Below are 57,671 nucleotides of genomic sequence, written 5' to 3' on the forward strand. Positions count from 1 at the left end.
AGCTCGGCGATGAAGGCATCCTCGTCATCGATGCGTACGGCGCGTTCGAAACGATGAGCGTCTTCAGCGGTGATTTCGGGGAACTCCATGGCGGGCATTGGCTTGGACATGGTTCGGCCTCATGCGAGACACAATACCAAAACAATGATCGCTTTTGTCGTGTTTGTCAACTTTGTCGCCTTTGCCTCAGCTTCACGCTCACGCGGCGAACGGTTGCAGTTCTTGGGCTTGAAGACGGTGATGTTTGAAGGCGACTGGTAAAATTTGGCGACTGATTTCAGGCATGCACCGTGGGACTCGAACAGCTCGTTGCGCTTAAGGCGCAGCTGAACCAGGGCGCGAAGCGCAAAAGGCCGCATCGCGCCTGACGTCAGCGCCAGTAGGCGCCGGAAGGGAATCAAGCAGCCACCGAAGGCTCCGCGAACGTCTGCTGACGCAGCCGCGCGCGCAGTCACCATGCTGCAACGACATTTCCTGCACGCCTTTGCGCACAGTCCCGCACCAAAGGTTCCTCTCAAGGTTGGGATTGTCAAGGACGTGCTTGCCCATGCGGCGTCGCTTGGACTAAGCGACCGAGACGCTCGTAACGGCGTCAAGCTCTGGTGTCGGGGCCAACGCTATTGGACCTGTCTCGTCGAAGGCAATGTGCGCGTGGATCTTACCGGCGCAATCACTGGCGTTGTCACCGCTGTCGAAGCGGAGTACGGCACAAGTCAGGAGAAGGCTCGGCTCGCGCGCAGACGGGAGCAAATTGCAAACAAGCATCGTGCTTGACCCGTTGACCGGAAAAAACATACGCAATTCCGGATCGCATTTGACATAAACCTAATTATCGAAGTTCGTGATGTAGTAGCTTTATAGAAATGTCGTGTTCTGGCCAAATAGAAATGTCGTGTCTTGGCCTCGGTATGCTTGCCGGTTCTCTGCGGGACTATGGAGCCGGCCATGCATGCAGCCGCACTGGTGACATTGAACATGCGCGAACTCGACCGTCTGAAGGACATCCAGGCAATTGTCGACATGGGCCTCAAGCCTGGTCGCACGGCCGAACGCTTGGGCGTGACCGTACGTCAGGTTGAGCGCCTGGTGATCCGCGATCAGGAATCCGGTGCGGCGGGACTGGCCTCGCGCAGACGTGGCCGTTGCGGCAACCGGAAGCTGGACGAAGGACTGGCTCAGCAGGCGCTGGCGATCATTCGTGAACGCTACGCCGATTTTGGGCCGACGCTGGCCTGCGAGAAGCTTTGGGAATGCCACGGCATCGGGATGGCCAAGGAAACGGTCAGACGGCTGATGACGGACGCGGGTCTGTGGAGACCACGCCGGCAGCGCCCGCCGAAGATCTACCAGCCGCGGGCGCGTCGTGCGTGTCTGGGCGAACTGATCCAGATCGATGGCAGCGATCACCGCTGGTTCGAGGAACGGGCGCCGGTCTGCACGCTGTTGGTGTACGTCGACGATGCGACCAGCCGGCTGATGCATCTGCACTTCACGGCGAGCGAATCGACCTTCAGCTATTTCGAGGCAACGCGGGCGTACATCGAATGCCACGGCAAGCCTGGCGCGTTCTACAGCGACAAGGCGAGCGTGTTTCGCAGTGCCAAGGCCCATGAAACGGGAAGCAGCGTGACGCATTTCGGCCGGGCGATGTTCGAGCTGAACATCGACACGTTCTGCGCGAACAGCAGCTCAGCGAAGGGTCGCTTCGAGCGCGCCCACCTGACGCTGCAGGACCGGCTGTGAAGGAATTGCGACTGCGCGGAATCAGCACGATCGTCGAAGCCAATGCGTATGCGCTCTCCTTCATGGCCGCCTACAACGCACGCTTCGCGAAGCCGCCGAAGAGCGATTTCGACGCGCACCGGCCGCTGCGGGGTGACGAGAATCTCGACCTGCTGATGACGTGGCGCGAGACGCGACGTGTGACGAAATCGCTGACCATTCAGTACGACCGCGTGATGTACCTGCTGGATGACACGCCGGAGAACCGCAAACTGATCCACCACTACATCGACGTGTGGGAGTACCCGGACGGGCGCATCGAGATCCGCGCAGATGGCCGGGTGCTACCGTACAGGCAGTACGACCGGCGGGCCGAGATCGACCAGGGCGCGGTCGTTGAACATAAACGCCTGAGTCACGCGCTGCAGGTCGCGCAGGCGATTCAGGCGCAACGCGACAACCGGCGCATCTCCGGCTCCCCCGCGCGCACCAATCAGGGACAACCGGTTCGGGCAACGGAACGCGCGCAGGGCACGAAGAAGCAGCGTGAATTTACCCAGGACGACATCAAGGCGTGATCACGGAATTGGCACAACGAAGGCAGCCGAACCCAACACGCAAGCCTGGCCGTCGGTCTGGAGAGTTGTAATGTCCGCTTTTAGCTAAGTTCAAATTTCCGGTTCTGCCCCTGAGGCGCATGCTGATGGCAAGCGTCTTCAAGCGGCTCATCATGAACAAGCGCGGTTTATGAACCAAGACGCACTGCTTCGTCTTTGCTTCTGAGACTGGCTTTTCCAGACTCCATGTCCGGAGTCGTCGCAAGGCCCAGTCAATTTCCATCAATTGCCGGAAGGGAGTAAACATGACCTGGGATCACCTCGCGAAGCAAAAGGAAAACGCCCTGATCGCGATCAACCGGCCGCGCCTTATCGGCCCCTCAAGGTGATGCCGCACGATCCGGCGCGCGATCCTGGAAGTATCCGCGAGATTGGCGGCTGGTTCGGCACGGAAATCTTTCTGATGGGCAAAAGCCCGGAACAGATGGAAACGTTGCTCGGCTTCTGCGTGGGTTATCTGACACATGGCGTGGACGTGTTCGAGTTCGCGAGAGCGATAAACGCCGACGACATAGATCTGCTCGGCGCTTATACGTATCTGCCGGGCGGCAAGGAGTGGAATCAGGTCGACTTGAAGTGGCCGCCCGGTCTCGGCGCGCCACAGTGGAAACTCAAGCGACGTGTGCCATGCCGCTTTATCAGGACCGTGCCACGCGGCACGCCGTTTGTTTGAGCAAACTCGACAGGAACCAGCCATGCTCATTCGCAACGCAAGCTCGTGGTTCCCGCCGAGTCGATCCGGTAACGACACATGTCGACACGTCGCTTCAGCGTGATATCACGCCTCTCTTCATTGGCGTACACGCACTGAACCGTTACCGAGCGGCCTTCGTCATACACGTATCCGAGCTTCCAGTATCCATGCCGGTCATCGCCATGATCGGCCATCAGGGACACCAGTTCCTCGGGCTTGCCATCGAAGACCTGAACATAGAGCTCACGTGTACCGGGAAGCCGCGGGCAGACAATGACCTTCGCAGCGGCGACCGTGCTGAGACAAAAGAAACAGCACGCTGCGGCGGCCGCGAGCAAGTTAATCGCGCGGCTCCACCACATAGTAGTTGTTTCCGTTATTGCTTCCGGACGCGTTATGCCAGCGCAAGACGCGAGGACCAATGGGTTTGGGTGGCGTGGTGCGAATGTACTGGTCCCACACAGTGATGCCCTGAGGGCTCTGGCTGACATAGATCGCCGCGTGCCCCAGGTAATTCCCGTCTTCGTCGAAGGTGGCGATGACCGTACCTTCGCCAATATCGCGGTTATTCTTGACCGCCTCCCCTTTCTTCCATCGATCCTTATTGGGCAGCAGCGGGCACACCGCCTTGACATACGACACGCATTGTCCGCAATAAGCCGGCCCGTTCCTAACATTGAGAGGAGGCGGCGTCGAATACGGCTCGTGTCGCCACGTAGGCGCGCAGACCCAACGCTCTTTTGGCGCCGAGGACGATTGCTTGTAGTTGCTGCTGACATAGCTCATGTCATCACCTTCTTTCGATCGTGTGAAACGATGACGCCGCTTTTCACAGGCATGTCTAAAGCACTTCAATTCTGCAAGATCTTCGAGCCTTTCATCACGATATCGCTGCTCGCCTTGATATTGATCTTGCCACTGCCGTCGACCGTGATGTCTTTTCCCTTGATGTGGATGGTCCCGTCCTTCTTCATGCTGAGGCTGGCATCGCCCGTGACGAGGGTAATGGATTCCGTCGCGTTGATCGTGAGGTTCTTGCCGACACTAAGCGCATCGTCTTCGCCGACCGACGTCGTTCGCCCTTTTCCCACCGTGCTCGACTGTGCGCCCTGGATCGACTCGCCCGCATCTTTCGCGACGCTGACCGTCTGCCCGCCACCTACGTTGAGCGTCTGATCACCGCCCACGCTCGTCGACTGATTTCCACCAACGCTAACGGTCTGATCGGACCCGACGCTCACCGTCTGGCTGGCCCCGATGGTTTCCCTGTGATACGCCCCGACCGTCACCAGTTGATAGGCGCCGACGGTCACAGCCTGGAACGCGCCGATGGTCACTTCCTGCGCGGCGCCCACCGTGATGGTCTCGTTGATGCCGACGCTGTGCGTCCGTTGCAACATGACGGTGGCTGTCTCGCTCGCATGAACGGTCTTCGTCCGGTTCGCGCCGATCGTGATGCGCTCGTCGACGCCGACCGTCTCGGTCCGGTTCATCACGATGTCGATCTTCTCGTTGTTGCCCACCGTTTCCGTGCGGTCATGCTTCACGTGATTGGTTTCATCGTTGTCGATGGTCTTCTTTCGATCGTGCCCGACCCAATGCGTCTCGTCCTTTTCGACCTCGATGTCCTGATTCCTTTCCGCATGCAGCAGCACCTGCTCGGCGCCCTTCTTGTCCTCGAAGCGGAACTCGTTGCAGTTCGCACCGCTGCCGCCCTTGCTCGATCGGCTCTTGATGCCGGTCTGCGTCATGTTGGCCGGCAGATCGTAGGGAGGCATCTGCTCGGCGTTGTAGACGCGGCCCGTAATGATCGGCCGGTCCGGATCGCCTTCCAGAAAATCGACGATCACTTCCTGTCCCATGCGCGGAATCGCAATCGCGCCCCAGCCCTTGCCCGCCCACGGCTGCGATACGCGGATCCAGCAGGAACTGTTCTCGTCGCGCTTGCCTTGCCGGTCCCAGAAGAACTGCACCTTCACGCGCCCGTATTGATCGGTGTAGATCTCATCGCCGCCCGGCCCCACGACCAATGCCGTCTGCGGACCCTGCACGAACGGCTTGCGCGCGGTGCGGGCCGGCGCGAACGGCTGCTTTGCATCGATCGCGGAAAACCAGCACTCGCAGCGATTGGTCTGCGCGCCGTCGAAGGCTTCGTAGTCGGCGAGGTCGATTTCATAGTGCGTGCGCGTGACGAGATACTGCACGTTCTGATCCGCGCGCGGATGCCGCGCCAGCTTGAGCAGCGTGCCCGCGCGCACGCTCTTGCCGTTGCTGCGCGCATCCGCCTGATGCCAGTTGATATCCGGATCGTCGGGGACGCTGCCTTCTATGCGCAGTTCGTCCGCTCTGGACTTCGCGCGGCTCTCGCCGTGATCGGCCTCCACATAGCCGCCCGGATAATCGAAATTCTCTAGCCCTGAGAACGCATCGAAACCCGGCATGTGCTTGACCGCCTGCTTTTGCAGCGGCCGCGACGGGTGCTTGAAATCGTAGTCGGTCAGCAGCCAGTTGCGCGTTTCGATCACATGGTTCACGCGCCACTCGCTCACATATTCGACATCGGGCGCGGCGGCCATCGTCGCGCCATAGGGTAGCGATTCGCAGCCCGCGACGCTCTCGTGCGCGGCGAGCGTGTCGGTCAGGATCAGCGATTCCTTGCCGTCCTTGTCCTGGAACCAGTAGTAAATGCCTTCATCTTCGAGCAGCCGGCTCACGAAGTTGAAGTCGGACTCGCGATACTGCACGCAGTACTCGCGCGGCGGATGTGCGCGCGCGTTCGCCTTCCATTTGATTTCGCCGAATTCGAGGCCCTTATAGACCGGATCGGCGAACACGGCCTTCACGATCTCTTCCACCGTCTTGTTCTGGAAGATGCGGCAGTTGCTACGCCGGGCGAGCAGCCATAGCCACGGTCGCACCGCGGCCTCGTAGACATGAAGACGTCCGCGCATCCCGGTTTGCCGGAAACCCACCACGTACCCGCCGAAAACGCGCGGTTTGGCCTTCGGCACGCCGAGCGAGACGCTCACGCGCTTGCCGAGTATCCGGCCGATGTCGAGGTCCGCGCGTTTCGAGACGAACGTCAGTTCGTAACGCGGCATGCGCCCGAGTTCGGCGCTCGCGCGCAGGCTAAGAAAGCGCAACTCGTCGGACAACGGCGTATCGACGGTGACGAGCGGTTGCGCGGTATCGGCATCGTTGCTAGCCATCGACGCACCGTCCTGCCGAATCGGCGTGAGGGTCAGCGGGTTTCAGTGCTGCGCACGTCCCAGCCGAACTTGACGGCGCCGCCCAGCGCGCCCTTATCGTCCTGTGGCTTGTACTCGAACTCGATATCCGCATACATCATGCTGACCGTTTCCCGTACTTCGCCGCCCGTGCCGCCGCCGACCGCGATGTTCGTCACGGTCACCTGCTTCATCGTGACCGTCAGGAATTCCTTCTGCCCTTCGCCCGCCTTGCTCGCGGTGAGCTTCGCGCTTGCGAGATGCTTGCCGCTCGCGCAGCTCTTTGCGAGCGTCGGCGAAGCCTTGTCGTAGAAGTGCATGAACGTGAACATCCCGGGATGCGCCTTGCCCACGCCGCTGCCGCCGCCGACCGTCGGGCTGCTGGCGTTGGTCACGTCCCAGTCCCAGGTCTGCACTTCGATCTGCCCTTCCGCACCCTTGTGCTTCGATTCGCCGTCGATTCCGTCGATCTTCAAATAGCAATCGGTCGTAGACATGAGGTCCTCCGTCGTCATCGTGTATTCGTGGTGCATGCGTCGCGCACGCGGTCCGCATGGAATCACTCGGTAAACGAATGCGGGCGCCGGTTTTTTGAAGTTAAAAATCGCGCGGTGTCTGCCGTCTTGTCATCAGCACCCTGCTTACCGGATCAGGACGATGCCAGGCTCCGATGTACGCGATCAGCGCTTCGAAAGCATCCTCACGCTGGACAGCCTGCGCCAGTTCGATCAGCTCGCGCTCACGGAAGCGGACGACATGTTCCTGCAAGTCGTCCCGAAGCGCAGCAACACGCCGGTCAAGGGCGAAGCCGACAAGCGCGGCGACTGGGACACGCCCATGCAGATCCACGGCTGGCGCTGGGCGCAAGGCTACGATGCCGCGCCGCATGCCGCCGCACTCAACGCGAGCGACATGCGCGTGACGGCGCTCGGCGTGATCAAGACGGTGGATTCGGCGTCGCCTGTGCTTGCGAAACTTTGTGCGCAAGCCGAATTGCTCACGCTCGCGCAGATCAAGTGCTTCAAGTCGGCCGGCACCGCGCATGGCACGCAGATCGAGTTCCTTTCGATGAAGCTGGAACAGGCGTACATCCGCAATTACCAGATCTACACGAGCGCGCGGCTCGCGCGGCCATGCGAGATTTTCGAGCTGTCGGCGCAACAGATCACGATGACGTGCGCCCCGCAGACCGCGACCGGAAGCCGCGGTGCGGAAGTGACCTTTGCGCTCGACGTGTCCGCGCGTCGCGTGAGTTGACGCGGGTCCAGCCGGACCGCGATGAACCGGGAAAACCGTGCCGATGAACGAGCCCAAAGCAGCAGAACGCCTTCAGCCGTCGCTGCTCGACCGCCTGATCGACCACGATCCCGCGACCCGCGCCGATCCTCCCGGCGAGCGCTTCATGACGCATCGCGGCTTGCGCTCGGCCGTGCTGCGCGACGTGTCGTGGCTTTTCAACACGACCAATCTCGGCGATGCGATCGCCGAAGAGCGCTATCCGCACGCGTTCGCGTCGGTGCTGAATTACGGCCTGCCGTGTCTGTCCGGGCGCTTCGCATCGACGATCGACGCCGTCTTGCTCGAACAGGCGATCCGCCATGCAATCGAACGCTTCGAGCCGCGCATCGATCCGGCGACGCTCGAAATCGAACCGGTGCTCGACCGCTCGGTGCTCGACATGCATAACCAGATCGCGCTCGTGATCCGCGGCATGCTCTGGGCGCAGCCGGTGCCGCTCGAATTCGCGCTGCGCACGCAGATCGATCTCGAAGAAGGCGGCATCACGGTCATGGAACTGGCGCGCTGACGCCCGGGCATACTCATGGACCCGCGTCTCCTTCGTCACTACAACACCGAGCTTGCGCATCTGCGGGAGATGGGCGCGGAGTTCGCGCAGCAGTTCCCGAAGATCGCCGCGCGGCTCGGGATGAGCGGCATCGACGTGGCCGATCCGTATGTCGAACGCTTGCTCGAAGGCACCGCGTTTCTCGCCGCGCGAGTCCAGTTGAAGCTCGAAGAAGAGTTTCCGCGCTTCACGCAGCAGTTGACGCACGTCGTCTTGCCGCAGGCCGCCTGTCCGACGCCCGCGATGCTGATCGCGCGTCTGGCGCCCGATCTCGCGAGTCCCAATCTCGCGGAAGGCTTCACGGTGCCGCGCCATACAGCGCTTTTCGCGAGCCGCGCGCCGGGGCAGACGACGTCCTGTGAGTTCCGCACCAGCGCGGACCTCAGGCTTTGGCCGATCGAGCTGACCGAGGCGCGTTATCTGGCGCAAGTGCAGGATTTGCCGCTCGCCGCGATGCCCGCGACCCAGGCGCTCGCGCCTCGCGTCAAGGGCGCGCTGCGCATCCGCCTTGCGACGCCCGAAGGTCTGTCGTTCGACGCGCTGCGTCTTGATGCGTTGAGCCTTTACTTCGCTGGCGGCGACGAAACCGCGTACCGGCTCTTCGAACTGGTCGTGGGCGACACGCTTGCCGTCGTCGTATCGACGCCCGAGCGCCCCAGCCGCGCCCTGGCCGCCCTGCCCGGCGATGCCGTGACGCCGGCCGGTTTCACCGATCAAGAAGCGCTTCTGCCCGTCACGCCGAACGCGTTTCAGGGCTATCGCGTGCTGCACGAATATTTCGCGCTGCCCGAACGCTTTCGCTTTGCGCGTATCGACGGGCTCGCGAACGTCCTGCCGTCGTTCCCGGCGCGCGAAATCGAACTGACGCTGCTCTTTGCGTCGGGCGCGGCGTCGCTCGAGCGCATCGTCACGAAGGAGCACGTGCTGCTCGACTGCGTGCCTGCGATCAATCTCTTTCCTAAGCAGGCCGACCGCGCGCTGGTGACGGAAGCGAACGCGCGCTTCCATGTGATCCCCGACCGCACGCATCCGCTCGACTTCGAAGTGCACTCGGTCACCGCCGTGTCGGGCTATGGCGCGCACGACGATACGGAGCAGACCTTCTTGCCGTTCTATGCGGATTTTCTCGCGGACCGCCCGGGCGACGCCGCCTACTACACCCTCGAACGCGAGCCGCGCATCGTGCCCGCCGGACGGCGCAAGAGCGGCGCGCGCACGGAATACGTCGGCAGCGAGACGTATGTGTCGATCGTCGATCCGAATGCCGCGCCGTATCGCGGGACGCTGCGTCAACTGGCGTTCGCCACGCTGTGCACCAATCGCGACCTGCCGCTCATGATGCAGCGAAGCGGTGGGCAGAGCGATTTCTCGCTCGACATCGCCGCGCCCGTGTGCGCCGTGAAATGCGTGAGCGGCCCGTCGCGTCCGGCGCCGGTGAGCCTCGATGCGGGGCAAGGCTGGCGCCTGATCGACCAGTTGTCGCTGCACTATCTGTCGCTCGGCAACGGCCCGCGCGAGGCCGCAGCGGCGTTGCGCGCCCTCTTGATGCTGCATGTTCCGCCCGCCGATCAGGCTGGCCGCGCCCAGGTCGGCGGCGTCGTATCCGTCGAGGCGAAACCGGTCGTGCGCCGCCTGCCGATGCCGGGACCGATCGCGTTCGGGCGCGGCCTCTCGATCCATGTCCTCGTCGACGATCTCGCTTTTCAGGGCGGCAGCGCGTGGCTGTTCGGCTGCGTGCTCGACCGCTTCTTCTCGCGTTACGTGTCGATCAATTCGTTCGTGCAGACGGTCCTCGCGACGAACGCACGCGGCGACATCCTGCGCCTGCCTCCGCGATGCGGCACGAGAGCCCTCTTCTGAGCGCGGCCACGGCCGACGAAAGCCGCGAAACGCCGCCGCGGGAGGAGACACTGCGCGCGTTGCTCGACCTGTTCGACGCCGTCGCCGCCGCGCCGCATCGTCACGATTTCTATCGACTGATGCGGCATATCGAGGCACTTACGCCGCAGTTGCCGCGACTTGGCTGCGGCGCGCGGCCCGCCGACGAACCGTTGCGTCTCGCGCAGGACGTTTCGCTCGCCTTCGCGCCCGCGCCGCTCGCGGCGCTGACCCGCAAGGACGCCGACCCGGCACCGCGACTCGAACAGCGCTTTTTCGGCTACCTCGGCCCGAACGGGCCGCTGCCGTTGCATCTGACCGATTTCGCCCGCGAGCGCGCGCTGCATCATGGCGACCTGACGTTCGCGCGTCTGCTCGATATGCTGCTGCATCGCTTCCTGCTGCTGTTTTATCGCGCGTGGGCGCAGGGGCGCCCGGTCAACGGACTGGATCGACCCGGGAACGACCGCTTCGCGTTCTATGCGGGCGCGCTGATCGGTCTCGCCGATCCAGCCAGCCGCCATCGCGATGCCGTGTCGACGCACGCGAAGCTGCATTTCGCCGGCGTCATGAACATGCAGACGCGCCCCGCCGAGATCCTCGAAGCGATGACGTCCGCGATGCTGCGCGTGCCCGTGCGCGTCGAGCCGTATCGCGGTCACTGGATGACGCTCCAGCGCGACGAACGCACCGCATTGCGCTCGCGCATGGCGGACCCGGCCGGTCTCGCGCAACTCGGCCGAGGTGCCGTGCTGGGCCAAGCCGTGTGGGACCGCCAGCATGCGTTTCGTCTGGTGATCGGGCCGCTGACGCTCGTGCAGTACGAGTCGCTCTTGCCGGGCGGCGCGGCGCTGCCGACGCTCGTCGCGCTGGTTCGCCAGCACCTGAACGGCGAACTGACGTGGGACGCGCAACTCGTGCTCGTCGCGAGCGAGGTGCCTGCCGCGCAGCCGGGCCGCTATGGGCGTCTGGGTTATTCGGCGTGGCTGGGTCTCGCCGACCGTCAAGCCGATTGCGCCGATCTCGCCCTCGACGCCGATACGCATCTCGCCTGACAGGCATCGAAAGCAAGCGGGTTGAAAAATAGACGCCGCAGCGCCGTCTTATCGGATGAGGACGCGCCTTCGGACACCACGCGCCCATGAAAGAAGGGAGTCGGACGATGGCGGAAATCAGTCGCGTGGCGCTGTTCGGCAAGCTCGACAGGCTCGGCTACAAGACCGTCGAAAGCGCGACGGTCTATTGCAGGATGCGCGGCAATCCCTATGTCGAGCTCGCGCACTGGCTCATGCAGATTCTCGAAACGCCGCGCTCCGACTTGCAGCGCATCGTCGCGCATTACGGCGTGGACGCCGCCGCGCTCGCTCGCGAGATGACCGCGGCGCTCGATCGCCTGCCGCGCGGCGCGACGTCGATCTCCGACATCTCCGAGCACGTCACCGATGCGATCGAACGCGGCTGGGTCTACGGCACGCTGATGTTCGGCGCAACGAAGGTGCGCACCGGCCACCTGCTGGTCGGCATCCTCAAGACGCAGCGCCTGCGCAGCGTGCTCTTCGGCATCTCGCGACAATTCGAGCGCATCAGGCCGGAAGACCTCTCGGACAATTTCGCGCGCATCGTCGCGGATTCCATCGAGGAAGAGGAAGCCGAACCGCAGACGTTGACGAACACGAACGCGAGCGACGCGCAACCTGCCCCGGCCAGCATGGGCAAGCAGGAAGCGCTGCGCAAGTACGCCACCGACCTCACCGAGAAAGCGCGCAACGGCAAGCTCGATCCCGTCACCGGCCGCGACGAGGAGATTCGTCAGCTCGTCGACATCCTGATGCGCAGGCGGCAGAACAATCCGCTGCTCACCGGCGAGGCGGGCGTCGGCAAGACGGCGGTCGTCGAAGGCTTCGCGCAGCGGCTCGTGCGCGGCGACGTGCCGCCGCCCTTGCGCGAAGTCGCGCTGCTGTCGCTCGATCTCGGGCTCTTGCAGGCGGGCGCGAGCATGAAAGGCGAGTTCGAGCAACGCTTGCGTCAGGTCGTCGAGGACGTACAGGCGAGTCCGAAGCCGGTGATCCTCTTCATCGACGAGGTGCATACGCTCGTCGGCGCGGGCGGCGCGGCGGGCACCGGCGACGCGGCCAATCTGCTCAAGCCGGCGCTCGCGCGCGGCGATCTGCGCACCATCGGCGCGACGACCTGGGCCGAGTACAAGAAGCACATCGAAAAGGACCCGGCGCTCACGCGGCGCTTCCAGGTCGTGCAGGTCCACGAGCCGGACGAAGCGAAAGCCGTGCGCATGCTGCGCGGCGTGGCGGCGGTGCTCGAAGGGCATCATCGCGTGCAACTGCTCGACGAGGCCATCGAGGCGGCCGTGCGGCTGTCGCATCGCTACATTCCCGCGCGGCAGTTGCCCGACAAGGCGGTGTCGTTGCTCGATACCGCGTGCGCGCGCGTGGCCGTCAGCCAGCACGCGACGCCGCCGCAAGTGGACGACTGCCGCCGCCGCATCGAGGCGCTTGAAGTCGAAGCGCAGATCGTCGCGCGCGAGGCGAATGTCGGCGTCGACGTGGGGACGCGCGCGACGGATGTCGAAGCGTCGCTCGCGCGCGAACGCGCCACGCTCGGGGAACTCGAAGCGCGCTGGAACGAAGAGAAAGGCGTCGTCGACGAACTGCTGTCGCTGCGCGCGTCGTTGCGCGAACAAGGCGAAGCCGTGGATGCCAACCCCGTCGATGATGCCTCGCAGCCTTCGCCGGAAACGTCGCGCGGCGCCCTGCTCGCCCGCCTCGCCAAACTGAAGGCGCGTCTCGCCGACCTCCAGGGCGACGCCCCGCTCATCCTGCCGAGCGTCGATGCGGGTGTGGTCGCCAGCGTGGTCGCGGACTGGACCGGCATTCCGGTCGGCCGCATGCTGAAGAACGAACTCGCGGCCGTGCTCAATCTCGCCGATGCGCTCGACAAGCGCGTGATCGGCCAGCGCCACGCGCTCGACATGATCGCGAAGCGCATCCAGACATCACGCGCGCGGCTCGACAATCCCAACAAGCCGATCGGCGTGTTCCTGCTCGCGGGCACATCCGGCGTCGGCAAGACCGAAACCGCGCTCGCGCTCGCGGAAACGCTCTATGGCGGCGAGCAGAACGTCATCACCATCAACATGAGCGAGTTCCAGGAAGCGCATACCGTCTCCACGCTCAAGGGCGCGCCGCCCGGTTACGTGGGCTATGGCGAAGGCGGCATTCTCACCGAAGCCGTGCGCCGCCGCCCTTACAGTGTCGTGCTGCTCGACGAGGTGGAGAAAGCGCATCCGGACGTGCACGAGATCTTCTTCCAGGTCTTCGACAAGGGCTGGATGGAAGACGGCGAAGGCCGCTATATCGACTTCAAGAACACGATCATCCTGCTCACCTCGAACGTCGGCTCGGAGCTCATCATGTCGATGTGCCGCGATCCGGCCAACGCGCCCGCGCCGGAAGACCTCGCGCGCGCGCTGCGCAAGCCCCTGCTCGACGTGTTTCCCGCCGCGCTGCTCGGGCGGCTCGTCACGGTGCCCTACTATCCGCTCTCCGACGCGATGATGGCCGACATCGTCCGCCTTCAGCTGGAGCGCATCCGGCGCCGGGTCGCGGACAATCACGGCATCCCGTTCGATTACGACGACGACGCCGTGCGCCTCATCGTTTCGCGCTGCACGGAGGCCGAATCGGGCGGGCGCGTGATCGACGCGCTCCTGACCAACACCGTGCTGCCACGCATTTCCACGGAGTATCTGACGCGGCTCACCGAAGGCGGCGCGCTCGCGCGCATACGCCTGTCGGCGAGCGCGAACGACTTCGTGTATTCGTTCGACTGAGGGACGCCCAGCGGAGCCGACGGCGATGCTCACACTCACGGTGACACGTCACAATGGAGAGCCGCAGCGTCAGCCGCTGTCGGCGACTTTCGACGCCGAAGGCGGCACGATCGGGCGCGCGGTGACGAACCGGCTCGTGCTCGACGACGCCGAGCGCACCGTTTCGCGCCTGCACGTGCAGATCGTGTGGCGCGAGGGGCGCTTCCGGCTGATCGACCGGGGCAGCAATCCGGCGCTCGTCAACGGCGCGCCGCTCGACCCCGGCCAGGAAGTGCCGCTCGCGCACGGAGACGAGGTGCAGATCGGCGGTTATCAGCTCCGCGCGGAGGTTTCGAGCGAGGAAGAAACCGTCTGGGAGAATCCGGCTTCGAACGACACGCCGAACGACGATCCCTTCGCAGGCCTGTTCGACGCCGCGCCCGACGCGCCGCGTGCACCGGCGTCGCGAGACACCGCAAGCGACTTCGACGATCTGCTCGCCCCGCCGTCGGCCCGCGTGGCGCCAAAACCCGTGGCGCCCGCCGAGGACTTCGACTTCGGCCTCGACGATCCGGCATCGAAACGCTCGATCGACGAACTGTTCGACCTGACGCCGGGCGCCTCGCCGCTCATCGAGCCGCTTATCGCTCCCGTTACTCAGCCCAACACCGCGCACGACGCCGACCCCTTCGCGAGCCTGACCGGTGGCGCGCGTCCGGTTCAGTCGCCCGCCACGCGATCCGATGCGGGTTCGGAACTGCACAGCGCGTTCACGCCGCCGAAGCCGCGCGCAGCGCCGGCGCCCGTCACACCCGCGCCGCGCGCACCGGCCGCACTGCCCGCGAACGACCGCGCGCTCCTCGACGCGTTCCTGCGCGGCCTGTCCGCGCCCGGCGTGCGACTCGACGCGCTGACGCCCGAACTCATGCAGCTCGTCGGCGAACTGCTGCGCGAAACGACGCGCGGCACGCTCGAACTGCTCACCGCCCGCGCCGCGCTCAAGCACGAGATGCGCACGGGCGCGACGATGATCGCCGCCGCCGACAACAATCCGCTCAAGTTTTCTCCGAACGTCGAAGCCGCGCTCGCGCATCTGCTCAATCCGCCGATGCGCGGCTTCATGCCGCCCGCCGCCGCGCTCGACGATGCCTACGCCGATCTGCGCGCGCATCAGGTCGGCGTCGTCGCGGGCATGCGCGCGGCGCTCGACGGCGTATTCGAGCGCTTCGAGCCGGAGCGCATCGAGGCGCGGCTGTCCGGGCGCTCGATGCTCGACGGCCTCTTGCCCGGACTGAACCGGCGCGCACGCTGCTGGGATCTCTTCATGGAGACGTACGGCCAGCTTTCGCGCGAGGCCGCCGAGGACTTTCACACGCTGTTCGGCAAGGCTTTCGTCGCCGCCTACGAGGCGCAGATCGAGGAACTGAAACGCAGCGGCCGACATTGACGCGCGGGTTCGAGAGAGACGACATGCAACTGCAAACCGCAAACGTGAGTGACAGAGGCGGCCGCGCGCGCAACGAGGACGCCTACGCGCAATGGCGGCACGCGGCGCTGTTTGCGAGCGTCGTCGCGGATGGCGCGGGCGGACACGGCGGCGGCGATGCGGCGTCGCGCATCGTCGTCGACACCGTGCTGGAAGAACTGACGCGCGTCGCGGCGGCAGGCGTTGCGCTTACCGGCACAGCGCTCTTGCGCGTGCTCTTGCGCGCGAACGATGCCATCGTAGATGTGCAGGAACACGAGCGCGATCTCGCGCAGATGCGTTCGACGGCCGCTGTGCTCGGCATCGACGAGGCGACGGGGCTCGCCGCGTGGGCGCATTGCGGCGATACGCGTCTCTATTGCTTCCGGCGCGGCGCGACGGTCGTGCAGACGCAGGATCACAGTCTCGTGCAGAGCATGATCGACGCGAACCTGCTCGACACGCGCGACGCGCGCAGCCATCCCCGGCGCAACGTGCTCTTCTCGGCGCTCGGCACCGCCGACGAGCTGTCGATCGCGGCGTCGGACGAGCCGTTCCCGATCGCCGACGGCGACGCCTTCCTGCTTTGCACCGACGGCTTCTGGGAATATCTCGACGAGTCCGTGATGATCGACGCCATCGGGCAGGCGCAAACGCCCGTGGCGTGGCTCGATCTGATGGTGGCGCATCTGCGCGAGGCCGCGCGGCCCGGTCACGACAACTTCACGGCGAGCGCCGTGTGGATCGGCGATGCATCGCAGACGACGGTGCTGAAGATGCCCGCGACCTGAACCGGTCGCGGGCTCGTGCGTCAGCGGCGCTCAGGCCGCCTGCTTGGCCGACGGCAGCCGCGAGACCAGCCGCAACGACACGGTCAGCCCTTCGAGCTGGTAGTGCGGACGCAGATAGAACGTCGACGTGTAGTAGCCCGGCGCGCCCGCCACTTCCTGCACCTTCACTTCGGCGGCCGCGAGCGGCTTTTGCGACTTCGTGTGCTCGGACGAATTGGCGGGATCGCCGTCCACGTATTGCGTGATCCACTTGTTGAGCCACGTCTCCATGTCCGAGCGCTCCTTGAACGTGCCGATCTTGTCGCGCACGATGCACTTCAGGTAATGCGCGAAGCGGTTGCATGCGAACAGATACGGCAGGCGCGCGGCGAGCGCCGCATTGGCGGTGGCATCCGGATCTTCGTACTCGAAGGGCTTTTGCAACGACTGCGCGCCGATGAACGCCGCGAAATCCGAGTTCTTGCGATGAATGAGCGGCATGAAACCGTTCTTCGCCAGTTCCGCCTCGCGCCGGTCCGAGATGGCGATCTCGGTCGGGCACTTCATGTCGATGCCGCCGTCGTCGGTCGGAAAACTGTGCACGGGCAGGCCTTCGACCGCGCCGCCCGACTCCACGCCGCGGATGCGCGAACACCAGTTGTAGAGCTTGAACGAACGGTTGATGTTCACCGCCATCGCATACGCGGAATTGGCCCACGTGTACTTGGTGTGATCGGCGGAACCGGTGTCTTCCTCGAAGTCGAATTCGTCGACGGGCTCGGTGCGTGCGCCATAAGGCACGCGCGCGAGAAAACGCGGCATCGCGAGTCCGATATAGCGCGCATCTTCCGACGTGCGCAGCGAGCGCCAGCTTGCATACTCCGGCGTGCCGAAGATCTTCGTGAGATCGCGCGGATTGGCGAGTTCCTGCCACGAGTCCATCTGCAGGAGGCTCGGGTCGGCCGCAGCGATGAACGGCGCGTGCGCGGACGCCGCGATCTTCGATATTTCGCCGAGCAGTTCGACATCGGGCGGCGTCTGATTGAAATAGAAGTCGCCGATGAGCGTGCCGAACGGCTCGCCGCCGAGCTGGCCGTATTCGTGTTCGTAGATCTGCTTGAAGAGCGGACTCTGATCCCATGCGACGCCCTTGAAGCGCTTTAGCGTCTTGCCGAGATCCTTCTTCGAGATGTTCATCACGCGAATCTTCAGCATCTCATCGGTTTCGGTATTGTTGATGAGATAGTGCAGCCCGCGCCACGAGCCCTCCAGCTTCTGGAAATCCGGGTGATGCATGACCTCGTTCACTTGCTCGGTCAGCTTCGCGTCGATCTCGGCGATCATCGCCTGAATCGAGCGGATCGCATCGCCGGAGATGATCTTGGTCTGCGAGAGCGCCTGTTGCGCGAGCGTTTGCACCGCCGTCTGCACGGCGGTTTTGGCCTCGTCGCTCTTCGGCCGGAACTCCTTGTTCAGGAGCGCGGCGAGATCGTTGCCTTCGAGCGTCGCGCCCTGCAGTTCGGGCTTCGATTCGGACGATTGAGGGATGTCGGACATGGTCGTTTCCTTTCAGGCGATGTCACGCGCGCGGGCTGTCCCGGCGTGTCGCGGCGTTCACTGAGCGGCCGGCGCGGCGCTGTCGGACGGCGGATGCGTGACCGTGGCGAGCGTCTTGAGCAGCGCGGGATCGTCGAGCACCCGGGCGATCAGTTCTTCCGCGCCGGTCTTGCCGTCCATGAAGATGACGAGATTGGCGAGCTGCGTACGTGCTTCGAGCAGCTTCGAAAGCGCATCGACCTTGCGCGCGACGGCGGCCGGCGAGAAGTCGTCCATGTTCTCGAACGTGATGTCGACGGCGAGATTGCCCTCGCCCGTCAGCTTGTTCTGAACCTGGAACGCGACGCGCGGATGCATCGCCTTCATGCGGCTGTCGAAGTTGTCGATGTCGACTTCCTGGAACTTGCGCTGGTCGACGGGCGGCAGCGCCTCGGCGGGCTTGCCGGAGAGATCGGCGAGCACGCCCATCACGAACGGAAGCTGGACCTTCTTCTCGCTGCCGTACGTTTCGACGTCGTATTCGATCTGCACGCGCGGCGCGCGGTTGCGGCCGATGAATTTCTGACTGCTGGTTGCCATGACGCCTCCTTCGCGTGAGCGCGGGCTACGCTCTGAAGACGATTGACGCGTGCGGGAATTGAAAAGCCTTAAGTCGTTGCATGCAGAAGGCGCTGCTGACGCCATGCGGGCGCGGCGCAATTGAACAGCGCCGTGCCGGGGCGAAGCAGGCACAGGTGGCGCGCGGCGGCCATGCGCGGGCGCTGGTAGCCGTCCTTCAATACGTCGATGCAGTGCGCTTTCGATGGCGGTGCGCCCGCCAGATAGCGTGTGCCGCTTTGGAAGCGCGGCGCGTTCGTCTGCAACCATGCGGCGATTTTGTCGGCGTCGGGCCATGGGGCGCCGTCGTCTTCGTCCATGGCGACGTTAGGGTCGCTTGGGTCGTCGGTCGGGCCGGCGGGCGGGTGCTCCGGCGGCTTGCGGTCGAGGTCGAGCCAGGCGAGATCGGCGCCCGTGATGAAGCTGAAGCTTTCGCCGGCGAGGCGGGCGTAGCGGTCGTCGGACATGAGGCCGATCAGCCAGGGCACGTAGCGAGGGTCGCCTCCGTAGCCGACTGCGCGGATCAGGATGCGTTTGCTTTTTCGTTGCGTGGCGATGACTTCGAGCAAGCGTGGGACGTCGGCCGATGGCAGCGACATCGCGGCGAGCGCGGCGGCGTCGGGGCGTGACGGAGCGAGCTCTGTCAGCACGTTCAGCGATGCGCCTCGGTCGCCGAGCAGCAGCCCGGATTGCGCGGCGTGGAAGCGGCATGCGTCGTCTTTGTCGTTCAGGCTGTCGATGCAGGACGCGAGCAAGTCCACGCGGCCGATCTCACCCGCGCATTGCAGCGCGCGAGCGCGGACGTCGTCGTTCTCCGAGGTGATGGCCGTGTCGAGAAAGCGTTTTGGGTCCACGCGATGCAGCGCGCAGGCTGCGAGGCCGGCGAGTTGCGCGGCGGGTTCGTCGCGGGCGAGCAGCATGCCGACCGTTTCGCCGAGGCGGCTCGCGGACACCCAGCCGAACGCCGAATGCAGGCCGCGACGGGCGTCGGGAAGCGCTTGCGCCAGTGCGATGAGTCGCAGGAGGCCTGGGTCCGAACGCGCTTCGATGCAGCCGATGGCGGCGGTGAAGAGCTCGCCCCTGCCGGGGCGATCGAGTGCCTGCATGCTGAGTTGCGCGCCGACGCGGCCGGCTACGGCGATGCCGTCGAGATGCGCGGCAATGCGTTCGTCGAGGCGGGCGAGGTGCTTGAGTTTGACGTGCGGGGCGCGGACGAGGTAGCTGCGCGTGTTGCGCAGGCAAGCGGCGTCTTCGAGGTGTTGGTGGAGGATGGAATAGACGGGATGACAGTCCACGATGCGAACTCAACACGTGCCACTCTGATTGATCTCTTCGTCACGCATGGTTCATTCCAAATTGTCCGGATGGCGAACGTAGTGCCAGTCAGTGCCGTCAAAATACGCGAGATGATCGGTACCGAATGACCAGAGCACCTCGCCATTAGAATGGAGCCTGTGGAAGGTCAGCTTTGGCTCGTTGTCGGGAAGAACTTCCATGGGCTCGAGGCTGGCACCCTTCAGCGTCCAAATTCCCTTCATGGCACTCACATACAACTCCTCCCGGAAAAACTCGACATCGTAAAAATTGGACAAGATGCTTCCGGGAGATAGTACATTCCAACCGTCCTGATTACCTTTCATAAGCACACCGCGAAATCCGCAGATATAGACTTCTGTGCTGCTGACGCACCGGACACCGGTCAAATGCACATTGGTAGGCGAGGAAAGCGCCCGCCATTGTGCACCATCGAAATGCCACATCGCCCCGCCTGTTCCAACCGCGTACAGATCGTCCGGACCGTTGCCGTCAATGTCAAGCAGATCGACGGACATCGCGTCTGGTTTCGGAATCAGAAGTCCAACATCATGGTGATTCCACGCGTTGTCTTTCCGCTTGTACACCTGCCCTCCATAACCACAAATATAGAAGTCACCTGAAATGCACTTCACCCTGTTCAGGTTGCCGTACCGCCGTGTGTCAGGAATCTTAAAATCTGAACGGCCGGAACTTGGCAAGGTCTCAATGACAGAGCCATCTAGACCAAGCCACAAGCCTTGCCCGGCGTCACTATCGAACGTTGCCGAATGCACGGAATCTTTCACATCCGCGCGTAACCAGCGCCCATGAGTCAGACAGTAAAGGCGCGAGAAATACTGGTCGGCGATCGCATTCAATTTCGCGGCAACCAGTACGACTTCCTTTGAGACGACGTAGCCATCGGTGAAGAATATCGATCCGTCTTTGACTTGCGCGGGATCATTCATTGGCCCACCTCGCGATTTGGTCTTGCAACCGTTTCAAACATCGTCCACGAATTCGTATTGTTTGCTGACACGGACCACTTTGATCCGTGAGTCGTGGTAAACCGCAATCTGCTTTTCTATGCAGTCTACCGGACACTGCGTTTCCTTCGAAACGGACTGAGCAGCAACGGTTTTAGCACTTGGATAATCCCACGGCTGGCTCTGTTCGAGGTGTAGCGTTCGTCCCTGCTTGTATGCGTTATGGAAGAGTCCGTGCGAGCCCACCATGCCGTCGCCATCCCGCTTGCCAGGACTTCCCCCTTCAGCGCATACACATGGAGCGTCCTCGTGCTTATATCCCTCATTTCCCTTTAGCGGCCGCTTCCCAGCACTTCCTTCCTCGCACATTTCCTGTTTGGGAATTGCGTGGTGCCCGGTCGTCCCATGATTGGGGCAGCAGCACGATTTGTCCGAACGCTTTGGAACCATGACACATTGGCGCTGAGGGACTGCGCAGCATGAATCGGAAGTGTCGGTGGGCGAACTGCAGTGATCTTTCATGGCGGTAACTGCGCTGTGACATGCGCCGTTTGGGGCTATCGCTTCACCCGCGATGAAAGGCCACGGCGCCGACTCGTTCGAGTTCGGACACGCGTGATTGCCGGTGGTCTGATCGAGATTCCGGACGGCATTTTCTCCTTCAATTTGTACATCCATCGACCACGCCGTGAAATACACCTTCCCCTGTATGCTGCTGTTGACGAATCCCTTCTTCGGAGCACAACCCGCTTCATCTCCCGTACTCTTCTTGAAATAACTTTTGTTCTTGAGCATGATCTCCTGTCCAGAGATCAAGACGGACTTCGACCCGTCAGTGGTGTCAGACGACATTCCGGTGTTTGGATAGGGAAGCGGTACGCCCGGCGGCGTCGCGGGCGTTTGCGGCGGAGTGAAGCAAACATCGGGAAACGCACAGATCGTTTTTCCCGTTGACTCCTTGCACGAAATCTCCATGCCATTGGCATATACCTGATTGCTCACGTAGCCGCCTCGAATTTCAGTAGCATTGCTGCACGCCCGCCCGCGTCATTCGCAGCATGAAGAAGAAACAGGCGGCCGCGCGTGTACCGCTTCCCGCATGCGGCATGTACGGATGTCACGAGCGCCAAGCCCGTCGCCGCGCCCACTTCCCCGATGCACTCAGCGGGATTCCAGAGATCGAACTCGTCCTTGTGGATTCGCAGAAGCCGCGCAACGACGAGCGCCGCCTCCTTGAAATAATATTGCTCGCCCGAGATGTCCGACACGCGCAGGTCCAGCTGATGCATTTCGCAACCGCCAGCCGCGAGGGCAGCCTGGACCGCTCGGGTCAGACCATCACCTCGAAGCGGTTCGGACTTCCCAATGGTGCACGCTTCCGTTCCAAAGCCTATCCCGATACATGAGAGGTCCCCGCTTTTTTCCGAAGCGCTGACGAGAAGGGCAGCGCCGGCCTCGCCGGGCATGAACCCATTCGAATTGTGTCGGGAAAACAGGCGGTCTTGGATTTCATAGGTTGAAAGGGTCGACCAGGCAAGGAGGCTATCAACCCCTGCAATCAGCGCGTGCGCACACGCGCGCGTTTCGATCAGCCTCTGAGCCACCGACAGCGCGGTCATCCCCGCCACTCTTCCCTGCGCGATGACCGCCGAATCGGAGTTGAATCGGGTGGCGAGTTCAGTCTGTATCTCGTCGAGCAAGTAGTCATCCAGCCCCTCCAACCTCCCGGGCCTTTCTTTTTCCGCCACACACAACAATAACGGGATCGTCTTCCACTCACTTTTCTCTACGCCCTCGAGACACTCCTCAATCGCCATCGCCGCCATCTTCGCCAACTTAGTCCGCCCCCGCCAGGGCTTCTCGAGCTGCACTTGATGCGCCATTATCCAATCGCCTCCGGAGTCGATGAACCGTGTCTCGGTCGGGTTACTGAGCTTCGCCCGAATAGCTGCACACGATGCTGGAGCCGACAAACCTACGCTCGTTACGAGGCCCGTACTCAGGATCGCAATGGACCGATCGTTCATGGCGTGGTCTCGCTGCGCTCCATCGGCACCATGATGACCGGCATCGGAAACGGAACGGCGCCTTTCTGCTGCCACCACTCCCTCCCCTTCCTCCCAACCAGCACCCGCGCTATCTCGAACATATTTTTCTTCAACGGCCGTCTCACCCGCCAACTCATCGTGAACCTCTCCAGCTCTGGCTCGAACACGATCGTATCCACGCGCGCCCGATAATCCTCCGGCTCCCCACGCTTCGGCAAGACGAGCACCGGCGCCTCAAAATCCGGCAACACGAAACTGCGCTTGCCATCCGGCGTCAGATTCACCAACCTCACCTCCACTCCACCGACCGGCATAGCAAGTTGCTGATCCTCGGGCGCTGCCGAGTAATACCGTTCATCGAAATCCGGCGGCAGAAACGGAAAGTGTTTCTCCAGCCACTCATCGTCATAAGTGCCCGCATACCCGAGCCGCGGCGTCCACCCTCGACCGACCACGCCGAACGACATCGGCCGATACACCTCGTCCGGACGCATCACCGGCCGATTCAGCTCTTCCGTATTGGGCAACAACCGCCCATCCACCCAATCTCGCCGCAGATGCCGCCTGAACCCCCGCCCGACCGGATTCGCCATGAACGCCGCATGCTGCATCGGATCGTCGTGTTCCTGATCGACGCCTCCGAACGCGACATCGTAGGTAATCGGTTTCGACACGAACGGCACCGGCGCGCTGACGTCGATGCGCGTCGCGCCCGCCTGCCAGACGCGGTCGCCGATCACCGCGAATTGCTTGGTCATGTTGCCCACACGCAAGCCGACCGGCACACGCGTCGCGGGCCGCCCGCCGGGCGCGTGCGCGCTGCCCGACAGCAGCACGTCGCAGCGCGGCTTATGCGGCGCGTAGTCCACTTCGTAATACGGCGCGGAGTAGCCCGGCTGCCCGGTGAACGTGTCGGCCATGACGAGCGGCAGTTGTTCTTCCGCGAGCCTCACCGCTTCGCCCGGCGCGGGCAGGCGAAACGTGCCCTTGACGACGACGATGAGCGATTCGCGTCCGCTCGGCTCCGTGCCCATCGTGTAGCCGGCGACCATGCGGGTGGCGTTGATCAGTTCCATGAGTCGGCCACGTTCAGTTGAGCTGCACCGAACCGCCCTTGATGCGGTTCACGCCCGACGATCGGCTCGACACATACGTGCCGCGTATCAGCACCTTGCCCGCCTTCGTCAGCGTGATGCTCGCCTGCCCGCAACGCAGCACGATCTCGTCCTTCGCCGTGACGACGAGCCGCTGTCCGTCCGCATCCGCTTCGACTTGCGCGGGCGCTTCGTCGAGCGGCCAGGTTTCATCGGCCTGCAGGCAGCCGACGATGATCGGCCGCATCGGATCGCCCGCTTCGAACGTCAGCAGCACTTCACGGCCGATATGCGCGCCACGCAGGTCGGGAATCGTGCGCGCGACGAGCGCGGCGTCGCCGGGCTGTCCGGCATACACGACGAGCGGCCGCGCGCCCTCTCCGCTGAATCCGATCAACGCACCGATGCGCACGCCGTCGATGACCGGTATCGACGCTGGCTGCATGAAGTCTCGTCCGCTCATCACGCTCTCCCAAGCCTCACGCTCAAGAGACGAACGAAGCCGCGTCAGTTTCAAAGCATCACGGCTCCCGCTTTCCGGCGATCAAATGAATTTGCGCGAGACTGTCGGGCGCGAGGTCCTGCATCACGGCGAGAAAATCCTTGCCCATCAGCCCGCGCGCGCGACGAATGAGCAGCGGCGCGGGATTTGTCGGCTCGGTGCGTTCGAGAAATGCGCACACCGCATCCAGCAAGGCGATCGCGTCCTCGCGCGTCGCAAGCGCGCCGAGGCGCGCGGGCGCGCGATGCTCCACTTGAGCCTCTTCTTCCGGCACCGAAGCGGCGGCCGCGACTGGCGCCACCGCGCTGAACTGCACGGCGACGTACCGCGCCGTCGCCATCATTGCGTTCAGCAAAGGCGCATGCTCGGCGCCGAGCTTTTCCGTCATGCAGTCCGACAGGGCCTGCACGGCGCGCGGCAGATCGAGGCCTTCGGCGAGCGCGTCGGGATCGTGGGCGAGCGCATCGGCGAGCATGCCCGCCACGCGCGGCAGGGTCGCGGCGCTCGAACCGTCCGGCGGCGCGATCTTGCCTTGGGCGACCAGGAGGTCACGGACCGTGAGCCGCTCGCCATGCACGCGGCACACCTCGCATTCGCGCAGATCGTGCAGCAGGGTTTCGGCTTCCGCGAAAGGCGTATAGGCGTCGGCAAGCGGCGCGAGCGCGTTGACGCGCAGCGCGGGGTCGTTGCCATCGTCGTGATCGAGCGGCGGATAAAGGTGCTCCCAATAACGCTCGAAAAGGCCTGTCAACACGCGCACTCCCGCATGAAAACCCGCAAGACCGTGCACGTGCGACGCCGCGCGCGTATAAGCCACGGCGATACGCAGATCCTTCGATCGCGACAGCAGCGCCTCGGCTTGCTCCATGACGTCGGCCCAGGGCGGCGGCTCGGTGAGCGTGTCGAACTGGCGCTCGGGCATGCCGCGCGCGAGTGACTCGAATTCGAGAAACGCCGCATCGTATTCCAGATCGATGCCGGCGGGCGGCATCGTCTGAGTCGGCGCGAGCAGCGGTTCAACGTCGATCATCGCGACTCCGTTCAGAATTCACCGCAGCCATGCTGACCGTTGACGACCAGACAGTTGTTCAGATTCGGCCGCGAGCGCACGCGCTTCCATTCGGCGGCGAGCGTGTCGGCCGCGCCTTCGGCCTCCTGCAGTGCGAGGATCGGCTGGTTGGTGCCCACGCAGATGTTGACGCCGCCCAGATTGCTTTCGTAGACGAAGCTGTCTTCCTGCGCCGTGAAGAGCGGCTGCAGGCCGGAACGGTTGAAGACACCGCCGTTCGCGAGCGGGTCCTGCACCGTGAGCGTTCCCGGGGTGACGACCACGTTGTAGCCCGTCGGCGACGAAAACGTGCCGCTGATCGGATACGTCCCGCCGGGCGACTCCGTCGTCGCGGGCGATCCAAGCGGCCCCGCAGCCAGAGAATTGCCCTGTTGATCGCCTCTCAGGAGCCCGCTGACCGTGAAACCGAACGGGCCGTTCGCGCTGCCCCGGCTGCGGGTCTGACCGCCGATCGTAACGGCCAGCGTCGGCCGCTCGGCGTACACGAAGTGGTTGCTGTTGCCGGGCACGACCGCGAGCGACCGCAGGCCGTTCCAGCTGCAAATGCCACCGTAGACGCAGCCGTAGAAGTTGGGCAGCGCGCCGCCGGGATCGATGCCGCCGCGGTTCTCCTGCTGATCGCGACTCCGGACCCACACGCGCCATCCGTTGCCCGCGCTCAGCGTGCCGCCCGCCGCGTTATCGAGGACGACGTTCTGCATGACGAGGTCGATGCTGCCGCCCGCGCTCAGGTGCGTCGGCGAACCCATGGAGCCGAGCGACACGCGGCCGTTCTCGGAAATCGCCGCGAGGTTGCCCGTCACGGTCGATTGCGTGCCGTCGATCGTCGCGGCCCTGCCGGTTGCCCCGTCGAAGCCCTGCGCGGAAACCGGCCCGATTGTGAAACCGTGGGACTCTTTGAAACTCACGTCGTGTGCGCCCGCGAGGGCGAGCGTGTTCACGTCGTTGCCGGCGTCGGTAAGCGTGAAATCGCCGCCTCCGGCGAGCAGCAGCGACTGCGCCTGGATACCGCCCGGATCGGTCACGATGCCGCTCGAAGCGAGCGCGAGCGTCTTGCCGGGCAGGGAGATGCCCGACGGCAGGTCGATGCCCTGACTGCCCGCGCCGGTGTTCTGGAGCGTCAGGCCGGTCGCGACGGCGGGACGTTGCGCGCAGGCCGAGCCGCCCTCGCACGGGCCCCGGACCGAGATGTGCCCCGTTTGCGTCGATGAGCCGAGCACGAGTGTCTGGAGGGTGGTCGAGAAGGTCTGGTAGGTCGCGGCGTCGATGGACAGGCCCTGCGTCGCGTTTGTGCCGAACAGCGTGATGGGCACGGCGTTTTGCGCGGTGACGTCGAAGGTCGACGGGTCGACGGATGCCGGCGAGATGAAGAGCGATCCGCCCTGCGCGTCGATCGACTGCGCGGCGCTGCGGCCGATCAGGCTCGTGGCGGCGCCGTTGTTGGACGAACGCATCGTGACGAGTCCTTGCGGGCCGGTGCTGATCGAGAACGGTCCGGCGACCAGCCCCGAGTTGGCTGGCAGCGGCACGGCGCCGTAGGCAATGCCCGCGTCGGCGGTGGTCGTCGAGCCGGCGAGTGAAACGGTGCCGCCCGGCGCGCTCGCGTTGATCGAGCCGCTGAGCAGCAGCAGGCCGTAGGTAGGCGATGGCGTGCCCGTGCCGGTGTCGGTGATTGCGCCGCGTAGGTCGATCGGGCCGCCCGTGGTGGTGATCGACGAACCGTCGAGAAGCGCCACGCCGACTGCGCCGGCGCCGCTGCCCGTACCGTAGACGCGGATCGCGCCACTGGTGGTCGTAAGTTGCGAGGGGCCCGGCTGCAGGGCCGCGGCGGTCTGCGAGTTGCGAACGAGAACGCCGCTACCCGGCGTCGATGTCGGTACGTGGGCGCGTCCTGCGAGTTCGATGCCGCCACCGCCGGCGAGGAGTCGTGCGTCGTCGATATCGACGCCCGCGGTCTGCGGCACGCCCGCGTTGTACGCCGGCGCGACGCCGTGAATCGTGATCGAGCCATCCGTCGTTTGCGCGGACGTCGCGCGCGCGTCGATGTCGGCGTCGGCCACCGTGACCGATGAGCCGCCGTATCCGCTCGCCGTGGCGCCGGTGCCGAGCGTCACGTTGCCTCCGTTGGTCGAAAGCCCGATGCGCACGCCCGGACTCTCGCCCCGGTAGCCGTGAATGGCGATGCGATTGCCCGCATCGGCCTTGATATCGAGCGGACCGCCGGGCGCCGAGATGTTGCCAGCGAAGATCACGGTATCCGCCGCGTTCAGCGTGAGCGTCGACCTGCCGGGCGAGGTCTTGACGAGGGGATCGGCCACGGTAATCACACCCGTGCCAGGCGTCCCGGTTCCGGCGAGCGCGGTCACGCTCGTATTCCCGGCGGGCGTCACGATGCCGCCGGAGCCGATCTGCGTCACGGTTTGCGTGGCGTTGTCGAAGGAAGCGAACGTAACCGGCGTGGCTGCCGACTGCGGCGAGCTGCGGAAAGTGCCGGCGATGCTGAAATTTCCGGTCCCGACGACGGTCGCATTGCCGCTGTTGACGAGCGCGAGCGTGGAAAACACGTTGGCCCCGTTGGTCAGCTCGAAGGGACCGAGGCCCGTCAGCGTCACGATTCCTGCGGTAATGCCTTGCGCGCCCTGCGTCACCGGTCCGGCGGATGCGAACGTCAGCTTGCCGGGCGTGTAGGCGCCGCCCCGCGACGCCTGCACGGAAAGGCGGTTGAGCAATGCGATGCCCTTGCTGCCCGTGCCCTGGTTTTCGAGCGTGAGGTTGTTGTAGATCACCTGCGCCGGCGAAGGACATCCCCGGTAGTTGCACGCGTTCACGGCAATCTGCCCGGTATGGCTCGTCGATCCGATCACGACCGTATCGATGCTCGACGAAACCGCGCCGAGGATCGACGGCCCCACTGTGAACCCGCCGTTCAGGCCCCACACATTGATCGTCTGGGCGTCGTCATTGACGATCGCGAAGTCGGGACCGACCTTGCCCGGCACGAACACGATCGTGCCCGAAGGCGCAGAGAAGAACGCGTTGCTATCGGAGAACACGGTGCTTTCGCCACCGGCGTTATCCGCGCGCACGATGATCGTGCCGGTCGAGCCGGCCGAAACCGTCGTGTCGGAGAAGAGGATGGCGTTGGCGTCGGCCGGCGTCGATCCGGTGAGCGACACCGTCTGTCCAGGCGCGCTCGCCTGGACGTTCACTGCGTCGAGCGCCAGTCCGTACCCGTAGAAACTGGCGTTGGCGTTCTCGCCGCCACGGATGTCGACGGAGCCGGCCGCCGAGCTGACCAGGCCCCGGACGGGCGCTTGACCGTCGCCGTTTCCCGGCGTGCCGGCCAGCGCCACGCCGCTATCCACGTTGCCGATGCCGAAAATCCGTACGTTGCCGTTCGCGTGAATGCCGAGATTCTGACTCGCGTTCATGCCCGTGACAACGACGCCTCCGGCGGGAGCCACTCCAGGCGGCGCCACGCCGAAGATCGACAGGTTGCCCGTCGTCGCGCCGACATCCGACGACTGGATAACGACGCCGCCAAAATGATCCACGGTGCTGGTGTCCCTGGGCTGCCCTGCTGCACTCGTGCCGTCGATGGTGACGTCGCCGCCGCTCGACGTGAGCCTCGACGTCGCAACATAGACACCCGCGCCGCCAATGGTCGACCGGGCGCCGCCCGCCGTCGCGCCCCTTCCGGTGATGTCCAGCGCGCCAGCCGAGGTGATCGTCGCGTTGGAGATGACCACGCCGTCGCCGACGCCGGAGACCGTCGTCGTCGTCGTCGCCGCTCCCGCCACCGCGCCGGTGCCGTCGATGCTCATCGCGCCGCCCGTGATGATCCGGGAGCCCGCGATGGCGACGCCGTCGCCTTGAACCGAAAGCTGCGCGGCCGTGCTGCCGGCGGCCGTGCCCCGAATGGTGACGGCGCCGCTCGTCGAGTTGATCGACGAGTTGTTGGACATTTGCACGCCATCGCCCGAGAGCGCGCCCGGCCCGAGACCGGCCGTCGTCGTCGGGTCGCCGGTCGCGCCGAATCCGGTGACGCTGACCGCGCCGCTCGTCGTCCTGAGAGCCGTGTTCGTGATCGACACGCCCGAGCCGAACGCGTCGACATAGTCATAGTTCGACGCCTCGGGCGAAAAATAGCGGGTGCCGCCGTGCCCCTCGATCGTGATCGCACCGGAGCCGGACGTCATTGTCGAATTGGACAGACTCACGCCCGTGTCGAACGGCGACGACCCGCGGATCGTGATGCTGCCGCCCGTGCCAGTGCCGGTTCTGCCGACCGTGGTGTCGATGGCCGCGTAGGTGAGTTCCACGCTTGCCGCGTTGCCCGGCGACGCCGCCCCGTTGATCACGAGATTGCCGCCGTTCGTCGCGATGCCCGGATGCGTCGGCACGCCGCCGACGACCATGCCGTTCACCGTGACGGAAGCGGACGGATTCCTGCCCTCCACGTTGGCATTGAGATTGACGTCGAGCCTGCCGGTATCGGCCAGTCCCTGCGCCACGCCGATCTGCGGCGTCGTAAAGACCAGAGCCGCGCCGGTCGACGCATAGGTGTCGATGTGAATCGAGCCCGCGGCGTTCAGCGTGAGTGCGGCGTTCCTGTCGCCGCCCTTCGTGATGTTGGTCAGCACCTTGATCGTACCGAGGTCCGTTCCGCTCGCCCCTGTGTTCACCGTCACCGAGACGCCCTGGTTGAGCTGGCCGGTGATCTGCCCGACGCCAAGCCGCGACGCAGATCCCGTGGGAGAGACGGGGCTGAAGGTCCAGCCCGTGGTATCCGATGACGTCGCGAAGTCGAGCGCCGAACTGTCGGCGACGATATCGACATCGTGCGGATCCAGCACCCACGTCCCCCCCACCCCATGCAGCGCCGACGCGTCGATCTCCGCGCCCGCCACATCCAGGAACCGCGCCGACGTCTCGATCAACCCGCCGTTGCCGCTTTGTGCACCGCCTTTCGCGGTCAGCATCCCGTAGACGCGCGCCGCGTTGGTTCCGTAGATGACGACATTCCCGCCATTGCCGGTGACGAGCGCATCCGCCCTCACCTGCGCGCCCGGCCCCATCCACACTGCGTCCGCGTTATGGATGTCGGCCTCCTTGCCCGCCGCGCCGCCGCCCACGCGCACGCGTCCGCCGCCCGCAGCGCCGCTCGCGTCGATGCGCGCGCCGTCGTGCACCGCGACCTGATAGCCCGTGACGTCGATGTTGCCGCCCTTGAGCCCCACGCCGCCCGTCGCATCGACGCTGCCCGCCACTTCCGTCACGCCCGCCGCGCCGCCGTCGAGCACGATGCGCCCGTTGCGCTCCGCGACGCTCTGCGCGCGCACCGTGCCCGTCTGGTTCAGCACGGTGGCGGCGAGCGCGTCGGCGGTCTGCACCGACATCAGCACCTGCCCGCCGTCCGCCGCCAGCACGCCGGAGTTGCGCGCGAGCGCCTGCGCCGCCGCGCCGTTGACCTTCAGCATGGTGAGGCCGTCGCCGGCGAAGTCGAGCGTAATATCGCTGCCCGCGCCCATCGCGACGGTGCCGAGCTTCGCGCTCACCGTGCCGCTGTTGTCCACCTGCGCGCCGAGCAGCGCGACCGTGCCGTGCTCGCCGGCCGTGATCGTGCCTTGATTGACGACCTGCCCGCCCGCCTGCGGCGACGCGCTCGCGAAGCGATATTTGCCCGCAAGAAAATCGCGGTCCGAAATCCCGAGCGTCGACGCGACGAGCGATCCCACGTTGACCGACGCGCCGCGCGCAAACAGCACGCCCGCCGGATTGACGAGAAACACCTGTCCGTTGGCGTTCATCCGTCCTGCGATCGTGCTGGCCTGACTGCCCACCACGCGATTCAGCAACACGGCCTGCGCCGAAGGTTGCGCGATGTTCACCGTCTCGTTGGCCCCGATCGAAAACGAGTTCCAGTTGACGATGCCCTTCGGCGTGCCTTGCGTGATCGCCATCGTGTTCGGAGCGGGCGTGCCGATGGTCACGTTGCCGCTCGCGACCTGCCCGCCGAGCGGCAGTGCGAGTGCGGGCGGTGCGACGAAGAGCGCGATCACCGGCAACAGCGACGGAACGATCGCCACGCCCGCATGCCGCGCCGCGCGCCGGGCGAGCCGCCTGATCGCACGCTCCCATGCCCGGCGATGCTTGCGGGTCCGAAGGCAGGTGATGTCGCTCATGTCGAACTCCTGTTTGAACGTTTTCCTGTCGCTAGAACGACTTCGACACCTGCACGTACACGCGCGGCAACTTGTCGTCGCCGGTGGTGTCGGCGCGGGTCGTGCGCCAGGCCATGCTCGCATCCACGGTGAGGCCGTAGGGCCCGTTCCAGAACAGCCCGAGCCCGGGTCCGCTGCGCGTCACGGTGTTGGCGCCCTGTTCGGGAATCGAGCGCGCGTTGTAGCGCCCGACGCCGATATCGAAGAACGCGGACAGCGTGAGCGTCGGGATGACTGCGTAGCGGAACGCGGCCGTCGCGATCAGCCCTTCGTCGACGACCGACTCGGAAGGCGAATAGGCGCGCACCGCGCGCGGGCCGCCGAGCGTGATGCGCGACGAGCTGTCGAGGTTCTGGTTGGCCCATTGCCCCGACACGCCGACGAACATGCTGACCTTCTGCGTGATCGCGTTGAGACGGTTCGCCTGCATCGTCACGCGCACGCTGTTGCCTTGCGTGTTGCGCCCGAACGGACTCTGGTCGATCTGCTCGGCGAGCGACGAATCGATCTTCAGATGCGCGAACGCAAGCTGGATGTCCGCGCTGTTGAAGCCGCCGCCGAGCAAGCTGTCGCGGCTCTCGTAAGACAGCCCGACGCTCGCGACAACGAGCTTCTGCGGATTGTCGAAGTTGACGCTGTCGATCTTGTCGGTCAGCGCGCGGTATTCGAGCGCGCCGCGCAAGAGCAGGTTCTGGCTGCGCGAGCGGATGAGCGGATGCGAAACCGAGGCGGTCACGACATCGGCATCGCCGTGCGCATTGAGCGAGGAGAAATCCTGCCCGAGGTAGTAGTACAGATGCGAATACGCCACGCCCACGCGCGTGCCGTTCGCGTCGACCGGTGCGTCGTAGCCGATGCGCCCGTACAGCGTGTCGGCGCGCTCGGCGGCGAGCAGGTTCACGTCGAGGTTGTCGCCGATGCCGAACGGCGACGCGAGCCGTCCCACCGCACCCAGCCGCCAGCGCCCGGCGGCGGCCGCGCCGTAGTTGTCGGTGGCGAGGGCGAAATCCCAGCGGCGCGAGGGCTCGACGGTCACGCTCAGATCGACGGTGCCCGGCGTGCTGCCCAGTTCCAGCGCCGAGGTCACGCGAATGCCGGGCAGATCCGAGAGCAGCAGCATCGTGCGTTCGAGTTCGCCCTGCTTGAGCGGCTTGCCGGGCTCGATCGCGGCGAGCCGCGCGCGCACGAGCGATTCCTTGATCGGCGCGCCGGGGACGATGGTCAGCCGCACCGCGCCGATCTTGCCTTCCAGCACGGTGAAGGCGACATCGCCATTGGTCACGTCCTGCGGCGGAATCACGACCTGCGCGAGCGGATAACCGCGATCGCGATACGCTTGCGCGATGAGCGCGCCCATCGCGTTGAGATCGTCGATCGACACTTCCTGACCGATCTTGCCGGAGACGAGCGGGAGCAGCATGTCGGACGGCAAGGTCTCGTTGCCCGTAAGACGAATGCTCTTCAACGTGAACTTGCGGCCTTCGGGCACGGCTGCCGGCGCCGCGGGTCGCGCCGGCAGCACGGCCGCGCCGCCGGGCGGCGGCGCGGCAGGTGTCGGGCGCTGTTGTTCGTTGAGCAGCGTGCCGGCGCTCGGAATCTGCTGCGTGCCCGGCATCGGCACTTGCTGCGCCCACGCCGTCAGCGCGCCCGCGCACGCGATGCCCGCTCCGGCAAGACCGGCCGCGCGCGCGAAACGTCGTCCACGATGGGGGCGCGCGCGCGCACCGGTACGTTCGCCGGGGCGCGATGCGATGAGTTCGGTTTTCATGGCGTCGTTCACTGCAGCATCCTCATCGGGCCGGCGCACAGCGTCGCGCCGGGACGGCGCCGGGCACGAGGGTCCGGCGTTCAGTGGGCGACCGAGAGCCGCCAGTTGCCCATCAGGTCGAACGGCGCCCAGTAGAACGGATGGGCGTACCTGCTGTCGGCCAGCACGGCGAGCTGCGCCTCGCGCATGGCGTCGATCGCCTCTTCGCCCTTGGTGAGCGAGCCGTAGAACGTGCGCATGGTGAGCGAGGTCGAATCGTCGGCGACAGGCCACATCGACACGAGCAACGCCGACGCGCCCGCATAGAAGAACGCGCGCGTGAAGCCCATGATCTCGTCGCCGCGCTCGATGCGCCCGAGCGCCGTCTCGCACGCGGAGAGCGTGACGAGCGCCACCGAATCGAACTTGAGGTTGTAGATGTCCTGCGCGAGCATCGGGTCCGGGCCGTCGGCCGGCTGCTTCGCGGGCGCGAGCAGCACGCGCGAATGCAGCGGATCGACCGTGTCCGCCTGTGCGTGCGTCGCGACGTGGACGATGCGGCCCGCCGGTGCGTTGTCGCTGAAGGTCTTGCGCGTGACGTCGCTCTGCACGAAGGCCTCGTGCTGCGCGAACAGCGGTCCGATCGCGCGCACTTCGGCCTCGGCGCCCGGCAAGTCGAATTCCGGCGCGATGCGCGGATTGCCGAACGCGACGAGACTGCTCGCGATGCGCTGCTGGCGTCGCACGAGCTGCACGGCGACGCTCGCCGAAGGCGCGAGCGCGAGCGCATGCCGCTGGATCAGAAAGCCCTGCGGATTGCGAAGCGCCTGAAACGGCATGTAGTGCAGCGCGCCATTCGGCACGATGATGAGCCGCTCGCCGGGACGCACGCCGAGCGGCTGGATGAGCAGCGCGTCGAGCTTCGTTCCGTAGGTGAGCGCTTGCGGACGCCCGCGGATGATCGCGTTGCGAAAATCGCCGACGGCCAGCGTCATCTCCTTGCGTGCGATCGGCAGCGTGAAGCCCTGGATGCCGTCCGGGCGCACGACCCACGCGATCATCTTGTCGGGAAGACCGTGATATTCGACGATCGCCTCGCCTTGCCTGAGCGTGCCGCGCACGTCGTCGAGCGAGAGCGTGCGGCCGTTCAGTTGAGCCTCGTCGACGTTGGCCGCGAGCCGGTTGCGCACGACATCGAGCAGCGCGCGGCTGCGGCTTCGCTCGGAGAGCGTCCACGCGAGCGGATAGTCGCCATCCTCGACGACGAGCGAAATCGTCTCCTCGAAGACCGTCTGCGTATCGGAGAAGAGTCCGGTCTTGAACTCGTCGCTGCGAAAGCGCGCGCGGATCTTCTCGGAGTCGTCGAGTGCGGCGAGCCACGCGTCGCGGGCCTGCTGGCGCTTGCCGAGCGCGAGATACGCGCGGCCCATGCCTTCGTGCGCCCACAGACTGTCGTAGCTCGCGTCGGCGCCGCCCGCGCTCGCGCTGGCGGCGAACGCGTCGAGCGCCTCCTGTGGCTTGTGTTCGGCCAGCAGCAAATTGCCTTCGATGCGCTTCCTGAGCGGCGCCAGCAAGCTTTCCTTGACGCCGCTCGTCTGTTCGAAGGTGGCGCGCGCGCCCGCGGCGTCGCCGGATGCGATCTGCGCATTGGTGATCGACAGGAGCACCATCGGGCGATAACGCGCGGAAGCGCTTTCCAGCGCCACCCGGTATTGCGCGAGCGCCGCCGCCGGATCGCCGCGCCGGGCCGCGATGTCGCCCAGCACCTTGTACGCGGGCGCCAGCACCTGCTCGGGATTCTTCGCGCCGGCGGCGATGGCTTCTTTCGCGTAGCGTTCGGCGTCGTCCAGATCGCCGGCGTAGCTGTAGGCGATCGCCAGATCGCGGCGCGAGAGTGCGGCGAGGTTGGCGTTGTCCGTCTGCCGCGCGACGACGAGCGCGCGCGACGCCGCTTCGATGCTGTCGCGGAAATCGCCGCGCTCGGCGGCCGCCACCGACATGCTGCAGTACGCGTAGCCGTCGAGCTTGACCTGATCGCGCGCGAGCAAAAGACGCCCTTCCTGCGACAGCGTGGCGATCGTTTCGGCATCGCGCACGCGGGCTTCGGCATCGCGCGCGACGGGCGTGAGCGCCGCGTCCGGCGGCGTGGGCGCGGTCTGGGCGATTTTCGCGGTCTGGGCGGTTTTCGCGCCCTGCGTGCTTTTCTTTTGCGCGCCTTGCGCATGGACGCCAGGCGCGGCGAGCGCGAGCGCCGCAAACAGCAGGAACGCGAGGCCGAGCCGCCTTGCCGCGCTGCCGTCAAGTGCGCAAGCGCCGGCCGCCACACGGACCGACGCGATCTGCCCGATCGGTTTCACGAATGCGCTCCTCGAAGACCGTAGCCGCGCACCGGCGCGAGCGGCGCGCTGCCGCCGCGGTGCCACTGCTAGACGAAACATCGCGCCGGATTTGAAAAGCGTCCCGGGATCATTCGTTTGCTGCTGTGTTGGGAGAGACACAGATCAATCATGCAAACCATCGGTTCGATCGCAAGCCGCGCGCGTTCTGCGCGTCTCGCGCGCAGCGCGGCGCGGGTCGTCTGCGTGTGCGCGCTCGTCGTCGCGGCGTGCAAATCGGCACCGCCGCCTCCGCCGCCGCCGACGGTCGTGCGCATCACCGTGAGCGCGCTCGACCAGGCCAATCCCGATCAGCGGGGCCGGCCCTCGCCCGTCGTCGTGCGCGTGTACGAACTGAAGACGACCGCCGCCTTCGATAGCGCCGACTTCTTCACGCTCTACGCAAAGGACCAGGCGACGCTAGGCGGCGATCTCAACGCAAAGAACGAATTCCTGCTCAAGCCCGGCGACAGCCGGAGCGTCGAGGCGACCGTGCAGCCGGGCACGACATTCGTCGCGGTCGTGGCCGCGTATCGCGACATCGAACGCTCTCGCTGGCGCGCAACCGTGCCGGTGCCGCCGAACCAGACGACCGTGCTCGACGTGCGCATCGACGCGGCCGATGTCTCGATCGCCGCACACCGCGCGAGCGCGCCGGCATCGAAGGCCGCCAAGTAAGCGCGCGCGCGCCGGCGAGTTCCAAATTCGTATCGCTCGTTCGTTTTTGAGGGAGCGTCGGGGTCGCTGACCCGCCGGACGCCGACGGCACGGCCGGCGCCGGCACAGCGCGCGCGGCGCCGTGTCGAACCCCCAGAGAGCGGATACGAGCCACCATGACCTGGCACCAACGCATGATCTGGTCCGAGGGGCTGTTCCTCGAACCGCAGCATTTCCAGCAACACGACCGCTTCATCGAGCATCTCGTGAGCGCGCACGCGCGCGCGACCGAAGCGTGGCCGTGGGGATGCGCCGCCGTCATGCTCGACGAGATCGCGCTCGGGCTCGGCAAGATCGCGCTCGCGTCCGCGTTCGGCGTGCTGCCCGACGGCACCGCGTTCTCGTTTCCCGACGACGCGCCAGCGCCGCCGCCGCTCGACGTTCCCGCCGGCACGCGCGACGAAGTCGTGCTGCTCGCCCTGCCGCTCGCGCGCGCGGGCGCGAAGGAGTTCGATGCCGACGGCGCGGGCGATCGCATCGATGGCGCGAGCGGCCTGCGCTATCGCACGACCGACACTTCGGTCGTCGATGTCACGACGAGCACCGACCGCGTTGCGCAGATTCGCGTCGGCGCGCCGAACCTGCGGCTCATGCTCGCGCGCGACGCCACCGACGCGTTCGCGACCATCGGCATTGCGCGCGTGCTCGAACGGCGCGCGGACAATCGCGTGCTGCTCGACACGAGCTACATCCCGCCGATGCTCCACGCGCTCGCAGATAAACGCCTGCTCGGCCACGCGCAGGAACTCGCGGGACTGCTGCATCAGCATGCGGACCGGATCGCGAGTCATCTCGCCAGTCCGGGACGCGGCGGCGTCGCGGAGATCGCCGATTTTCTGCTGTTGCAAACGCTCAACCGGTTCGAGCCGCAGTTCGCGCATCTGCTGAACGTGCCGTTGCTGCATCCCGAACGCCTGTACCAGACGACGCTCGCGCTCGCCGGCGATCTCGCCGCGTTCGACGAGCGCCGCCGCGTGCTCGCGTATCCGCCGTATCGTCACGACGATCTCGCCACTTCCTTCGAGCCGCTCATGCGCGACGTGCGGCAACTGCTCGCGCAGGTGCGCGAGCCGGACGCGGTCGCCATCGAATTGCAAAGCCGCAAGCCCGGCGTGCGCGTCGCGATGATCAACGACCTCGAACTCGTGCGCACGGCGGGTTTCGTGCTCGCCGCCAACGCGCAGATGCCCGGCGAAACGCTGCGCACGCGCTTCCCGACGCAGGTAAAGGTCGCCCCCGCCGAAAAACTGCGCGATCTCGTGAATCTCGCGCTGCCGGGGATCGGTCTGCGGGCGATGCCGATGGCGCCACGGCAGATTCCGTTTCACGCGGGCTTTTCGTATTTCGAGCTGGATCGCGGGGGCGAGCTCTGGAAGGAACTGGAGCAGACCGGCAACCTCGCGATGTACATCGCCGGTGAATTCCCCGCGCTCGAACTGGAGTTCTGGGCCATCCGTCATTGAGGTCATTGAGGTCATTGAGGTCATTGGGATCAGGAAGTGCCATGACGAACGACGACGATCCTTTCGCCGGATTCGAATCCGACCAGACCATGATCAAGCCCAATCCCGGCGCGCGCCGCCGCGCCGGGAGCAGCGGCGGCACGGACGGGCCGTTCGCGCCGGGCGCCGCGCCCGGCGCCGAACAGCGTGCGTTCGACGCCGCATTCACACGAGGCGGCGCGCTCAATCCCCTCGTGGCGGCGTGCGCGCCGCTCTTGCAACTCGCACCCCGCATCCGCGCGATGAGCGCCTGCGCCGACCCCGCCGCCCTGCGCGATTCGCTCGCGGCGGGCGTGCGCCGCCTGGAGTCGGAGGCGCGCGCGAGCGGTGTCGCGGCCGAGCAGGTGACGGCGGCACGCTACATCGTCTGTACGATGCTCGACGAAGCCGCTTCCGGCACGCCGTGGGGCGCGGGCGTTTGGGCGCGGCAAAGTCTGCTCGTGACATTCCACAACGAGGCGTGGGGCGGCGAAAAAGTGTTTCAACTGCTCGCGAGGCTCGCGCAGAAGCCCGCGCAGCATCTGCATTTGCTGGAACTGGCGAGCATGGTGCTCGCGCTCGGCTTCGAAGGCCGCTATCGCGTGGCGGCGCAAGGCAGGCAGACGCTCGACGCGATCCGCGCGCGGCTCTACGACCTGATCCGCAAGGAGCGCGGCGAGCCGGAGCGCGCGCTGTCGCCGCACTGGCAAGGCGTGCACGCCGCGCGGCGGCGCACGACCGACGTGCTGCCGGTCTGGGTCGTCGGCGCATTCGCGCTGCTGTTCATCGCGATGGCCTATCTCGCGATGAGCTTCCAGCTCGGCCGGCTGTCCGATCCCGCGTTTGACACGCTCGCCTCGATTCGCGCGGGGGCGCAGCGGCCGCTCGTCGTGACGCAGGCGGCCAAGCCGCGTCTCGCCGAATTCCTCGCGCCGGAGATCCGCGACGGCCTGGTCGCCGTCGACGACCGCGTGGACCGCTCGGTCGTCACGCTGCACGGCGACAACGTCTTCCGGCCCGGCAGCGCGGAAGTCGCGGCGCCGGTCAGGCCGCTCATCGAGCGCATCGCGGCGGCCCTCAACGCGGTGCCCGGCAACGTGCTCGTCACGGGTCACACGGACGACCGGCCGATCCGCTCGGGGCGTTTTCCGTCGAACTGGGAACTCTCGAAGGAGCGCGCCGCGAACGTGCGCGACCTGCTCGCGGCGACCGTCCCGGCCGCGCGCCTGAAGGCCGAGGGCAAGGGCGACGCCGACCCCGTCGCGCCCAACGATTCGCCCGCCGGCCGCGCGCGCAACCGGCGCGTCGAGGTGACGCTGTTCGCGAAGCCCGGGTCCTAGGGCCGCCCGCGCCATGAAGAAGCTCTTGTCGATCCTCTTTCATCCGGTCCTGCTGCTGATCGTCGGACTGGTGCTCATGGCGGGCGCGATCTGGATCGCCGGGCCGCTCGTGTCGTTCGCGCGCAGCTATCCGCTCGAATCGCGCACGGCGCGATACATGGCGATCGGCTGCGTCGCGCTCGTCGTCATCCTGCGGCGGATCTGGGTGGCGTGGCGCGCGCGCCGCACGCAGGCGGCGCTGTCGGCGGGACTGGCCGCCCATCGCGAGGCGCCGCGCGCCGCCGCCGCGCCGAGCCCGGGCGACACCGAAGTCGCGACCCTTTCGAAGCGTTTCGACGAAGCGCTCGCCGTGCTGCGCGAGGCGCGCATCACCGCGTCCGGCAAGAAGCCGGGCTGGCGCGACTGGGTCACGCTCTCGGGCAGGCAGTATCTCTATCAACTGCCGTGGTACATGTTCATCGGCGCGCCGGGCGCGGGCAAGACCACGGCGCTGATTCACTCGGGCCTGCGCTTTCCGCTCGCGGAACGCTTCGGCACCGACAAGATCCGCGGCGTCGGCGGCACGCGCAACTGCGACTGGTGGTTCACCGACGACGCCGTGCTGATCGACACCGCCGGCCGCTACACGACCCACGAAAGCGACCGCGACGCCGACCAGGCCGCGTGGCAGGGCTTTCTCGCGCTCCTGAAGAAGACGCGTCCGCGCCAGCCGATCAACGGCGTGCTGATGACGCTCGCCGTGCCCGACCTGATCGCCGCGATGCCCGCCAGCGTCGAGGAGATGGCCTCGACGCTGCGCGCGCGCATGCGCGAACTGATGCAGGCGTTCGGCACGCGCTTTCCGGTCTACGTGCTCGTCACGAAGACGGACCTGCTCGCGGGATTCACGGAGTTCTTCGCGGACATGTCGAAGGAAGAGCGTGGGCAGGTCTTCGGCTTCACGTTTCCCTACGACCCGAAGCGTCCGCTCACGGAAAGCGAATTCGGCGCGCGCGTCGATGCCGAACTGGATGCGCTCGAAGCACGGCTCGTCGCGCGTCTGCCGGAACGGCTGAATGCCGAAACCGGACTTGCGCAGCGCGCGGCGATCGTCGGCTTTCCGCAGCAGTTCGCGGCGCTGAAACCCGCACTCGCCGAGGCGTTGCGCGCGACCTTCGTGCAGTCGAAGCACGACGACATCCCGCTCGTGCGCGGCGTCTATTTCACGAGCGGCACGCAGGAAGGCACGCCGATCGACCGCGTGATGGGTTCACTCGCGCGTGCGTTCGGCGTCGAGCGGGGCGTGCAGCCGCCGCGTCCTGCGAGCGGGCGCAGCTATTTCATCGAGCGGCTCCTGACGCAGATCGTGTTCGCCGAACAGGGCCTCGCCGGATCGAATCTCAGATGGTCGCGCCGGCGGCATCTGTGGCGGCTCTCGGCGTACGCGGCGATCGCGGCCGTCACCGCCTGCGTGCTCGCGCTCTGGGGCACGAGCTATCTGCGCAACCGCACCTACGTGGCGAGCGTCGATCAGGCGGCGCAGACGGCGAAACAGGCCGTGGCCGGCACCTCGGCGGCCGGCACGAGTCTCGTCGCGTTGCTGCCGCTCTTGTCGGCGGTGCGCCAGCTCGCGTCGACCCGCCAGGTCGATGCCGCGCGTCCGCCGCTTTCGATGCAATGGGGGCTGTGGCAAGGCGCCAAGCTCGACGCCGCCGCCAGCGACGCCTACGAGCGATTGCTGACCGACCTGTTCCTGCCGAAGCTCGCCGCGCGTATCGAAGAGCAGGCGCGCAGCGCGAACCCCGCGAACCCGGGCTACGCGTACGAAGCGCTCAAGGCGTATCTGATGCTCAACCAGCCGGAGCATCAGGACCCCGACGCGCTCAAGACCTGGATCGTGACCGACTGGGACCGGTCGCTGCCGCGCGAAGTCGGCAACGAGCAGCGCGCCGCGCTTGCCGGTCATCTCGACGCGCTCCTCGCGCGCGGCGTCGTGCATCCTAATTTGCCGTTCGACGAACGCCTCGTCGCGCATCTGCGCACGATGCTCGCCGCCAGCACGCTCGCGCAGCGCGTCTACGGGCGCGTGAAGCAGCAAGGCGTCGGCGCGAACTATCCGGAGTTCACCGTGGCGCATGCGGGTGGGCCGAACGCGTCGCTCGTGTTCGTGCGCGCGAGCGGCATGCCGCTCACGCGCGGCGTGCCGGGGCTCTATTCGTTCGACGGCTATCACAAGGCGTTCCTGAGCGCCGTCGATCAGGTTGCGGTGCAACTCGCCGCCGAGGAACCGTGGGTGCTCGGCATCCGCGACCAGAGCGGCCTGCCGCGCGGCGATCCGGCCGCGACCCAGCGCCTGACCGAAGACGTCCGGCTGCTCTACCTTCAGGACTACGCGCGTATCTGGAACGACTTCCTGAACGACATCCGCATCGTTCACGCGGACAGCCTCGCCCAGTCGGCGCAGATCGCGCGCATCCTGTCCGCGCCCGATTCGCCGCTCGCCATGCTCGCGAAGGCCGCGTCGCGCGAAACCACGCTCGCCACCCGGCCGGAGAACGAAACGACCGTCGTCGACAAAGCCAACGACAAGATCAGCGCCGCGCGCGAGCAGTTGCTGAAGATCATCGGCGGGCCCGATCCCACGCAGATCGCGCCGGTGGCGCCGGGCACGCGGCTGGAGAGTATCGTCGACGACCGTTTCGCGGGATTGCGCGCGCTCGTCACGAGTCCGGGCGCGGGCCAGCCCGCGCCGATCACGCAGACGCTTGCGCTCATCAACGATGTCTACGCGAATCTGAGCGCCACCGACGAGGCGTTGCAGCAGAAGACCGCGCCGCCGCCGTCGGACGCGCCCGCGAAACTGCGCTCGCAGGCGGCGCGTCTGCCCGAGCCGATCCGCACCGCGCTGCTCGATCTCGGCAGCCAGGGCGCGGCGCAGACGCAGCAGGCGCGGCGCGTGAACCTGTCGGCGGACCTGAAGGAGTCGATCGCCTCGTTTTGCGACCGCGCGCTCAAGGGGCGCTACCCGTTCAACCCGAACTCCGCGCGCGACGTGCTGCCCGAGGACTTCGGCGCGCTCTTCGCGCCGGGCGGCAAGTTCGACGATTTCTTCCAGAAGAACCTCGCGCCAGACGTCGACGTCTCCGCGAAACCCTGGGCCTTCCGGAAATCCGATTCGTCCGCCACGCAGATCAGCCCCGCCGGGCTCGCGCAGTTCGAGCGGGCGGCGACGATTCGCAGCGTGTTCTTCCGCGCGGGCGGCAAGACGCCCGCGCTCGCCCTGCAATTCAAGCCGCTCGAAATGGACCCGACCATCCTCTCGTTCACGCTCGACGTCGACGGCCAGGTGCTCACCTACGCGCACGGCCCGCAGATCGCGACGGCGATCCAGTGGCCCGGCACGCGCGGCTCCGGCCGCGTGAGCGTGCAACTCTCGCCGCCGCCCGGCAGCGGCGCGAGCGATCTCGTCTTCGAAGGCCCGTGGGCGCTCTTTCGCATGTTCGACCGGCTCGACATCCAGCCGACAGACCAGCCCGAGCGCTTCATCGCGACCTTCGACGTCGAAGGGCGCAAGGCGCGCTTCGAAGTGACGGCGAACAGCGTCGAGAATCCGTTCCGGCTTGCGGACCTGCGCGCATTCTCGTGCCCGGAGCGGCTATGAGCGACGCGCTCGACACGACCCTCGCCGACGATGGCGAGACGATCGCCGGCTGGTACGGCAAGCTGCCGTCGCTCGGCGACTTCGCGGCGCGGCGGCTGTCCGACGCGTTCGTCGCGCCGTGGGACGCGTGGCTCGCCGCGCGCGTCGCCGAGACGCAGCTCGCGCTCGGCGCCGACTGGCTCCCGCTCTATCTCACGTGTCCGGTGTGGCGTTTCTTCGCGATGCCCGGTGCGATCGCGCCGACGCTCGCCGGATGCTGGACGGGCGTCGTGATGGCGTCCGTGGACCGGGTCGGGCGGCATTTTCCGCTCACGATCGCCGCGTCGATGCCGTGCGCGCCCGCGACGGGCGGCGAGATCGCCGCGCTCTGGCAATGGCTTTCCGCGATCGAAGGCGTGGCGCTCGCCGCGCTCGACTTCGATCACGGCATCGAGCGCCTCGACGCGCAACTCGCCGCCCTGCCGGTGCCGCTGCCCGTGCCGGCCTCTCACGGCGCGCGGGCTGCCGTGCTCCAGGAGCCGTGGGTCGTGCAGTCGCCCGCGACGCTCGCGAGCGCGCTCGCGCGGACTTTCGCGCCGGTCTGGCAGACCGAGGTCGTCGGCATGAGCATGTGGACCTCCGCGCAGGCCGCGCCCGACGCCGCGCACGATCCAGAGGACCCGTCGCCGCGGCCGTTCACGATCTGGCCTGTGTACGGCTTGCCGGACACCGCGCTTTTCACCACCTTGCTGCGGGACTGCGGATCATGAACGCGGCCGGCGAGCTACCGGGCAAAAACGGCGAAGGCGGCGACAGCGGCAAGGCCGAAAGCAACGCCGAAAACAGCGCCGAAACCGACAAGACGGTCATCGTGACCGGCGCGCGAGTCACGCCTGCCAGCCGGTCCGGCGCACCGGGCGACGTCGCGTCGCACAACATCCTGCCGCCCGGCACGCGACTCGGCGAATTCGAGATCGTGGGGCTGATCGGCGAAGGCGGCTTCGGCATCGTCTATCTGGCCTTCGACACCTCGCTCGACCGGCACGTCGCGCTCAAGGAATACATGCCCTCGGCGCTCGCCTCGCGCGTGGGCGGCACGCAGGTGCGGGTCAAGTCCGAGCGCTACGAGAACATGTTCCGCGCCGGGCTGAAGAGCTTCATCAACGACGAGGCGCGGCTGCTCGCGCGCTTCGACCACCAGTCGCTCGTGAAGGTGTATCGCTTCTGGGAAGCGAACGGCACCGCCTACATGGTGATGCCGTACTACAAGGGCGTGACGCTCAAGGATGCCCTCAAGGCGATGAAAAAGCCGCCCGACGAAGCCTGGCTGCGCGCGCTTCTCACGCCGCTCGTCGATGCGCTCGCCGTGCTGCACGCGTCGGACTGCTTTCACCGCGACATCGCGCCCGACAACATCATCCTGCTCGACGACAGCCATCGGCCCGTGCTGCTCGATTTCGGCGCGGCGCGGCGCGTGATCGGCGACATGACGCAGGCGCTCACCGTGATCCTCAAGCCGGGCTATGCACCGATCGAGCAGTACGCCGAAGTGCCCTCGCTCAGGCAAGGACCGTGGACCGATCATTACGCGCTCGCCGCGCTCGTGTATTTCGCGATCACCGGGAACACGCCGCCGCCTGCGGTCGGCCGGATGGTGAGCGACAGCTATCAGCCGCTCGCGAAGCTCGCGGCGGGCCGGTATTCGGAGCGCTTCCTGAAGGCGATCGATCACGCGCTCGCGGTGGCACCGGCGAGCCGGCCGCAAACCGACCGGCAGTTCGCCGCCGAACTCGGCATCACGCTCGATGACGCGCCCGCGCAGCGCGCGGCGGGCGGCGGGAAGGACAAGACGGCGCGGCGGCTGCGCGTCGGCTGGGTACTCGGCGCGGGGTGCGTGCTGACGGCGGCGGCACTCGCCTTTCTCGTGCCGACGTTCCTCTCGCATCGGTCGCCGGCGCCACAGATCGGACGCGCAGCCGACGGCGGCGTGACGCTGGCCCCCACAATCGTCGCGCCGTCCGCGTCCGCGCCGGCGGGCACGGCTGCGTTGCCGGCGTCACCCGCGCTGGCGCAACTCGCGCCGAAGCCCGCCGACGTGCCGCGCCAATCGCCGCCGCCCGCCGCGCTGCCGCCCTTCTCGCCAGCCGACGAATTCACGCGCATCGTCTCGCTCGCGGACCCGTCGATCGCGGTCAAGGTGGACGTGCCCGTCGCGCGCGCCGTCGTCGACCGGGACCGGCTGCGCTTCTCGATCCTCAGCAATCGCGATGGCTATGTGTACGTGTTCGTCGTCGATCCGGCGAATCAGTACCTGCAACTCTTTCCGAACGAGCTCGACCGCGACAACCGCATCAGCCAGAAGAAGCGCCTCACGCTGCCGCGTCCCGCCTGGCCGATGCAGGCGGGCGAGCCGGTCGGCGCGAATCATTTCGTGGCGGTCGTATCGCTCGCGCCGCGCGATTTTTCCGCGCTCGGCATGACGCACGATGCGGTGTTCGCGAGCCTCTCGCCCGAGGCTCAGGCGGCGGCGAGCGCAGAGCGGACGCTCACCGCATCCCCGTTCGCGGGCGTGCCGGCGTGCGGCGCCGAGGCGCCTTCGTGCCCCGTCGCCTATGGCGCGGCGACCTTCAAAATCGAGGTCGTCCGTTCGTCTAAATAGCGAATGGTCATTCGGCCGAAGACGCGCAGGGCATGGCCCGATGGCGAATGACGGACGGTTCTGCGGCAGGGCGAGGACACCATGGCATCACGAACGAGCGGCGCCGCCGCGCAGTCGGGCAGGACGCCTGGCGTATCCGTTGCAGCCTCCCCCACGGTCGCACCGTGCCCTTCGGATTTGAAGATGCGCGCCACAGCGGCGCTCTTCGCGCTCGCGGCGGCCGCGCTTGCCGGCTGCGCGAGCACGCCGCCCCCGACCGTCCAGAGCGCGCCAACGACGGCCAACGCGCCGTCCGTCGAGGCGCCCGACGACGCCCGCATCGTCAGCGCGACGGGTGCGGATGCGGGCATCGCCAATCCCCTGCCCGCGAGTCCGGCGGCGTCGCTTGCCGGCACCGCGGCGCCTTTCGCCACGAAGAACGCGCTCTACACGCCCGTGCCCTTCGCGAGCGTGCCGGGCTGGGCGACCGACAACGTCGTCGAATCCTGGGAAGCGTTCCGGCGCGGTTGCGCGGTGCTCGGCGGCAAGCCCGGATGGGCGGCGCCGTGCGCGGCATCGCGCGGCATCGACACGAACGACAGCGCTTTGGTACGCCGCTTTTTCGAAGACAACTTCACGGTCTACCAGATCCGCAATGTCGACAAGTCGACGCGCGGCGTGCTGACCGGCTATTACGAACCGATCCTCAAGGGCAGTCGTGAACGCCGCGCGCCGTATGTGTATCCGGTCTATGGCGTGCCGAACGACATGCTGTTTCTCGATTCGCGCCGTCTTCCGCCCAACGCGCGCGGCACGCCGGTTCCGGCGCGCGTCGAAGGCCGCAACGTGATCCCGCTTACGACCGTGCCGATGAGCGGCAAGACCTACACGCTCAGGCTCGGCGACAGCACGCCCGACATCCGCGACAAGAAACTGCGGCTGCGCCGCAACGGCAGCGAGATCGTGCCGTACTACGCGCGCGCGGAGATCGAGCGCGGGCGGCTCAATGCGCCGGTACTCGCCTATGTGGAAGACCCTGCGATGCTCTATTCTATGCAGTTGCAGGGCGCCGGAAAGATACGCCTGCCTGATGGCTCCATCTTGCGGCTCGCCTATGCGGAACAGAACGGCCTGGCTTTCAATCCGCCCGTCGCCAGCGCGGGAAGCAAGGGCCGCAAGATCCTGGTGCGGGGCGTCGAGATCGACCTGGAAGAAGGCACCGTGAGCACCCAGAGCACGCAAGACACCGCCAGCGGCCCCGCGCCCGACGATGCACCGCAGTCGTCGCTCTTGCGCGGCGCGCAGGATACCGGCGAGCCCGATGCCGCTTCGGCCATCGAGAGCGGCAACGCGGACTCCCCGCCCGACTCGACGCTCCTGCGCGGCTTCAATCTCGCCAAGGGCGCGGGGCCCGCCGTGCATCCGGCACGCGTGAGCAACCCGTCGCCGGCGGCAACCGCGAGCACCGCCGCCCGCCCGTCCGCGTTCGTGAGCGCCCCGCCGATCGCCTATACGTTCGCAAGCTCGGACCCCAGCTACGTGTTCTTCCGCACGATCCCCGATTCGCCGACGGGTCCCATCGGCGCGCTGGGCGTGCCGCTTTCCGCGGGGCGTTCCGCCGCCATCGATCCGCGCACGACGCCGCTCGGCGCGCCGGTCTTCATCAACGCGAACGAGGGCGCTTCCGGCGCTTCGTCCGTCACGCGCCTCCTGATGGCGCAGGATGCGGGCGGCGCGATTCGCGGCGCCGTGCGCGCCGACTACTTCTTCGGCACGGGGCCGCAGGCCCAGCAACAGGCGAGCCGGATGAAGCAGCCCACGCAGATGTGGGTCCTGCTGCCGAAGGGACTCAGGATTTCCGCGAAGGAAACGGCCGTGCGCGTGCGAGGCGGCCCTTCGCTGCCGAGCGCCGATTGCGTCGTGAGCGACCCGGACCTGTGCGTCGACGACACCCCATGACCCCATCGGGCGCCAGTCTCAATCTGAGGAGAGAGCATGAGGTTCCTCGTCGCCGACGACCACGAACTGATCCGTCAGGCCGTCAAGTCGCTGTTGCGCAAGATCGATCCCGAAGCGCAGTTCGACGAGGCCGACAACTGGGACACGCTCGCCGCCGCCGCGCGTCCCGAAGCGAATCACGATCTCGCGATCGTCGACCTGCACATGTCGGGCATGGCAAGCGCGTCCTCGCTGACGGCGCTGCTCAAGGCCAATCCCGCGTTGCCGCTCGTCGTGCTGTCGGCGGAGGAATCGGTCGACGAGATGCGCGCGGTGCTGGCCGCGGGCGCGCTCGGCTTCGTGCCCAAGCGCGAGCCGGCCAACGTGATGCTCAAGGCCATCGAACTGGTGCTCTCGGGCGGCGCCTACGTGCCGATCGAAGCGCTGAGCCTGATCGGCGCTGCCCCGCCGAACCCGGCGCGTTCCACCGCCGCCGAGCGCGCGCGCCCGCTGACGAGCCTGCCGGCGGCGTCGCTCGCACCGCATCATCTTCATCTGATGGAGAACCTGTCGCCGCGCCAGCGCCAGATCATGCGGCTCGTGCATAGCGGCTGCACCAACAAGATGATCGCGCGCGAGCTGCAAGTGGCCGAAGGCACGGTCAAGGTGCACCTGTCCGTGATCTTTCGCGCGCTCGGCGTCCACAACCGGTCGTCGGCGATTGCGATCATCAACGGCTGGCTGCAAGGCGGGCGGCCGCTGTGAACGCGCCCAACGTGCTCATTTGCCTGCCGACCCATCACGACGACGTGCACATCAACTTCGCCTTCTCGCTGATGGAAACCGCGCGCGCGCTGACCGATGCGAACTGCGGTTTCCAGACCATGCACGTCGGCTCGTCGCATATCATTCGGGCGCGCAACTTCTTCGCGAGCTATTTCGTCGCGCATCCCGAGTTTTCGCATCTGCTCTTTCTCGACACCGACATGCAGTTTCCACCGCAGGCCGTCATGAAACTGCTCGCGGCGAACAAATGCGTCGCGGGCGTCGCGTATCCGTACCGGCGTCTCGATCTGGATCAGCGCATCGACGAATCCGACCACGGACTCTCGATGCGCGAGTGGCTCGAAAAGCATGCCGATTACACGGTGCGGCTGCGAACCTCGGAAGACGGTCGGGCGCACGTGGTGGACGGTTTCGTCGAAGCGGAGCATGTGGGCACCGGCATCTTTCTCGCGCGGCGCGATGCGTTCGACGTCGCGAAACCGTTCACGCAACGTTATGAGCCGCCCGAGCAATACCGCGAAGCGCTGCCCGCAGGCGAGTTCTATGGCTTTTTCGACACCATCGAAGAGCAAGGCCACTATCTTTCCGAAGACCTCTCCTTTTGCCGGCGCGTGCGGCTCGGCGGCGCTGCCGTCTGGGCGCTCGTGGACCAGACCGTGGTGCATTACGGCGCGTCCGAAGTCGCGGGGCAGTATCTGCGCGCCTTGCGTCTGCGCGGCAACATCGCCTGACGCGACGACCGCCGCCGCGTGCGGTTCAGGCGGCTTCGTCCTGTCCGTGAGGCTGAAGCAGTGAGTCGAGCGTGCGGCGCAGGCGCGCCGGCGTCACCGGCTTGCGCAGCACCGGCACGCCCTCCGCCGCGAGCGCCATCAGTTCGGGCGATAGCATGTCGCCGGTGATCATCACGCTCGCGAAGCCGTTATGTCCGCGCCGCCGCAACGCTTCGCGCACTTCCTTCAGTGCCTCGACGCCCGTCTGGTGACGGTCGATCTGGTAGTCGCACAGCACGGCATCGGGAACGAAGCCCTCTGAAATCGCCCGCACTGCGGCGAGTTCGTCGCGGCAACCGCGCACGATGCAACCCCAGCGCGCGAGCAAGGTGCCGAGCGCGTCGAGATTGCCGGGATCGTCGTCGATGCACAGCACGTGGCGGCCTTCGATGAACGCGCTCATCGCGAGCGGCGCGGCGAAGCTCGCCGTGACGAGGCCCGCGTCGCCCAATCCGAGCGGCACGCGCATGGTGGTGCCGCGCCCGAGATCCGAGCGCAGCGACGCTTCTGCGCCCAGTAACCGGGTGAGACGCCGCACCGTCGCAAGACCGAGACCATGACCTTGACGCACGGCGTTGTGCGGCATCGGGACCTGGTAGAAGTCTTCGAACACCAGTTCGTGTTCGTGCGCGGCGATGCCGATACCCGAATCGCGAACCTCGATGCGCGAGCGCGCAAGATCGCTGCCGTGCCGCACGCCGATCCAGATCGAGCCGCGCTCGGTGTAACGCACCGCGTTCGACACGAGGTTGGCAAGCACGCGTTCGAGCAGCACGGGATCGGTAAACGCGACGCAAGCCGTCGGCGCGACGCGCAACGCCAGCCCTTTCGCGGCGGCGCTCGGCCGGAACTGCCTTTCGATGCGCGTCAGCAGTTCCGAGACGCGGAAATGCTGCGGCATCACTTGCGTCACGCCGCTTTCAATCCGCGCCAGGTCGAGCACCTGATTGAAAAGCTGATTCAATGCATCGACGTTCGAGATAATGTGTTGCGCGGTTTCATCGCGCTCCTGCGTGCTTGCGCCGTGATCGGCCAGCGCGTGAGCGAGCAGTCCGATCGCATGAAGCGGCTGACGCAGATCGTGACTCGCGGTCGCGAAGAAACGCGTCTTCGCCAGGCTCGCTTCCTCGATCACGGCCTTCTGGCGCGCGATGGTTTCGGCGAGCCGCTGTTGATCGACGCGGGCCTCGACGATGCCGCGAAAGAAGCCGCGATATTGGGTCGCGAAGCCGTAGATCGCGACCATGAACACCGCGAGCACCACGCCCAGCGCGAACCCGCCGTCGACCGGCTGCACCAGATATAAAGCCGTCGCGGGCAGGAGCAGCATCGGCACCGCGCTGCACAGGTTGAGCAGGTTCATGCCGTTGGAGGCATACGCGAGCGCGGCCAGCGCGACGAGCAGCACGATATGCGCGGCAGCAAGCTCGGCGGATTCGCTCTGGAACACGAACCAGATCGACAGACCCGGCGCGGCATGAAGTACCGCGTTTCTCAGCGCATGCAGACCGATCCATTGACGCGCGCTGAAAAGCAGCGGCCGCCGGCGGCGCCACGCCCATAGACCCATGGCGAAACAATTCGCAATCCCATAGAAAACCACGCAAAGGGTTACGAGCCAGCCCGCTTGCGGCCGTGTCAGACAGACAGCGCCGAGGAGCGCCAGAGCACACCCGTGGGCGAAAAACGATGCGGGGTCCGCCGCATAGAGCGCGCTGGCGAGATCGTCCGAGACCTCGCATGGCTCAAGATCGCCTTGCATTCTGTCATCCCCTTTATGCGTTGGATATTTCGGGTGACGTCAGGAATTCGGCGGACGGGTTGAACGAGGCGACGGCATGGCCGTGGCGCAATTCGGCTGGTCCCCTGCTTGACAGGTTTACCCGAAAGTTTAGACGACGGATATCACTAATTCCATATTGGTCGTTCGGTCAGAGAAAACCATACTCATCACGTTGCCACCGCTTTGGGGGGATTGACACATGGAGACCTTGACGGTGGACGCCGCCTCGCAGACAGGCGCGCCCTCGAATCTCACCGACCTTTGGCGTCGTCGCACGCATCTGTCGCACGACGAAATGGTGTCGATCTATAACCTCGTGAAGGGCGCATTGCGCAGCTATCATCCGCCCGAGTTGCAATCGCTACGCGAAGACAAGGAAGAACTGATCGCGCAGTTCATCTATTCGAAGGTGTTGCGCCTCGAACCGGGACACGGCGAATCGCATGCGAGCGAGCAAAGCGCGCCATCGACCGGCTACGCAGTATGTACGTATTTCAGGCGCTTTTTGATCGACTGCCTGCGTAGCGCGAGCTATCAGCGAGACGTGTCGATGGAGCTGGACGGCATCGGCCAACAAGTGGACGAGCGCGCCCATGTCGTGGACGATCCGGTCGAATCCGTGCTGCTGCAATACGGACTCGACGAAGCGCGCGTGCGGCGACTTGCGCGCGGCTTCATCGGCGGACTGGACAAATACGAGCAACTGGTTCTGGCGGGCACGCTCGGCTGGTGCTCGGGCGGCAAGGGCGGGCTGTTCGGACTCGCCGCGCAGCACCAGATCCCTTCGTATCACTATCGCGCGATGAAGCTCGGCGTCACGCTCAAGAAATCCGCGCGAAGCGAAGATTTCGCAAGCACCAAGATCGGACGCTGGATCGTGAGCACGCTCGGCATCGAAATCAGCCTAGACAATCAGACCGCCATCCTGCTCATCCTGAACCTGCTTGCAGTCGAATCGAGCCAGAGCATGTCCTGACGCCGCGTCGTTCGGTGCAAGCGCTTATGCCAGGGCCGCGCGCAGATAGTCGGCGGCCCTGCGCGATTGCATCTCCAGCAGCCCATCGCGCGCAAGCCGCTCGCGTTCCGCAGACGATTCAACGAGCTGCGCGGCGCGTTCGGGCAATGCATCGTAGTCGGCAAAGGCGATCGCGTGCGCTAGCGGCGCTTCTTCCGCAGGGTCGGCGCAGCGCTCGCTCAGGACCGCGCAACCGTTCGCCAGCAGATACGAAAGGCGCACCATTTCAAGCACGCCGCCTTCGCGGCCGTGTACGTTGAGCACCAGCTTGCTCCGGGCGAGAAGCAGATCCCGCGCACGTCCGTAGACCCCGAATGCCGCGACGACATTCACGCCGGCGGCGCGCATCCTGTCGATGATGCGCTGACGTCGCGGACAAAGCGCGCCAACGAACAGCACGTCGATATCGCGCGTCGCCGCGAACCGGATGCGTGTCAACTCCGGCACGTAACCGATGGGCAGCACGCGCGCCACATGCACGCCGAGTCCGGCAAACGCGCGCGCGTTCGCTTCGCTGTAATCCCATACGACATGGCCGCGCAGGATGTGAAGCAGTTCAGGCGTGATCCACGACGATCCGGTGTAGACCTGCTCGAGGTTGTAGAGAATCGCGTCGGGCGCGAGCAGCAGCCCGTAATGAGGCAGCAGGTTCGATCCGAGCACGATGTGCCGCCGCGAACCGAGCCGTCCCTCGCGCGTCATCACACTGTCGAGGCCCAACGCCAGCAGCGCGTGATGAAGCGTCTCGGCCACTTCATGAAATGCGGCGGAATGTGGATAGCCGGGCGGAGAGACCACGGTGACGGCGAAGTTCATGGGCTCGGTGCACGGAAGTTGGCGAACGGCTAGTGCGCTTCGGCGAGAATCTGGCGTATCGCCTGCTCGAACGCCTCGACCGGTTGTCCGCCGCTCACGAGATGGCGCTGGTTGAAGATGATTGCAGGAACCGACTGGATTCCCATCGCCTGAATCTGGCTCTCCCGCTCGCGAACTTCGTCGGCATAGGCGCCGCTTTCGAGCACGGCTTGCGCTTGGGCTGCATCGAGCCCCACCGAGCGCGCGGTCTCGACGAGGACTTCGCGATTGCTCGGATCTTTGCCTTCGCCGTGATAGGCGCGCAGCAACGCCAGCTTGAGCGGCACTTGTTTGCCTTCGATGCCCGCCCAGTGCAACAGGCGATGCGCGTCGAACGTGTTGTAGACATGCGTGCGCGGACCGAACTCGAAGCCGACGCTCGCGCCGCGTGCGCGAATCGCGTGCTGCGTTTCGGCGATCTGTTCCGGCGTGCGTCCGTACTTCCTGCCGAGATACTCGGCGATGGCTTCGCCTTCCGGAGGCATCTGCGGATTCAGTTCGAACGGATGCACGACGATCTCGGCATCGACCACATCGGACAGGCGTGACAACGCCAACTGGAGCGACGACAGCCCGATGGCACACCACGGACAGGCGATGTCGGAGATAAAGTCGATATGAAGCGCTTGAGTCATGAAAGTCCTGCAAGAAGGGAAAGTCGGTCAGGCCGGCGCGCTCAACGCCACGGCGCCATCGCCTGGAACACGCCGTCGCGCCTGACCAGCGCATGAAACAGCGCCGCCGCCAGATGCACGACGATCAGCGCGAAGAAACACAGCGCGAGGAAGCGGTGCGCATTCCACAGCAGCGTATGCAGTTCGTTGCTGTGCGGCAGCAGCGAAGGCAATCGCACGCCGAACACCACCACCGGATAATCCGCCGCCGACAGCATGCCGTACCCCAGCAACGGCAGCGCGATCATCAGCGCATAGAACGCGAGATGCGACAGATAGGCCGCCAGCTTCATCGGCGCGGGCATGTCGGCGGGCAGCGGCGGCGCGCCGCGCATGAGCCGCACGACCACGCGAATCAGCGCGAGTACGAGTATCGCGACGCCCAGCGGCTTGTGAATGGACACGAGCTTCAGATAGTCGGGCTTGACCGTGGACACCATGCCCACGCCGATAAAAAGCATCGACAGGATGCAGACCGCCATGATCCAGTGCAACGCACGTTGAAGCGGCGAGAACCGCGTGTGGATCGGGGTCATCACTTGGCTCCTTGCGCCGCGGTGCGTGGATAGTCCTTGTCCTCGGCGGTCCGGCGATTGAACGAAACCGAGTAGGCGGCTGAACGCGCGGCGGGAAACGGGTCGTCGGAGACGCGCATGCCCGGCGGCAGGATGGTCGGATCGAAGTTGAGATCGCGGCACGGGCCGTCGGGCTCGGCTTCGATGGCTTTCACCACCAGCATGCCCGCCTCCACGGAGCGCCGATCGTCGCCCCACGCCTTGCTCGGATCGGCGGTCGGATCGCCCGGATTCGCGATCGTGACGACCATCGACCAGCGCTGCGGCGCGCTGCCGACACGCTGCGTGATGTCCGCACCGAGAAAGTCGGCGCCGCGCTTCTTCAAATCGTCAGCCGACACATTCTCAGGCGTGGCCGCGGGCACGAACGACCAGCGCACGGTCTCGTCCTTGCCGTCGGCGTTGGTGAAGACGAAGCTGTTCAGGCTGTTGTAGCGCTCCTCGGCATAAGAAGCTGTCCACGGCGCGCTGCCCGCCCATTTGCCGAATGCACCGATCTCCGGATGAGCGGCGGCGAAGGTCTTCATCGCGTTCGGATCGTCCTTGTGCGCGAGCGCGCGTTGCAACTCGAAGAACGCCTGCGGCGTGGCAACGGGAAAGACGGGCGCATCGATCATCGCCGAGCGCCACTCGCTGCCGTCCGGCATGACGATGCGCAGGCTCAGGCCGCGCACTCGCGCCATCGCGTCCGACGCCTTCGCGTCCGGCGTGGCGAGGTTGAAACGCCCCGTGACCGGATAAGTGCCGGCCGCGAACATGCGCGCTTTGGACAATTGCGCGGCCGCGCCGTTGGATTCGAACTCGCCGGTAAAGCAGATGCCCTTCGCGTGATTCCGGCGAAAACCCAGCGCCGGGCCGCCGGGCGGCGCCAGGCTGTCGACGATCTTCGCGGGCGTGAGTCGACCCGGCGAAAGCCAGCCTGCCGTGTACGCGAAGGCCGCGACCAGCGCGGCCGCGACCACGGCGATGACGATCAGGGAACGGACATGCGATGCGGGGGAATCGGGTCTGCCGGCCATCGGGCACTCTCAGTCGACGATTTTGCTGAGGGCTAATCTATCAGCACGGCGCGAATCGTGCAGCGACGCGGGGAGCCGCGACACCCCGCGCCGCATTCAGCCCGAGTGTCCCGTCGAGGCCGGGGTCGAAGTGGCTGCGGCTGCCCTCGCCGCTTCTTCGTGCGTCGAGCCTTTCGCGGGCCGGCCCGCCCAATAACCCGCGAGCATCGATCCCGAAAGGTTGTGCCACACGGAAAACAGCGCGCCGGGCAACGCGGCGATCGGCGTGAAATAGAGCTTGCCGAGCGTCGCGGCGAGCCCCGAGTTCTGCATGCCGACTTCGATCGCCAGCGTGCGGCACACGGCTTCGTCGAAACCGAGCAGACGGCCGCCCCAGTAGCCGCCGAGCAAACCAATACCGTTATGCAGCACGACCCCGAACGCAACGACGAGCCCGACCGAAGCGATGCTCTTCTGCGTCCCGCCGACCACCGCGGCGATGATCAGCAGGATCGACACCATCGACACGATCGGCAGCAGCCACTCGATCCGGCGCACGAAGCGGCCGAACAGATGGTTAATGACGAGCCCCAGCACGATCGGCAGCGCGACGATCTGCAGGATGCTCATCAGCATGCCGTGCACGTCGACGGTGATCGAGGCATCGACGTAAAGGCGCGTGAGGAGCGGCGTCGCGAACACGCCGACCAGCGTCGACAAGGCGCTGATCGTGACCGACAGCGCCACATCGCCGCGCGCCAGATAGATCATGACGTTCGACGCCGTGCCGCTCGCGACGCTGCCGACCAGCACCATGCCCGCCGTCAGATCGGGCGGCATGTGCAGCGCCTTCGCGATCACCCACGCGGCGAGCGGCATCACGAGGTAATGCAGCACGATGCCCGCGATGACCGGCGCAGGACGCGTGAAAACGCGCCGGAAATCGGCCACGGACAGCGTCACGCCCATCGAGAGCATGATGATCGTGAGGAGCGTCGTCACGTGCGGCGCGATGCCGGTCACGGACGAAGGCGAGAAGTAGGCGGCCGTGGAAACCAGCACGGCCCAAAGCGGGAAGAGACGAGTGAGTTGGGTGATGCGGGCAAGCATGAAAGCAATCCTCGAGTGTCGTGGCGTATCGTGATCAAGACCGGAGCTTGCCTTCGTGAGGCGGATGCCCGTTGCCGGCGCCCGTCGCACGGGTCACGCGCGACACGGCCGGAAAGCGGGCGGGCGCAGCATTTTACCGGTCGCGCCGACGCATTTCGGGAATTGCTTAATTCGCGCGATCAGGCGGGCGCGCTCAGGCCGCTTCCGCGCCGCGCTCGGCCGCCTGCGCCTGCATCTGTGCCAGATGACGCAACAGCTTCGTCACCATCCACACGACCGTGAAGGCGAGGATCACGAAGAAGCCCGCAAGCGGCGCCAGTATCTGCACCGATACGAAGCCCGCGAGGCCCATCATCAGCGACGAGACGAGCAGCAACGCGCATCCGAGAATCGCGCTCGTCAGCCCCGCGATGTGCGGAAAGAGCGAATTGCCCTTCGCCATCAGCGTGGGATACATCGCACCCGCGCAAAAGCCCATCACGAGCACGGGCGCCGCGAGCGTCCAGACGCGCAGGCCGACCGTCAGCGCAAGCACGAGCATCACGATGGACGCGCCCGCCATCACGCGCGAGCAGATCAGCAGACGCGCTTCCGCGCTCGGCAAACGCTTGCCCTGCATGCGATTGGACAGTCCGCCGAGGAAGTACATCAGCCCGATGCCGAGCGCGAGGTAGCCAAAATAAGTCGGCGGCTTGTGCAGCGTGTTCTGCACCATGAACGGCCCGATGATGTTGAACACCAGCAAGATGCTGTAGCACAGGCCCTGCGCGAGAAAGCAGCTTTGAAACACCGGGCTCGACAGCACCTTGCCGGCGTTGGCGATCAGCGTGCGCGGTTCGAGACGCACGGCGCGCGGCAAGGTTTCGCGATAGCGCCAGACGAGCGCCCACATCACGAGCGAATAGACCAGCAGGAAGACGAGGCATGCCTGCCAGCCGAACCACGTCTGCAAATGCGCGCCGATCACGGGCGCGACGATCGGCGCGAGTCCCCAGGCAATCGACATGTAGGTGAACGCGTGCAGGAGCGCAAGCCCCTTGAACGAATCGGTGATGATCGCCTTCGCAAGCAGGTTCGTCGCCGCGATGCCGAAGCCCTGCAAACCGCGCGCGATCAGAAACGTCTCCAGGTTCGGCGCCGCGAGCGACAGCAGACAGCCGATCGTGAAGATCACCAGCCCGAATGCCAGCACGGGTTTTCTGCCGTAGGCGTCGGCGATGGGCCCGAAGACAAGCTGGCCGAGCGCATAGGCGGCCATGTAGCCCGATACGCTCGACTGGATCGCCTGGGGCGAAGTGTCGAAGAAACGGGCCATCGCGGGAAGCGCGGGCACGTAGATGTCGATGGCGAGTTGCCCGGCGGAGGCGAACAGGCACACCACAAACAGCAGGAAACGCTGCGAATTGGCGGTGCGCGCCGGCATGGGCGGGCGCAGGGGAATATCGTGGTTCATGACAGGTCGAGGGGACGCATTACCGCGACGCAGCGCATCTGCGGCGTCTTCGGCGCGTATTGTGCCTGTCGACGGGCACGCCCGCTTGAGCGCACGCGTTTCCACACTTTCGATCAGCATGCGTTTTCCGTTATCGCCGGAGAAAATCCCGTAAAACGCACGATGGTAAGAAAACACGTATAAATGTATACCCGAAGCGAAAGCGATTATCTCGACATATTGCTTTTCGAACATCGTTTGACGCTATGCAGCTAACTGAATATGCTTCGCCTTTCGCCGAAGCACGTCTCTTATGATTACAAATCCGGAATCGTCCGCTCTAGATATATCGGCGCTCGAAATCCCCGTGCCACCGCGTGATTTCGGCGCGACGCGCCGA

Annotated in this window: 43 protein-coding genes and 1 pseudogene; 20 read left to right on the forward strand and 24 right to left on the reverse strand. The window is 66.0% G+C overall.

From position 1 onward, the window contains the following. Window positions 1-119 precede the first annotated feature (119 nt). Window positions 120-458: a hypothetical protein gene (locus AWB66_RS32830; protein WP_125469668.1), complete on the reverse strand. Its 339-nt coding sequence runs from the start codon at window positions 456-458 to the stop codon at window positions 120-122. Here AWB66_RS32830 and AWB66_RS06305 point away from each other — a divergent pair. From AWB66_RS06305 to AWB66_RS06315, 3 genes and pseudogenes are all read left to right on the forward strand, one after another. Continuing rightward, on the forward strand, window positions 457-774 hold the full coding sequence (locus AWB66_RS06305; protein WP_087629428.1) for a ProQ/FinO family protein: 318 nt from the start codon (window positions 457-459) through the stop codon (window positions 772-774). The genes AWB66_RS32830 and AWB66_RS06305 overlap by 2 nt on opposite strands. Window positions 775-945: 171 nt before the next feature. Next, a pseudogene (locus AWB66_RS06310) lies at window positions 946-2,388 on the forward strand (ISNCY family transposase). Window positions 2,389-2,667: 279 nt separating this feature from the next. Continuing rightward, complete coding sequence (locus tag AWB66_RS06315) at window positions 2,668-3,012, forward strand: hypothetical protein (RefSeq protein WP_125469669.1); 345 nt, start codon at window positions 2,668-2,670, stop codon at window positions 3,010-3,012. 26 nt (window positions 3,013-3,038) lie between these two features. Here AWB66_RS06315 and AWB66_RS06320 read toward each other — a convergent pair whose 3' ends face one another. The 4 genes from AWB66_RS06320 to AWB66_RS06335 all read right to left on the reverse strand — a co-directional run bounded on the left by AWB66_RS06320 (window position 3,039) and on the right by AWB66_RS06335 (window position 6,757). Next, window positions 3,039-3,395, reverse strand: coding sequence for an STY0301 family protein (locus tag AWB66_RS06320; protein WP_087629430.1), 357 nt, complete (start codon window positions 3,393-3,395; stop codon window positions 3,039-3,041). After that, window positions 3,373-3,819 carry a BPSL0067 family protein gene (locus AWB66_RS06325; RefSeq protein WP_087629431.1) on the reverse strand — a complete coding sequence of 149 codons (447 nt, stop codon included), beginning with the start codon at window positions 3,817-3,819 and terminating at the stop codon, window positions 3,373-3,375. Before AWB66_RS06325 ends, AWB66_RS06320 begins: the two co-directional genes overlap by 23 nt. Before the next feature lie 65 nt (window positions 3,820-3,884). After that, window positions 3,885-6,242 carry a type VI secretion system Vgr family protein gene (locus AWB66_RS06330; RefSeq protein ID WP_087629432.1) on the reverse strand — a complete coding sequence of 786 codons (2,358 nt, stop codon included), beginning with the start codon at window positions 6,240-6,242 and terminating at the stop codon, window positions 3,885-3,887. 32 nt (window positions 6,243-6,274) lie between these two features. Beyond that, on the reverse strand, window positions 6,275-6,757 hold the full coding sequence (locus AWB66_RS06335) for an Hcp family type VI secretion system effector (RefSeq protein WP_087629733.1): 483 nt from the start codon (window positions 6,755-6,757) through the stop codon (window positions 6,275-6,277). Window positions 6,758-6,917: 160 nt separating this feature from the next. Here AWB66_RS06335 and AWB66_RS06340 point away from each other — a divergent pair, with 160 nt between their 5' ends. From AWB66_RS06340 to AWB66_RS06370, 7 genes are all read left to right on the forward strand, one after another. Next, the gene (locus AWB66_RS06340; protein ID WP_087629433.1) at window positions 6,918-7,517 is read left to right on the forward strand and encodes a type VI secretion system tube protein Hcp; all 600 of its coding nucleotides are present in this window, start codon (window positions 6,918-6,920) and stop codon (window positions 7,515-7,517) included. Between the two features lie 43 nt (window positions 7,518-7,560). Further along, a complete protein-coding gene (gene tssE, locus AWB66_RS06345; protein ID WP_087629434.1) occupies window positions 7,561-8,067 on the forward strand; it encodes a type VI secretion system baseplate subunit TssE in 507 nt (168 codons plus the stop codon). 15 nt (window positions 8,068-8,082) lie between these two features. Further along, window positions 8,083-9,966 (forward strand): type VI secretion system baseplate subunit TssF, encoded by a 1,884-nt coding sequence (tssF, locus tag AWB66_RS06350; protein WP_087629435.1) that lies wholly within the window; start codon window positions 8,083-8,085, stop codon window positions 9,964-9,966. Next, window positions 9,942-11,039 (forward strand): type VI secretion system baseplate subunit TssG, encoded by a 1,098-nt coding sequence (gene tssG / locus AWB66_RS06355; RefSeq protein ID WP_087629436.1) that lies wholly within the window; start codon window positions 9,942-9,944, stop codon window positions 11,037-11,039. The genes tssF and tssG overlap by 25 nt, the downstream gene beginning before the upstream one ends. A gap of 107 nt (window positions 11,040-11,146) precedes the next feature. Beyond that, complete coding sequence (gene tssH, locus AWB66_RS06360; RefSeq protein WP_087629437.1) at window positions 11,147-13,831, forward strand: type VI secretion system ATPase TssH; 2,685 nt, start codon at window positions 11,147-11,149, stop codon at window positions 13,829-13,831. 25 nt (window positions 13,832-13,856) lie between these two features. Continuing rightward, the gene (gene tagH, locus AWB66_RS06365) at window positions 13,857-15,257 is read left to right on the forward strand and encodes a type VI secretion system-associated FHA domain protein TagH (RefSeq protein WP_087629438.1); all 1,401 of its coding nucleotides are present in this window, start codon (window positions 13,857-13,859) and stop codon (window positions 15,255-15,257) included. A gap of 23 nt (window positions 15,258-15,280) precedes the next feature. Continuing rightward, window positions 15,281-16,066 carry a PP2C family protein-serine/threonine phosphatase gene (locus tag AWB66_RS06370; protein WP_087629439.1) on the forward strand — a complete coding sequence of 262 codons (786 nt, stop codon included), beginning with the start codon at window positions 15,281-15,283 and terminating at the stop codon, window positions 16,064-16,066. A 30-nt stretch (window positions 16,067-16,096) separates the two neighbouring features. Here AWB66_RS06370 and tssC read toward each other — a convergent pair whose 3' ends face one another. From tssC to AWB66_RS06430, 12 genes are all read right to left on the reverse strand, one after another. After that, window positions 16,097-17,602 (reverse strand): type VI secretion system contractile sheath large subunit, encoded by a 1,506-nt coding sequence (gene tssC / locus AWB66_RS06375; protein ID WP_087629440.1) that lies wholly within the window; start codon window positions 17,600-17,602, stop codon window positions 16,097-16,099. A gap of 57 nt (window positions 17,603-17,659) precedes the next feature. Continuing rightward, complete coding sequence (gene tssB, locus AWB66_RS06380; RefSeq protein WP_087629441.1) at window positions 17,660-18,181, reverse strand: type VI secretion system contractile sheath small subunit; 522 nt, start codon at window positions 18,179-18,181, stop codon at window positions 17,660-17,662. Between the two features lie 68 nt (window positions 18,182-18,249). After that, the gene (locus AWB66_RS06385) at window positions 18,250-19,494 is read right to left on the reverse strand and encodes a TIGR02270 family protein (protein WP_235021008.1); all 1,245 of its coding nucleotides are present in this window, start codon (window positions 19,492-19,494) and stop codon (window positions 18,250-18,252) included. 51 nt (window positions 19,495-19,545) lie between these two features. Next, window positions 19,546-20,463, reverse strand: a complete 918-nt coding sequence (locus AWB66_RS06390) for a beta propeller repeat protein (RefSeq protein WP_087629443.1) — start codon at window positions 20,461-20,463, stop codon at window positions 19,546-19,548. Between the two features lie 33 nt (window positions 20,464-20,496). After that, window positions 20,497-21,483, reverse strand: a complete 987-nt coding sequence (locus AWB66_RS06395) for a PAAR-like domain-containing protein (protein WP_087629444.1) — start codon at window positions 21,481-21,483, stop codon at window positions 20,497-20,499. After that, a complete protein-coding gene (locus tag AWB66_RS06400) occupies window positions 21,480-22,508 on the reverse strand; it encodes a 3-oxoacyl-ACP synthase (protein ID WP_087629445.1) in 1,029 nt (342 codons plus the stop codon). Before AWB66_RS06400 ends, AWB66_RS06395 begins: the two co-directional genes overlap by 4 nt. Continuing rightward, on the reverse strand, window positions 22,505-23,605 hold the full coding sequence (locus AWB66_RS06405) for a DUF2169 family type VI secretion system accessory protein (RefSeq protein WP_087629446.1): 1,101 nt from the start codon (window positions 23,603-23,605) through the stop codon (window positions 22,505-22,507). The genes AWB66_RS06400 and AWB66_RS06405 overlap by 4 nt, the downstream gene beginning before the upstream one ends. 13 nt (window positions 23,606-23,618) lie before the next feature. Next, window positions 23,619-24,086: a DUF6484 domain-containing protein gene (locus AWB66_RS06410; RefSeq protein ID WP_087629447.1), complete on the reverse strand. Its 468-nt coding sequence runs from the start codon at window positions 24,084-24,086 to the stop codon at window positions 23,619-23,621. Between the two features lie 58 nt (window positions 24,087-24,144). Beyond that, complete coding sequence (gene tssA / locus AWB66_RS06415; protein ID WP_087629448.1) at window positions 24,145-25,155, reverse strand: type VI secretion system protein TssA; 1,011 nt, start codon at window positions 25,153-25,155, stop codon at window positions 24,145-24,147. 11 nt (window positions 25,156-25,166) lie between these two features. Further along, window positions 25,167-31,379 carry a two-partner secretion domain-containing protein gene (locus AWB66_RS06420; protein WP_087629449.1) on the reverse strand — a complete coding sequence of 2,071 codons (6,213 nt, stop codon included), beginning with the start codon at window positions 31,377-31,379 and terminating at the stop codon, window positions 25,167-25,169. A gap of 31 nt (window positions 31,380-31,410) precedes the next feature. Next, complete coding sequence (locus tag AWB66_RS06425; RefSeq protein WP_087629734.1) at window positions 31,411-33,186, reverse strand: ShlB/FhaC/HecB family hemolysin secretion/activation protein; 1,776 nt, start codon at window positions 33,184-33,186, stop codon at window positions 31,411-31,413. 80 nt (window positions 33,187-33,266) lie between these two features. Continuing rightward, window positions 33,267-35,522 carry a CHAT domain-containing protein gene (locus AWB66_RS06430; RefSeq protein WP_235021009.1) on the reverse strand — a complete coding sequence of 752 codons (2,256 nt, stop codon included), beginning with the start codon at window positions 35,520-35,522 and terminating at the stop codon, window positions 33,267-33,269. 150 nt (window positions 35,523-35,672) lie between these two features. On the opposite strand from AWB66_RS06430, the gene tssJ reads away from it, so the two are divergent. From tssJ to AWB66_RS06475, 9 genes are all read left to right on the forward strand, one after another. Beyond that, window positions 35,673-36,218, forward strand: coding sequence for a type VI secretion system lipoprotein TssJ (gene tssJ, locus AWB66_RS06435; protein ID WP_087629450.1), 546 nt, complete (start codon window positions 35,673-35,675; stop codon window positions 36,216-36,218). Between the two features lie 155 nt (window positions 36,219-36,373). Beyond that, entirely contained in the window at window positions 36,374-37,720 is a 1,347-nt protein-coding gene (gene tssK / locus AWB66_RS06440) for a type VI secretion system baseplate subunit TssK (RefSeq protein WP_087629451.1), read from the forward strand. A 41-nt stretch (window positions 37,721-37,761) separates the two neighbouring features. Continuing rightward, on the forward strand, window positions 37,762-39,078 hold the full coding sequence (locus tag AWB66_RS06445; protein ID WP_087629452.1) for a DotU family type VI secretion system protein: 1,317 nt from the start codon (window positions 37,762-37,764) through the stop codon (window positions 39,076-39,078). 13 nt (window positions 39,079-39,091) lie between these two features. Then, window positions 39,092-42,718 carry a type VI secretion system membrane subunit TssM gene (tssM, locus tag AWB66_RS06450; protein ID WP_087629453.1) on the forward strand — a complete coding sequence of 1,209 codons (3,627 nt, stop codon included), beginning with the start codon at window positions 39,092-39,094 and terminating at the stop codon, window positions 42,716-42,718. Beyond that, window positions 42,715-43,467, forward strand: a complete 753-nt coding sequence (gene tagF / locus AWB66_RS06455) for a type VI secretion system-associated protein TagF (RefSeq protein WP_087629454.1) — start codon at window positions 42,715-42,717, stop codon at window positions 43,465-43,467. Before tssM ends, tagF begins: the two co-directional genes overlap by 4 nt. After that, window positions 43,464-45,356, forward strand: coding sequence for a serine/threonine protein kinase (locus AWB66_RS06460; RefSeq protein ID WP_087629455.1), 1,893 nt, complete (start codon window positions 43,464-43,466; stop codon window positions 45,354-45,356). The genes tagF and AWB66_RS06460 overlap by 4 nt, the downstream gene beginning before the upstream one ends. A gap of 183 nt (window positions 45,357-45,539) precedes the next feature. Continuing rightward, window positions 45,540-47,294 (forward strand): murein transglycosylase A, encoded by a 1,755-nt coding sequence (gene mltA, locus AWB66_RS06465; protein ID WP_235021010.1) that lies wholly within the window; start codon window positions 45,540-45,542, stop codon window positions 47,292-47,294. 36 nt (window positions 47,295-47,330) lie between these two features. Then, window positions 47,331-48,038, forward strand: coding sequence for a response regulator transcription factor (locus AWB66_RS06470; RefSeq protein ID WP_087629457.1), 708 nt, complete (start codon window positions 47,331-47,333; stop codon window positions 48,036-48,038). Next, the gene (locus tag AWB66_RS06475; RefSeq protein WP_235021011.1) at window positions 48,035-48,790 is read left to right on the forward strand and encodes a hypothetical protein; all 756 of its coding nucleotides are present in this window, start codon (window positions 48,035-48,037) and stop codon (window positions 48,788-48,790) included. Before AWB66_RS06470 ends, AWB66_RS06475 begins: the two co-directional genes overlap by 4 nt. Window positions 48,791-48,815: 25 nt before the next feature. On the opposite strand, the gene AWB66_RS06480 is transcribed toward AWB66_RS06475, so the two are convergent. Further along, window positions 48,816-50,399 (reverse strand): ATP-binding response regulator, encoded by a 1,584-nt coding sequence (locus AWB66_RS06480; RefSeq protein WP_235021012.1) that lies wholly within the window; start codon window positions 50,397-50,399, stop codon window positions 48,816-48,818. A 412-nt stretch (window positions 50,400-50,811) separates the two neighbouring features. Between AWB66_RS06480 and AWB66_RS06485 the strand changes: the two genes are divergently transcribed. After that, window positions 50,812-51,588: a hypothetical protein gene (locus AWB66_RS06485; protein ID WP_087629460.1), complete on the forward strand. Its 777-nt coding sequence runs from the start codon at window positions 50,812-50,814 to the stop codon at window positions 51,586-51,588. A 24-nt stretch (window positions 51,589-51,612) separates the two neighbouring features. Here AWB66_RS06485 and AWB66_RS06490 read toward each other — a convergent pair whose 3' ends face one another. The 6 genes from AWB66_RS06490 to AWB66_RS06515 all read right to left on the reverse strand — a co-directional run bounded on the left by AWB66_RS06490 (window position 51,613) and on the right by AWB66_RS06515 (window position 57,292). Continuing rightward, window positions 51,613-52,443, reverse strand: a complete 831-nt coding sequence (locus tag AWB66_RS06490; RefSeq protein ID WP_087629461.1) for a CgeB family protein — start codon at window positions 52,441-52,443, stop codon at window positions 51,613-51,615. A 29-nt stretch (window positions 52,444-52,472) separates the two neighbouring features. After that, window positions 52,473-53,117, reverse strand: coding sequence for a DsbA family oxidoreductase (locus AWB66_RS06495; RefSeq protein WP_087629462.1), 645 nt, complete (start codon window positions 53,115-53,117; stop codon window positions 52,473-52,475). A 41-nt stretch (window positions 53,118-53,158) separates the two neighbouring features. Beyond that, window positions 53,159-53,692: a cytochrome b gene (locus tag AWB66_RS06500; protein ID WP_087629463.1), complete on the reverse strand. Its 534-nt coding sequence runs from the start codon at window positions 53,690-53,692 to the stop codon at window positions 53,159-53,161. Next, on the reverse strand, window positions 53,692-54,750 hold the full coding sequence (locus AWB66_RS06505; protein WP_087629464.1) for a catalase family peroxidase: 1,059 nt from the start codon (window positions 54,748-54,750) through the stop codon (window positions 53,692-53,694). Before AWB66_RS06505 ends, AWB66_RS06500 begins: the two co-directional genes overlap by 1 nt. A gap of 96 nt (window positions 54,751-54,846) precedes the next feature. After that, a complete protein-coding gene (gene panS, locus AWB66_RS06510) occupies window positions 54,847-55,839 on the reverse strand; it encodes a ketopantoate/pantoate/pantothenate transporter PanS (RefSeq protein ID WP_087629465.1) in 993 nt (330 codons plus the stop codon). Window positions 55,840-56,032: 193 nt separating this feature from the next. Then, on the reverse strand, window positions 56,033-57,292 hold the full coding sequence (locus tag AWB66_RS06515) for a multidrug effflux MFS transporter (protein ID WP_087629466.1): 1,260 nt from the start codon (window positions 57,290-57,292) through the stop codon (window positions 56,033-56,035). Window positions 57,293-57,671: the final 379 nt, after the last annotated feature.

This window comes from Caballeronia telluris (assembly GCF_001544495.1).
GTDB classification, from domain to species: domain Bacteria; phylum Pseudomonadota; class Gammaproteobacteria; order Burkholderiales; family Burkholderiaceae; genus Caballeronia; species Caballeronia telluris.

Excerpts from the sequence above, each read along its gene's own strand:
- mltA (WP_235021010.1), top strand. The coding sequence starts at position 45,540 with ATGCGCGCCACAGCGGCGCTCTTCGCGCTCGCGGCGGCCGCGCTTGCC.
- tssK (WP_087629451.1), top strand. The coding sequence starts at position 36,374 with ATGACCTGGCACCAACGCATGATCTGGTCCGAGGGGCTGTTCCTCGAA.
- tssH (WP_087629437.1), top strand. The coding sequence starts at position 11,147 with ATGGCGGAAATCAGTCGCGTGGCGCTGTTCGGCAAGCTCGACAGGCTC.
- tagF (WP_087629454.1), top strand. The coding sequence starts at position 42,715 with ATGAGCGACGCGCTCGACACGACCCTCGCCGACGATGGCGAGACGATC.
- AWB66_RS06325 (WP_087629431.1), bottom strand. The coding sequence starts at position 3,819 with ATGAGCTATGTCAGCAGCAACTACAAGCAATCGTCCTCGGCGCCAAAA.
- AWB66_RS32830 (WP_125469668.1), bottom strand. The coding sequence starts at position 458 with ATGGTGACTGCGCGCGCGGCTGCGTCAGCAGACGTTCGCGGAGCCTTC.
- tssA (WP_087629448.1), bottom strand. The coding sequence starts at position 25,155 with ATGATCGACGTTGAACCGCTGCTCGCGCCGACTCAGACGATGCCGCCC.
- tssC (WP_087629440.1), bottom strand. The coding sequence starts at position 17,602 with ATGTCCGACATCCCTCAATCGTCCGAATCGAAGCCCGAACTGCAGGGC.
- AWB66_RS06410 (WP_087629447.1), bottom strand. The coding sequence starts at position 24,086 with ATGAGCGGACGAGACTTCATGCAGCCAGCGTCGATACCGGTCATCGAC.
- AWB66_RS06425 (WP_087629734.1), bottom strand. The coding sequence starts at position 33,186 with ATGAAAACCGAACTCATCGCATCGCGCCCCGGCGAACGTACCGGTGCG.
- tssB (WP_087629441.1), bottom strand. The coding sequence starts at position 18,181 with ATGGCAACCAGCAGTCAGAAATTCATCGGCCGCAACCGCGCGCCGCGC.
- AWB66_RS06370 (WP_087629439.1), top strand. The coding sequence starts at position 15,281 with ATGCAACTGCAAACCGCAAACGTGAGTGACAGAGGCGGCCGCGCGCGC.
- AWB66_RS06305 (WP_087629428.1), top strand. The coding sequence starts at position 457 with ATGCTGCAACGACATTTCCTGCACGCCTTTGCGCACAGTCCCGCACCA.
- AWB66_RS06460 (WP_087629455.1), top strand. The coding sequence starts at position 43,464 with ATGAACGCGGCCGGCGAGCTACCGGGCAAAAACGGCGAAGGCGGCGAC.
- AWB66_RS06390 (WP_087629443.1), bottom strand. The coding sequence starts at position 20,463 with ATGAATGATCCCGCGCAAGTCAAAGACGGATCGATATTCTTCACCGAT.
- AWB66_RS06485 (WP_087629460.1), top strand. The coding sequence starts at position 50,812 with ATGGAGACCTTGACGGTGGACGCCGCCTCGCAGACAGGCGCGCCCTCG.
- AWB66_RS06500 (WP_087629463.1), bottom strand. The coding sequence starts at position 53,692 with ATGACCCCGATCCACACGCGGTTCTCGCCGCTTCAACGTGCGTTGCAC.
- AWB66_RS06445 (WP_087629452.1), top strand. The coding sequence starts at position 37,762 with ATGACGAACGACGACGATCCTTTCGCCGGATTCGAATCCGACCAGACC.
- AWB66_RS06470 (WP_087629457.1), top strand. The coding sequence starts at position 47,331 with ATGAGGTTCCTCGTCGCCGACGACCACGAACTGATCCGTCAGGCCGTC.
- tssF (WP_087629435.1), top strand. The coding sequence starts at position 8,083 with ATGGACCCGCGTCTCCTTCGTCACTACAACACCGAGCTTGCGCATCTG.
- AWB66_RS06315 (WP_125469669.1), top strand. The coding sequence starts at position 2,668 with ATGCCGCACGATCCGGCGCGCGATCCTGGAAGTATCCGCGAGATTGGC.
- AWB66_RS06495 (WP_087629462.1), bottom strand. The coding sequence starts at position 53,117 with ATGACTCAAGCGCTTCATATCGACTTTATCTCCGACATCGCCTGTCCG.
- tssJ (WP_087629450.1), top strand. The coding sequence starts at position 35,673 with ATGCAAACCATCGGTTCGATCGCAAGCCGCGCGCGTTCTGCGCGTCTC.
- AWB66_RS06320 (WP_087629430.1), bottom strand. The coding sequence starts at position 3,395 with ATGTGGTGGAGCCGCGCGATTAACTTGCTCGCGGCCGCCGCAGCGTGC.
- AWB66_RS06400 (WP_087629445.1), bottom strand. The coding sequence starts at position 22,508 with ATGAACGATCGGTCCATTGCGATCCTGAGTACGGGCCTCGTAACGAGC.
- AWB66_RS06405 (WP_087629446.1), bottom strand. The coding sequence starts at position 23,605 with ATGGAACTGATCAACGCCACCCGCATGGTCGCCGGCTACACGATGGGC.
- AWB66_RS06505 (WP_087629464.1), bottom strand. The coding sequence starts at position 54,750 with ATGGCCGGCAGACCCGATTCCCCCGCATCGCATGTCCGTTCCCTGATC.
- tssG (WP_087629436.1), top strand. The coding sequence starts at position 9,942 with ATGCGGCACGAGAGCCCTCTTCTGAGCGCGGCCACGGCCGACGAAAGC.
- AWB66_RS06480 (WP_235021012.1), bottom strand. The coding sequence starts at position 50,399 with ATGGGTCTATGGGCGTGGCGCCGCCGGCGGCCGCTGCTTTTCAGCGCG.
- AWB66_RS06420 (WP_087629449.1), bottom strand. The coding sequence starts at position 31,379 with ATGAGCGACATCACCTGCCTTCGGACCCGCAAGCATCGCCGGGCATGG.
- AWB66_RS06340 (WP_087629433.1), top strand. The coding sequence starts at position 6,918 with ATGCCAGGCTCCGATGTACGCGATCAGCGCTTCGAAAGCATCCTCACG.
- panS (WP_087629465.1), bottom strand. The coding sequence starts at position 55,839 with ATGCTTGCCCGCATCACCCAACTCACTCGTCTCTTCCCGCTTTGGGCC.
- tagH (WP_087629438.1), top strand. The coding sequence starts at position 13,857 with ATGCTCACACTCACGGTGACACGTCACAATGGAGAGCCGCAGCGTCAG.
- AWB66_RS06335 (WP_087629733.1), bottom strand. The coding sequence starts at position 6,757 with ATGTCTACGACCGATTGCTATTTGAAGATCGACGGAATCGACGGCGAA.
- tssM (WP_087629453.1), top strand. The coding sequence starts at position 39,092 with ATGAAGAAGCTCTTGTCGATCCTCTTTCATCCGGTCCTGCTGCTGATC.
- AWB66_RS06490 (WP_087629461.1), bottom strand. The coding sequence starts at position 52,443 with ATGAACTTCGCCGTCACCGTGGTCTCTCCGCCCGGCTATCCACATTCC.
- AWB66_RS06330 (WP_087629432.1), bottom strand. The coding sequence starts at position 6,242 with ATGGCTAGCAACGATGCCGATACCGCGCAACCGCTCGTCACCGTCGAT.
- tssE (WP_087629434.1), top strand. The coding sequence starts at position 7,561 with ATGAACGAGCCCAAAGCAGCAGAACGCCTTCAGCCGTCGCTGCTCGAC.
- AWB66_RS06515 (WP_087629466.1), bottom strand. The coding sequence starts at position 57,292 with ATGAACCACGATATTCCCCTGCGCCCGCCCATGCCGGCGCGCACCGCC.